The sequence below is a fragment of the Mesorhizobium sp. M1227 genome (assembly GCF_040318315.1).
Classification (GTDB): Bacteria; Pseudomonadota; Alphaproteobacteria; order Rhizobiales; family Rhizobiaceae; genus Mesorhizobium.
The window spans coordinates 1-57,671 of the sequence record NZ_JAMYLZ010000007.1; the positions used below are offsets into that span (position 1 = coordinate 1).

Annotated in this window: 47 protein-coding genes (1 of these 47 running past the window's edge); 17 read left to right on the top strand and 30 right to left on the bottom strand. The window is 63.1% G+C overall.

What is annotated here, in order from left to right:
• Both NKH28_RS11690 and NKH28_RS11695 read left to right on the top strand, forming a co-directional pair.
• Nucleotides 1-209, top strand: a 209-nt coding sequence (locus NKH28_RS11690; RefSeq protein WP_352495195.1) for a transposase, incomplete at its 5' end; no start/stop codon positions are given.
• A gap of 716 nt (nucleotides 210-925) precedes the next feature.
• Nucleotides 926-1,384 (top strand): hypothetical protein, encoded by a 459-nt coding sequence (locus NKH28_RS11695; RefSeq protein ID WP_352767575.1) that lies wholly within the window; start codon nucleotides 926-928, stop codon nucleotides 1,382-1,384.
• A 39-nt stretch (nucleotides 1,385-1,423) separates the two neighbouring features.
• On the opposite strand, the gene NKH28_RS11700 is transcribed toward NKH28_RS11695, so the two are convergent.
• The 3 genes from NKH28_RS11700 to NKH28_RS11710 all read right to left on the bottom strand — a co-directional run bounded on the left by NKH28_RS11700 (nucleotide 1,424) and on the right by NKH28_RS11710 (nucleotide 5,203).
• A complete protein-coding gene (locus tag NKH28_RS11700; protein ID WP_352448141.1) occupies nucleotides 1,424-2,098 on the bottom strand; it encodes a LuxR C-terminal-related transcriptional regulator in 675 nt (224 codons plus the stop codon).
• Nucleotides 2,095-3,324: a sensor histidine kinase gene (locus NKH28_RS11705; RefSeq protein ID WP_352539311.1), complete on the bottom strand. Its 1,230-nt coding sequence runs from the start codon at nucleotides 3,322-3,324 to the stop codon at nucleotides 2,095-2,097. The genes NKH28_RS11700 and NKH28_RS11705 overlap by 4 nt, the downstream gene beginning before the upstream one ends.
• A gap of 361 nt (nucleotides 3,325-3,685) precedes the next feature.
• A complete protein-coding gene (locus tag NKH28_RS11710) occupies nucleotides 3,686-5,203 on the bottom strand; it encodes a S10 family peptidase (protein WP_352469598.1) in 1,518 nt (505 codons plus the stop codon).
• 278 nt (nucleotides 5,204-5,481) lie between these two features.
• On the opposite strand from NKH28_RS11710, the gene NKH28_RS11715 reads away from it, so the two are divergent.
• Nucleotides 5,482-5,979, top strand: a complete 498-nt coding sequence (locus NKH28_RS11715; protein WP_352469597.1) for a hypothetical protein — start codon at nucleotides 5,482-5,484, stop codon at nucleotides 5,977-5,979.
• Between the two features lie 109 nt (nucleotides 5,980-6,088).
• Here NKH28_RS11715 and NKH28_RS11720 read toward each other — a convergent pair whose 3' ends face one another.
• Nucleotides 6,089-7,423, bottom strand: coding sequence for a four-carbon acid sugar kinase family protein (locus tag NKH28_RS11720; protein ID WP_352539312.1), 1,335 nt, complete (start codon nucleotides 7,421-7,423; stop codon nucleotides 6,089-6,091).
• 4 nt (nucleotides 7,424-7,427) lie between these two features.
• Nucleotides 7,428-8,690, bottom strand: a complete 1,263-nt coding sequence (gene oiaX / locus NKH28_RS11725; RefSeq protein WP_352539313.1) for a 3-oxo-isoapionate-4-phosphate decarboxylase OiaX — start codon at nucleotides 8,688-8,690, stop codon at nucleotides 7,428-7,430.
• 181 nt (nucleotides 8,691-8,871) lie between these two features.
• Between oiaX and NKH28_RS11730 the strand changes: the two genes are divergently transcribed.
• Nucleotides 8,872-9,585, top strand: coding sequence for a transcriptional regulator NanR (locus NKH28_RS11730; protein WP_292663135.1), 714 nt, complete (start codon nucleotides 8,872-8,874; stop codon nucleotides 9,583-9,585).
• Between the two features lie 304 nt (nucleotides 9,586-9,889).
• Nucleotides 9,890-10,858 (top strand): GlxA family transcriptional regulator, encoded by a 969-nt coding sequence (locus NKH28_RS11735; RefSeq protein WP_352978952.1) that lies wholly within the window; start codon nucleotides 9,890-9,892, stop codon nucleotides 10,856-10,858.
• A 76-nt stretch (nucleotides 10,859-10,934) separates the two neighbouring features.
• Here the strand turns inward: NKH28_RS11735 and apnL are convergent, their stop codons facing one another.
• The 7 genes from apnL to NKH28_RS11770 form a co-directional block, all read right to left on the bottom strand.
• The gene (gene apnL / locus NKH28_RS11740) at nucleotides 10,935-12,842 is read right to left on the bottom strand and encodes a D-apionate lactonase (protein WP_352539315.1); all 1,908 of its coding nucleotides are present in this window, start codon (nucleotides 12,840-12,842) and stop codon (nucleotides 10,935-10,937) included.
• A complete protein-coding gene (locus NKH28_RS11745; RefSeq protein WP_352926817.1) occupies nucleotides 12,839-13,873 on the bottom strand; it encodes a Gfo/Idh/MocA family protein in 1,035 nt (344 codons plus the stop codon). The genes apnL and NKH28_RS11745 overlap by 4 nt, the downstream gene beginning before the upstream one ends.
• A gap of 1 nt (nucleotide 13,874) precedes the next feature.
• Entirely contained in the window at nucleotides 13,875-14,939 is a 1,065-nt protein-coding gene (locus tag NKH28_RS11750) for an ABC transporter permease (RefSeq protein ID WP_352978954.1), read from the bottom strand.
• Nucleotides 14,936-16,480 carry a sugar ABC transporter ATP-binding protein gene (locus NKH28_RS11755; protein ID WP_352978956.1) on the bottom strand — a complete coding sequence of 515 codons (1,545 nt, stop codon included), beginning with the start codon at nucleotides 16,478-16,480 and terminating at the stop codon, nucleotides 14,936-14,938. Before NKH28_RS11755 ends, NKH28_RS11750 begins: the two co-directional genes overlap by 4 nt.
• A complete protein-coding gene (locus tag NKH28_RS11760; RefSeq protein ID WP_352469589.1) occupies nucleotides 16,477-17,130 on the bottom strand; it encodes a DUF2291 family protein in 654 nt (217 codons plus the stop codon). Before NKH28_RS11760 ends, NKH28_RS11755 begins: the two co-directional genes overlap by 4 nt.
• Before the next feature lie 113 nt (nucleotides 17,131-17,243).
• Complete coding sequence (locus tag NKH28_RS11765) at nucleotides 17,244-18,185, bottom strand: D-ribose ABC transporter substrate-binding protein (protein WP_352469588.1); 942 nt, start codon at nucleotides 18,183-18,185, stop codon at nucleotides 17,244-17,246.
• 263 nt (nucleotides 18,186-18,448) lie between these two features.
• Entirely contained in the window at nucleotides 18,449-19,276 is an 828-nt protein-coding gene (locus tag NKH28_RS11770) for a phosphogluconate dehydrogenase C-terminal domain-containing protein (RefSeq protein WP_352469587.1), read from the bottom strand.
• A 341-nt stretch (nucleotides 19,277-19,617) separates the two neighbouring features.
• Between NKH28_RS11770 and NKH28_RS11775 the strand changes: the two genes are divergently transcribed.
• The 3 genes from NKH28_RS11775 (at nucleotide 19,618) to NKH28_RS11785 (ending at nucleotide 22,121) form a co-directional block, all read left to right on the top strand.
• Nucleotides 19,618-20,292 carry a DUF2161 domain-containing phosphodiesterase gene (locus NKH28_RS11775; RefSeq protein ID WP_352488814.1) on the top strand — a complete coding sequence of 225 codons (675 nt, stop codon included), beginning with the start codon at nucleotides 19,618-19,620 and terminating at the stop codon, nucleotides 20,290-20,292.
• Between the two features lie 146 nt (nucleotides 20,293-20,438).
• On the top strand, nucleotides 20,439-20,864 hold the full coding sequence (locus NKH28_RS11780; RefSeq protein ID WP_352469585.1) for a hypothetical protein: 426 nt from the start codon (nucleotides 20,439-20,441) through the stop codon (nucleotides 20,862-20,864).
• A 66-nt stretch (nucleotides 20,865-20,930) separates the two neighbouring features.
• Nucleotides 20,931-22,121 (top strand): NADH-quinone oxidoreductase subunit D, encoded by a 1,191-nt coding sequence (locus tag NKH28_RS11785; RefSeq protein WP_352501918.1) that lies wholly within the window; start codon nucleotides 20,931-20,933, stop codon nucleotides 22,119-22,121.
• Nucleotides 22,122-22,407: 286 nt separating this feature from the next.
• Here the strand turns inward: NKH28_RS11785 and NKH28_RS11790 are convergent, their stop codons facing one another.
• On the bottom strand, nucleotides 22,408-22,839 hold the full coding sequence (locus NKH28_RS11790; RefSeq protein ID WP_023675469.1) for a hypothetical protein: 432 nt from the start codon (nucleotides 22,837-22,839) through the stop codon (nucleotides 22,408-22,410).
• Nucleotides 22,840-23,107: 268 nt separating this feature from the next.
• Between NKH28_RS11790 and NKH28_RS11795 the strand changes: the two genes are divergently transcribed.
• The 3 genes from NKH28_RS11795 to NKH28_RS11805 are packed head-to-tail and all read left to right on the top strand — an operon-like array spanning nucleotide 23,108 to nucleotide 26,121.
• Complete coding sequence (locus NKH28_RS11795) at nucleotides 23,108-24,283, top strand: HlyD family secretion protein (RefSeq protein WP_352978958.1); 1,176 nt, start codon at nucleotides 23,108-23,110, stop codon at nucleotides 24,281-24,283.
• Nucleotides 24,280-25,893, top strand: a complete 1,614-nt coding sequence (locus NKH28_RS11800; RefSeq protein WP_352978959.1) for a DHA2 family efflux MFS transporter permease subunit — start codon at nucleotides 24,280-24,282, stop codon at nucleotides 25,891-25,893. Before NKH28_RS11795 ends, NKH28_RS11800 begins: the two co-directional genes overlap by 4 nt.
• Before the next feature lie 60 nt (nucleotides 25,894-25,953).
• Nucleotides 25,954-26,121, top strand: coding sequence for a hypothetical protein (locus tag NKH28_RS11805; RefSeq protein WP_352448160.1), 168 nt, complete (start codon nucleotides 25,954-25,956; stop codon nucleotides 26,119-26,121).
• A 4-nt stretch (nucleotides 26,122-26,125) separates the two neighbouring features.
• Here the strand turns inward: NKH28_RS11805 and NKH28_RS11810 are convergent, their stop codons facing one another.
• Both NKH28_RS11810 and NKH28_RS11815 read right to left on the bottom strand, forming a co-directional pair.
• Nucleotides 26,126-26,878 (bottom strand): metallophosphoesterase family protein, encoded by a 753-nt coding sequence (locus tag NKH28_RS11810; RefSeq protein WP_352978961.1) that lies wholly within the window; start codon nucleotides 26,876-26,878, stop codon nucleotides 26,126-26,128.
• Nucleotides 26,871-27,683 carry a nucleotidyltransferase family protein gene (locus NKH28_RS11815; RefSeq protein ID WP_352681986.1) on the bottom strand — a complete coding sequence of 271 codons (813 nt, stop codon included), beginning with the start codon at nucleotides 27,681-27,683 and terminating at the stop codon, nucleotides 26,871-26,873. The genes NKH28_RS11810 and NKH28_RS11815 overlap by 8 nt, the downstream gene beginning before the upstream one ends.
• A 707-nt stretch (nucleotides 27,684-28,390) precedes the next feature.
• On the opposite strand from NKH28_RS11815, the gene NKH28_RS11820 reads away from it, so the two are divergent.
• Nucleotides 28,391-29,254, top strand: coding sequence for a hypothetical protein (locus tag NKH28_RS11820; RefSeq protein WP_352979059.1), 864 nt, complete (start codon nucleotides 28,391-28,393; stop codon nucleotides 29,252-29,254).
• A gap of 59 nt (nucleotides 29,255-29,313) precedes the next feature.
• On the opposite strand, the gene amaB is transcribed toward NKH28_RS11820, so the two are convergent.
• The 15 genes from amaB to NKH28_RS11895 form a co-directional block, all read right to left on the bottom strand.
• A complete protein-coding gene (amaB, locus tag NKH28_RS11825) occupies nucleotides 29,314-30,828 on the bottom strand; it encodes an L-piperidine-6-carboxylate dehydrogenase (RefSeq protein WP_352978963.1) in 1,515 nt (504 codons plus the stop codon).
• 187 nt (nucleotides 30,829-31,015) lie between these two features.
• Nucleotides 31,016-32,290, bottom strand: coding sequence for an RNA polymerase sigma factor (locus NKH28_RS11830; RefSeq protein WP_352681982.1), 1,275 nt, complete (start codon nucleotides 32,288-32,290; stop codon nucleotides 31,016-31,018).
• Nucleotides 32,287-32,661, bottom strand: coding sequence for a YciI family protein (locus NKH28_RS11835; RefSeq protein WP_292663532.1), 375 nt, complete (start codon nucleotides 32,659-32,661; stop codon nucleotides 32,287-32,289). Before NKH28_RS11835 ends, NKH28_RS11830 begins: the two co-directional genes overlap by 4 nt.
• Before the next feature lie 84 nt (nucleotides 32,662-32,745).
• Nucleotides 32,746-33,864 (bottom strand): DNA topoisomerase IB, encoded by a 1,119-nt coding sequence (locus NKH28_RS11840; RefSeq protein ID WP_352681980.1) that lies wholly within the window; start codon nucleotides 33,862-33,864, stop codon nucleotides 32,746-32,748.
• A gap of 118 nt (nucleotides 33,865-33,982) precedes the next feature.
• Complete coding sequence (locus tag NKH28_RS11845; RefSeq protein WP_352978966.1) at nucleotides 33,983-34,867, bottom strand: transglutaminase family protein; 885 nt, start codon at nucleotides 34,865-34,867, stop codon at nucleotides 33,983-33,985.
• A gap of 7 nt (nucleotides 34,868-34,874) precedes the next feature.
• Nucleotides 34,875-37,286 (bottom strand): circularly permuted type 2 ATP-grasp protein, encoded by a 2,412-nt coding sequence (locus NKH28_RS11850; protein ID WP_352681978.1) that lies wholly within the window; start codon nucleotides 37,284-37,286, stop codon nucleotides 34,875-34,877.
• Between the two features lie 6 nt (nucleotides 37,287-37,292).
• Nucleotides 37,293-40,664 (bottom strand): transglutaminase family protein, encoded by a 3,372-nt coding sequence (locus NKH28_RS11855; protein WP_352633611.1) that lies wholly within the window; start codon nucleotides 40,662-40,664, stop codon nucleotides 37,293-37,295.
• Nucleotides 40,665-41,110: 446 nt separating this feature from the next.
• Nucleotides 41,111-42,316, bottom strand: a complete 1,206-nt coding sequence (locus NKH28_RS11860) for an acyl-CoA dehydrogenase (RefSeq protein ID WP_352978968.1) — start codon at nucleotides 42,314-42,316, stop codon at nucleotides 41,111-41,113.
• 238 nt (nucleotides 42,317-42,554) lie between these two features.
• The gene (locus NKH28_RS11865) at nucleotides 42,555-44,867 is read right to left on the bottom strand and encodes a Tex family protein (protein ID WP_352978970.1); all 2,313 of its coding nucleotides are present in this window, start codon (nucleotides 44,865-44,867) and stop codon (nucleotides 42,555-42,557) included.
• Between the two features lie 119 nt (nucleotides 44,868-44,986).
• A complete protein-coding gene (locus NKH28_RS11870; RefSeq protein WP_352978972.1) occupies nucleotides 44,987-46,168 on the bottom strand; it encodes a serine hydrolase domain-containing protein in 1,182 nt (393 codons plus the stop codon).
• A gap of 150 nt (nucleotides 46,169-46,318) precedes the next feature.
• Complete coding sequence (locus NKH28_RS11875; RefSeq protein WP_352978974.1) at nucleotides 46,319-47,353, bottom strand: ABC transporter substrate-binding protein; 1,035 nt, start codon at nucleotides 47,351-47,353, stop codon at nucleotides 46,319-46,321.
• 23 nt (nucleotides 47,354-47,376) lie between these two features.
• On the bottom strand, nucleotides 47,377-48,177 hold the full coding sequence (locus NKH28_RS11880) for an ABC transporter permease (RefSeq protein ID WP_352469567.1): 801 nt from the start codon (nucleotides 48,175-48,177) through the stop codon (nucleotides 47,377-47,379).
• The gene (locus tag NKH28_RS11885) at nucleotides 48,170-49,090 is read right to left on the bottom strand and encodes an ABC transporter permease (RefSeq protein WP_352978976.1); all 921 of its coding nucleotides are present in this window, start codon (nucleotides 49,088-49,090) and stop codon (nucleotides 48,170-48,172) included. Before NKH28_RS11885 ends, NKH28_RS11880 begins: the two co-directional genes overlap by 8 nt.
• Nucleotides 49,090-50,184, bottom strand: coding sequence for an ABC transporter ATP-binding protein (locus tag NKH28_RS11890; protein ID WP_352767160.1), 1,095 nt, complete (start codon nucleotides 50,182-50,184; stop codon nucleotides 49,090-49,092). The genes NKH28_RS11885 and NKH28_RS11890 overlap by 1 nt, the downstream gene beginning before the upstream one ends.
• A 139-nt stretch (nucleotides 50,185-50,323) precedes the next feature.
• Nucleotides 50,324-51,991 (bottom strand): amidohydrolase, encoded by a 1,668-nt coding sequence (locus tag NKH28_RS11895; RefSeq protein ID WP_352469564.1) that lies wholly within the window; start codon nucleotides 51,989-51,991, stop codon nucleotides 50,324-50,326.
• 141 nt (nucleotides 51,992-52,132) lie between these two features.
• Between NKH28_RS11895 and NKH28_RS11900 the strand changes: the two genes are divergently transcribed.
• From NKH28_RS11900 to NKH28_RS11920, 5 genes are all read left to right on the top strand, one after another.
• Nucleotides 52,133-53,164, top strand: coding sequence for a histone deacetylase family protein (locus tag NKH28_RS11900; protein ID WP_352918220.1), 1,032 nt, complete (start codon nucleotides 52,133-52,135; stop codon nucleotides 53,162-53,164).
• Between the two features lie 237 nt (nucleotides 53,165-53,401).
• On the top strand, nucleotides 53,402-55,045 hold the full coding sequence (locus NKH28_RS11905) for an MFS transporter (RefSeq protein ID WP_352968932.1): 1,644 nt from the start codon (nucleotides 53,402-53,404) through the stop codon (nucleotides 55,043-55,045).
• Between the two features lie 137 nt (nucleotides 55,046-55,182).
• Nucleotides 55,183-56,043: an FAD binding domain-containing protein gene (locus NKH28_RS11910; RefSeq protein ID WP_352682552.1), complete on the top strand. Its 861-nt coding sequence runs from the start codon at nucleotides 55,183-55,185 to the stop codon at nucleotides 56,041-56,043.
• Nucleotides 56,043-56,519 (top strand): (2Fe-2S)-binding protein, encoded by a 477-nt coding sequence (locus tag NKH28_RS11915; RefSeq protein WP_352682550.1) that lies wholly within the window; start codon nucleotides 56,043-56,045, stop codon nucleotides 56,517-56,519. Before NKH28_RS11910 ends, NKH28_RS11915 begins: the two co-directional genes overlap by 1 nt.
• Before the next feature lie 2 nt (nucleotides 56,520-56,521).
• Nucleotides 56,522-57,671: the 5' portion of a xanthine dehydrogenase family protein molybdopterin-binding subunit gene (locus NKH28_RS11920; protein WP_352539485.1), read on the top strand. The gene runs 1,115 nt beyond the window's last position; only the first 1,150 of its 2,265 coding nucleotides appear in the window; the start codon lies at nucleotides 56,522-56,524; its stop codon lies beyond the right edge, outside the window.

Here is a 57,671-nt window from a genome sequence, read left to right on the forward strand (position 1 = left end):
AGTCGACGAACATGCTGGAGCGGCTGAACCAGGAGATCAAGCGGCGCACCCTGGTCGTTCGCATCTTCCCCAACCCGCGGAGCTGTCTGCGGCTGGTTCGGGCGCTGGCGGTGGAGATCCACGAGAACTGGCTCGAGGCGACCCGCTACCTCAACATGGATCATCTGCGCGAGCACAAGAAGGAGAGCCTGAGGGCCTTGGCCGCCTGAGCACCGTCATGTGTCCGCCGCTCCGCTAAACACGGGGGCTGCGCGGCGGACACGCCGATGTCACCGCAATGCCACGCCATTTTGCAGAACTTGACGCACACAACTGGGGCGGTGGATCGCAGCTGCCAGTTGGACACAAAGGTCGCCGAATGCAGGGTGGCTCCTGGCATAGGGACTTCAGTCTGTAGGCCTATCGACCAAGGACCCGCACAGCCAAACTTTGGTCCGAGGCTGCTATCGCAAAAGCCCGAAATGCGAGAGTTTCAGGAACTGAGTTCCGAGGAGCCCCGTTGCGATGCCGACTGTTATAGGAGGCCGCCATGGACCCGAGCATTCACCAGGCACGTTGGCTGCTTTTTCCGTTATTTGGCCTGTGTTTCGGGGTCGCGGCCATTGGATTTATTGTTGGCTGACAGTGGGAACTCGGCGCTATCGCGGAGAGACGCAACCACGGGAAGGCAAAAGGCTTGCGCAGTAAATAGTCCCTTCCTGCGCTAGCGAGACCCACCAGTTACCATCGTGGGACTGGTGGGCCTTGACGTTCCGGACGCAAACCATTGTTTTAAGCATCACACGAATTCGAACAGGAGGCAGTACGACAGAGCCGTATGATTAAGGGGAGTTCCGACATGCGACTGGCAAGTTCATTGATGACGACCCGGAAACGAAGGACCGGATCTTCACGAGGACGTCGTGTCGGCATTTCTGTAGTCGTCTTGACCTTCATTCTCGTCGTAAGCCCCTATCGCGTCGTGTTCGATGGATCATCGCAGCCGCTCGGCCCGCAGGCTGCCTGGGCCAAAGATGGCGGGAACGGCAATGGCGGGAACGGGAACGGGAATGGGAACGGCAATTCGGGCAATTCGGGTGGAAACTCCGGCAATTCGAACTCGAACGCTGGTGCCGGCAAGGGCAAAGCAAAGTCGCAGGACGACAATCTCCCTGATCCCGCCCCTGCGGTAAACCCCGATAGCAAGCCAAAACTCTTTGTCAACGCATCCACAGGAGACCGGGTCGAGGTGAGCGGCCCGAGCATTGGCGTGGTGCATTCGAACGGACTCAGCGAACGCATCGACAGCGACCAATATGAAATGCGGGATGCCGAGGGCCGCATCATCATTCGGCGCCTGGCGACGCGTTCCGATCGGGACAGGTTGCTTGGAATGATCAACTGAGGGCCAGTTCACATGGCAGCGCAGTGCGGCAATTTCGGCTCAAGCATGATCGCGAACAGGCGGATGGCGGCGCTCAGTCGCGTCGCGCAAGGTCATGGCAGCTTCGGTCCTGTTGCTGACGTTGAGCTTGGCCAGGATTCGCGTCATGTGGTGCTTTATCGTCTTTTCATGGAGGTTCAGCCGAAGCCCGATCCGCTTGTTGCTCAGTCCCGCGGCAACCAGCGTCAGGATCTCCCTTTCGCGGCTGGTGAGGTCGGCAAGTCCGTCAGCTTTCGCCGGCTCTTTTGATTGAGCCGAGAGATCGGCCAACAGGCGCGCCGACAATTGTGGACAGACATATCGTTCGCCCGACGCTACCGTGCGCAGGATCGCAGCCAACGTCCTCGACCCGACCCCCTTCAGAACATAGCCCCTTGCCCCGCTCTGCAACGCGGTCATCACGTGCTGGTTTTCTTCCGAAACGGTCAGCATCACAATTTTCAGTGCCGGATGCCGCTCAAGGGCCGGTCCGATCACGCCAAGGCCACCTCCAGGAACCGATATGTCCATCAGCAGAATGTCGGGCCGCTGGTCTTCGATTATCCGCAGGGCATCGTCTCTGCTGCTTCCTTCACCGACGATCTCGAACCCGCCGATCTGATCGAGCGTGCGCACAACGCCTTCCCTGAACAGCGGGTGGTCGTCGACGATGGCGAGCTTGATGGCTACTGTCATGTCTGCCCCATTTCAACGATGTTGAGGGCCATTCTTACGACTGTGCCACTCTGTGAGGAAGTCACGGTAAACTGGCCCCCGAGGCTTTCCACACGCTCGCGCAGCCCTACGAGTCCCAGCCTCTCGGGACGCACGATTTGCGGGTCAAAGCCGGCGCCGGCGTCGGCCACTTCGATACAAACGCGCTCGCCGTCGAAATGTTTCTCGACCGACTGACCTTCACCTCCGGCATGACGGAATCCATTGTTCAGCGCCTCCTGGACGAAGCGGAAGATGCAGATCTTGGCCGCCGGCGACAATGGCGCATGGCCGCCGGTCATCGATAGCATCACTTTGACGCCGGTTCGTTCTTCGTGCGCCCGTACGGCAAGCTGGAGAATTTCACCCAGTTCGGCATGCTCGATATGCGGCAGGACAAGGCCCTTGCTGATGCTCCTGATCTCGCGCATGGCATCGTCCAGATGTGCTTTGATGGCCAGCAATTCCTGTGCACGCTTCGATTGCGACGTAGCGGGATCGGCAATGACGGGGCTGTCGATCCCCAGCGCCGCGAGAGCAACCAATTGCGCCGGGCCATCGTGCAAGTCCGCACCGATGCGCCTGAGATAGCGTTCGTTAAGTGCGGTGGCACGCTGCGAGGCACGCTGCACCCGCAGCCTCAACAGTCTGTTTTGCGCAAGCAGATCGGAAAGCTCGGCAATGCGCTGCTTCAACGAGCGGCTCTGCGAACTGATCATGCGGCTGCCACGGAACACGATTGCCGACAGCCCGAGAAAGAAGGCCGCTGTGACGGCGGCAACGTCCAGCCAGGTTCGAATGAGTGCCTGATGCAGGTTTCTTTCAAAATCAGTGGCGACCTCGTAGAATTCTGAAACGGCCACCACTTCCCCCGACCATGGCTGCAGCACCGGATTGTAGATCTCGAGAAGATGCAAGCCGCTGGCCCTTTCGGCCTCGCTGTCCGAATCGTCCAGCTTGTCGAACTCCGAGACCATTTGGCCTGCGAATGCCGCCCGGAGATTGTCGCTGGGTTCAAAGCGCTTGCCGATCAATGTCTTGTCGGTCGAATACAGGATGGTTCCGTCGCGACGCCAGAGCTTGAAGGATTCGAGCCTTGTGCCGAGTGCCCCTTGTCCCAGCGTTTCATCGAGCGCGTGGGCGACGCTCTCGTCGAGCACTTCGCTCTTGCGCATATCCGGAAGCAGCGGCGCGATGACGCTGTCCACGTAAAGAGCCGTTGCGGAAGCCGAATTCTGCGTGACCACGGTTTCTATATGATTCGTGACGGAAATCCCGACCACCACCATGGCTGACAGGGAAAATAGACCGCCCGCGAGCAGGAACTGCGTTGCCAGCGACAGCGCATTCCAACGGTCAACAAGGCTTGTCAGCCTGTGTGGCTTGGTGTTCCGAATGGCCCGCTCGGCAGCACGCCGCACCAGTGGCGCGATTCTGGAGAGCCGGCTAATCCGTTGTCGAACGTCGCTGAAAGACGCCATCCTAGGTGTGTAACCGATCAATCGCGATGGAACTAGGGCCTGATGAGAGGGCGAACAGCGTATCCGGCGCTTTTTTGGGCAAACCGTCTCATTGCGTCGTTCGGTAAAGCTCGGACGCGGCCTGCTTCAGTGCCGCCCGTCCATCCGGCCTCAGATACATCATGTGCCCGCCCTCCAGCACCTCGGTGCGAATGGGCTTTGCGCCGGCAAGCGAAGGAATTTGACCAAGCAGGTAGCGCGAGCCCATGTACGGCGTCACCAGGTCGCTGTAGCCGTTGACGATCAGCACGCCGAGGCTGGGGTTTAGCACGCGCGCCTGTTGAAGGTCGTCCATGACACCCGCATAGCCCTGACGCGTCGCGCTCGTCCCATAGTCCCAATTGCCGCTGACTTCACGGTTGAGAAGCCGATAGCTGATATCCGTGCGGAAGTTCAATTCATCACGCACATAGCCGACGAAAGCGGAGGTGAGCGCCGGCACGCTTCGGTCGAGCACCGGATCGGGACCCTCGACTCCCAGGCTCTCTGGCGCCACGTCCGCTGTCGCGATGTTGCCGTCATAGGCGCTGAGAACATTGCCCTTTGCCCGTGCAAACTCCTTGGCGAACAGCCCTATGGGAATGCGTGCAAAGTGCCGCTGGACGAGATCGAGCGGCAGACCGGTGATTGCGGCGACACGCTGGCTCGCCAGGCGTCCACCCTGCTCCAGCCCACCGGCCAGCGCGGCCAGATAATCGCCGAGCGCATAGCGTTCGACTTCCGCCAGCCGCTCCTGCAGGGCCGGGCCGGAAACGCCTTCGCTGTGTAGGCGCACTGCCGCCAGCGACGGCAGTTCCAGCGCCCAGTGGAGCGGCTGGAACTCGTCCGGGCGCACCAGCGTGAATTCGAGCGCCGGCGAAATCAGCACGACACCACTCGGGCTGATGCCGATGTCTTCCTGAAGCTTCCTGGCGAGCAATGCTGCTCGAAAGCCGCCATAGCTTTCGCCAGCCAGGAAGACAGGCGATGCCGTACGGTTCGTCTGCGCCAGATAGAGTCGGATAAACGCGCCTATCGACGCGGCGTCCTGGCTGACGCCCCAGAAGCTGTGTGCTTCCGTGCCGGGCGCTTCACGGCTGTAACCGGTTCCGACAGGGTCCACAAAGACCAGGTCGGTCATGTCGAGCCAGGTGTCGGGGTTATCGAACAGCCTCTGCGGCGACGGCAGGAAACTTCCATCGGCCGCTGTCGCCAGAACCCGCGGACCGAGCGCGCCGAGATGGAGATAGGCGGAAGCTGCTCCCGGACCGCCATTGAACACGAAGGTGATCGGGCGACGCGGATCCGGTCCCGTTTCTTTCCCTGCGTGCAGAGCATAGGCGACATAGAAAATCTCGGCGGTGATATCGCCTTTGCCGGACGGCAATGACAGCGTGCCGGCCTTGGCCTCGTAATCGAGCGTGCGTCCGGCAATGACGATCGAATGATCGGAAGTCTGCGGCGGTGGCAGGAGCGAGAGAACCCCGCCTGTGGGCGGCGGCCGCTGGGCCGTCTCCGCATGACCGAACCCAGTTCCGGCAACCAACAGCAGAAGAGCGAGGGCGATTTCTTGCAGCTTGATAGGCATGACGTCTCCGGAGCAATTGGCTGGAAACTAGCACACCGTCGGCCGAACCAAAGTCACAGCACCGTGCGCCAGTACATCTGACAAGAAGGGGTCGGATTTGGAAATCCGATGCCCAGGCGGAAGATAGGGCGCGAGGGTCACGGCGGCAGCCTAACCTCTTCCAGCAGATGCGTGCGGCGGAATGGCGGACCAACGACTTCGTGAATTTTCTGCCGGTTGACTCGATTGGCCCACTTCCTAGGTTTGCATTCGGGCCTCCCGTGCAATCCGAAGTTGGTATGACATCTTTCCACACCCGAAAGCTTGCCCTTCTCCTTCTATCGGCAAGCGCCGCCATCCTGTCTTCCTGCGTCATGCCCGACGACACGTCGAGCACTGCGAAGGAAGACGCCACGGCGGCGGCAGCCCGCAGGGAGATGGTCGGCCTTAGCGAGGCGGACGTTCGAATGTGCGCCGGCTTTCCTACCGCCACTGCCGATGTCGGCAAATCCGGCCAGATCTGGACCTATCAGCGCGTCGTTCAACGCGGCAATCTCAACATTGTCGTTCCGACCGTCGCCATTGGCCCCGTCCCGGCGCTGGGGGGTTCCGTCAACGTCGCCCCCGGCGGCTATTGCAACACGCAAATTCGAATGGTTGACGGTCATGTTGCCGAGGTTGCCTACGCCGGCGACAACAACCTGCCGAACAACCGCGATGCGCTCTGTGTCAGCACGGTAGACGCCTGTGTCGCCTACGCCCGTCAGTATCATCCAGGCAGGACAATGGGCAGATAGCGTGATGAGTGGCATTGCCGCTGATCTGAACGCCTGAGATTTCTGGTTTGCCGGCTAGTATCCTCGATCCCGATCGAGCATCACCGATTTGACCTGACATTCCCCGCTCTCAACCGCCGACCCCATCGCGAATAGCGGAGAAATAGCGGTCGGTTCCGACCTGCCCACCCTTGAGGGCAATTTCCAGCCCATCGATCGCCTTAATGCTTGAATGCGCCACACAAAGTGGCGAGCCCGGCGATGCCGGCAGCGGCATTCGCACAGTCAGCGCGTCTACGCCCATCTGGCCAAGTGCATGGCTCGACGTGTCGCCGCCGGCGATGACCACGCGCAGTAGCTTCTCTTGAAGCGTCAGTTCGCGGAGAACCTCGCCAAGGCCGTAGCCGAGCTTATGGCGGGCGCCTTCCCGGAGATCGATTTCTGCACCGCGGTCGGCCGCAGGCCCGAGCGCGGTGTAGAGGACGACGCTGCGCCCGGCCCGTAGGCTGGAGCGGCCGGTTGCCACCGCGCGCGCAATCGCGTCGTTCGAAGCCTCAGAAACCAGTTGGACTGGGTCGAGCTCGATCCCGTCGAAGCCGTCGGCCAGAGCATGACGGATCTGTCGTTCCGTCGTCGGCGAGCAGCTCCCCGAGACCACGGCGATCCTGTCGGCAGCGCCCGGCGGCGAAAAGGCGGATTTGGTATCCACGATCCGGTTCGATGCCCATTCGACCAGCAAGGCATATTCGATGCCTGAAGAGCCGACGACGAAATAACCGCCCGGCTTGCGAGCGCGCCAAATCTCCTTGCCGGCAAGTGCCTGGGTTTCCAGGCTATCGACATCGACAAGCACGATACCTGAGCCATTCTCCACAAGCCGGTCGAATGCTTTCGACCGCGACGCGGACTGCAGCGTCGCCAGGTCGACCAGGCCCGAGGCGAGGCTGGTCTGGCGCGACAGATGGATCAGCAGGTCGGATTCGTCCATCGGCGTGGTCGGATGGCGGCTCATCACGGGATGGCGGTCGATGCGGAAATATTTTTCGCGATAGGCCGCGAACAGATGACCGAAGGCGGTGTAGCGCTTCAGCTGCGGCGCGCCGACCACCAGCGGCACGCCGTCTTGCCGGAAAACCGAGCGGCCGATTTCGATCGCCCGGCCGATGCTGCCGATTGCCGGGCTGGAATCGAAGGTCGAGCAGACCTTGTAGTGGCAGATCTCGGCGTTGACGGTCTTCAGCCAGGCGAAGGCATCTCGCAGATGCGTGTCCATCCACTGCGGCGTCTCGCTGCGGCTGGTGCCGGCCAGCCCAAGGGCGCGGCAATGCGCAAATTGCGAAAGCAGCGCTTCGTCCGGCTGGCGCATGAACAGGACGGTCGGCACGCCGCCGAGCTCGAGCGCCTCCATAACGTCGGTCGAGCCGGTCAGGTCGTCGCCATAGTAACTCAGAAGCAGGTTTTGCATGGCGTCAGGCCGCCTCGCCGCCGCCGAACTTCTCGATCGACCGCGCCAGCTCGACATGGCTCAAGGCATAATCCGCCAACGAAATGTCCTGGACCGCCGCCTGCCAGGCCTGCTGCACGGCGCGCACGCCGGCGCCCGGCCCGTCCGGGTGGCTGACGATGCCACCGCCGCAGAGATAGAGAAGATCGACCGTCCGGCCGGTTCGCTGGAAGGTTTCAGGCGCCTGCCCGCCCCACTGGCCGGAGCCGGCGACCGGCAATGCGCAATCGGCCGGCGAAAAGATCGGCGTGGTCACCGCCTTGAAGGATTCGACGAAGGACCAGTCGGGTTCCCAGTATTTTGAGGCGATGCCGTTGATCTGGAACTGGTCGACGCCGAGCAGACGCCAGAACTGCTGCCAGACCTTGAAATCCATGCCAAGGCCGGGATGACGGGTGAGAATGTCCCAGCCATTGCGGTGGGCATGGAGCACAAGGCTGGAGCGTTTTCGAAGGTAAGCCATGCCGCCGAAACCGATCGAATTGATATTGACCACCGCGCAATTGCCGCCGGCCTTTGCCACCAGATCGTGGTTTCGCATCATCTCGTCGGGATCGGCATGTGAAATGCCGAAGGCATACATGACCTTCTTACCGGTCTTCTGCTCGTGGTCGAGGATCAGCGGCATGATTGCCCTCACCCGCTCCGACAGCGGCGAATAGGCCGGGCTCATCAGCTTCTCGTCGTCCTTGATGAAGTCGACGCCGGCCGCAATCAGCTCTTGCACCATTGCGGCCGTCTCGGGCGGGCGGAGCCCCAGCGCCGGCTTGACGATGGTCCCGATGATCGGACGATCCGCGACACCGGTCAGCCTGCGGCTGCCCGTGACGCCGAATTGCGGGCCCGGATGCGCGCGCCGGTACTCCTCTGGTAGCCTCATGTCGACGACCCGGATACCGGACAGGCCCTTGATCGAAAAGGTGCCGCCGATGGTGATGGTCATCAACGCCGACAGGTCGGTACCGATGGCGTCCAGCGGAAACGCGATGTCGACGTCGGCGCGCTTGACCGGGCCGTTGCGCGCTTCGGGACCGGTTTCGGGAAGAGACGGCCGATCCGCATCCGGCAGATGCCGTATCGCCAGGACTCGCGCTGCGACCCTGGCCTTGAGCTCTTCGGTCTCGCCGGCCAGCGCGACGAAGGTTCCGGTCGACTGGTCGCTTGCGATCTTGGCCGCCAGCGCCTCGATATTGCCCGGCGTTTCGATGCGATAGGTGAGAACAATCATATTCGCGCGGCCTGCCGGGTGGTTCGAAAAAGGTTCCTTGGCCCTTGAAATCTGGTATAATGAGTACATAAGCTTTGCAAGCCCTATCCGGCTTGGCGGTAAGGGCGAGCCGGCAGCAGGCGTTCCGGAATTCACGGCGGAAATGCTAGATAGGGGCCGGTCAAAGGAGTGATTCGCGACGATGAACCGTTCGGAGCCGATCGTCCGGCGCAAGCTTTCCGACGAAGTATTCTTGAGACTGAAGCGCCTGATCACCAGCGGCGAATTGCTGCCGGGTGACGACATGCCGTCGGAGCGCGAATTGATGGAGCGCTTCGAGGTCGGCAGGCCGGCGATCCGCGAGGCAATGCAGGCGTTGAGCAATATGGGCCTCGTCGCGATCTCGCATGGCGAGCGGGCGAAAGTGCTGCAGCTGACCGCCAAGTCGATCATCAAACAGGTCGACGGCGCCGCCAAGATCATCCTGTCGTCGTCGAAGGACACGCTGGAGCACCTCAAGAACGCGCGTATCTTCTTCGAGCGCGGCATGGTCAGGGAAGCCGCAGAGAAGGCAACCGCCGAGGACGTGCAGCGGTTGCGCGCAACGGTTGCCGAGCAGCGCAGCCATCGTGGCGACTCGGAAGCCTTTATATCCGCCGACATGAAATTCCACACCCAGATCGCGGCAATATCCGGCAACCCGATCTATGTCGCCGTCAGCGAGGCAATGCTTGGCTGGCTAAAGGAATACCACACCGAAATGCTGATCTGGACCGGCAAGGAAAAGTTCACGCTGACCGAGCACGAAGAGATCATCGGACGCATCGAGGCCAAGGATGCGGATGGCGCCGAGAAGGCGATGATCAAGCACCTCGAACGCTCGCGTGCGCTTTACGTGATGAACTCCGGCAGCTGAAAATCAAGAGCAAGGTCCCGACCGCAGCGGCCGGCACCTTGCTCTCGGCCTACTGACTGACCACAGATCAGCCTGAGCCCGGACCGACGCAGTTTTCTATTGCGTCTGAATCCGATGTATGTGCCGCGTGTTTTCATTCAACGATTTCAGCATTTGCATCTTCCCAGCCATGGATTTCCGCGGCCCGCTTTCGTCAGCAAGCCCGCATAGGCCCTCCTGGAGGCGCCGCGCTTGTTCTGGGATTGGCAATTCTTGCAAAGACTATGCTAGGCTTGCCATCCGAGAACGATACTGGAGTACCGCAATGGCTGACAGGGGCCTCCACGTTGTGATCTGGCTGCCGTCGAATTTCTATTCGGCCGTCGTCTCGACGCTCGTGGAAATGTTTCAGCTTGTGAATGACGTCTGCCGTTCGCAGGTTCTCTCCTGTGAGTTCGTTTCAAGGAGCGCGCCGTCGGCATCGAGCACCGGAATTTCCTTCCCGACAAAGGCTCAACCATCCCGGAAAATGGATGTCCTGATTCTCATTGCCATGCCGGGTGTCGAGATTCCGGAGCTTCTGCGCTCGCTCGACGAGGAGAGTGAGCATTCAAAACCGCTGATCGCGCTCGGGCAGCAGCAGGACGCAATCATCGCAGCACATTGCGGCGCGTGTTATCTGCTCGCCACTTCGGGATTGTTGGACGGCAAGCGCGCAACGATATCCTGGTGGCTGAAGAACGAGGCAAGCCGCCGGTTTCCGCAAGTGCGATGGGACGCTTCCCGCCTGCTCATTCGCCAGGACCGCCTTTACACATGTGGAGGCGGGTTTTCCGGACTCGAACTCGCCAGGGCTTTGCTGATCGATCTGGGCTTCGAGAAGGAAGAGCGGATCATTCGAAAACTTCTGGTTCTTCCTCCGCCGCGCAAATTCCAGAGTCCCTACGAATTTCTTCTCGACAAAATTTCGAACGACGCCAGCCCATTCGAGAACAAGCTGCGCGAGCTCTCGAACGACAAGATGTCAGAAATCGATTTGAAATTTCTTGCAACCGAATTGGCAATGTCTTCGCGAACCCTGTCTCGCAGGTTTTTCGACGAGCTCCAGACAACGCCGGGAAAATGGATCCAGGAAAGGCGGCTGGAGTTGGCAAGGTCCATGCTTGAGGAAACGAAACTGAGCGTCTCAGAAATCTGCTATCGGGTGGGATATCAGGACGTCGCTTCGTTCAGCCGTCTTTTTTCCAAGACAACTGGAATGGCACCAGGCGAGTTTCGAAAGCAAGTCCGGTGACAAGTCGGCAGCGGAAGTGCTGCGGCTACGGGCAACCGCTGCGGAACTGCGGCGATTCATGAACCCCGGCGTGACTTCAGCCAATCCGGACGATTGCGTAGGGCGTCATGACAAGACGGTCTCGGCCCGACGCGTCGCGCTGAATCTGGCGTGACGTTCGTCCATCCCAGATATTCAGAAAACCCTGATCGGAACCGAGCCCGGAAACATCGACTGGAAGGTCGTCCGGAGTAAGGTTCGCCAGCCAGACGATGATCTTGCCTGTCTGGGAGTGGCCGGCCAGTGCCAGCACCCGCGTCTCATCGGTCGTTGTCGCCGCCACATGCGCATGGCCGGCCAGATCGCAAAGTCCTTTCACCGCGTGGAAAATCGGCCGGGGTGTACCTTCTTTGACAGGTTCGCCCGACGAGGCCAGCACGCCGAGTGGTCCGGTGAAGCTGCAGAGCGTCAGCATTTCGAGCCCGGCCGGCGCGACGCGCGCCGCATAGCCGATCGTCCATGCGGCCCCGAACAGCCCGGCATGGCGAGGGTCGCGGTCGGCCATGGCAATGCGCTGATTGTCGGGATTGGCCTTGGTCGCGCCGCCATAAGGGTTCTGGCGCATGGCAATGGTCGACGGCCCGACCCGATAAGGTATTGTTCCGAAGATCGTTCGTACTGACGCCGTGATGAAAGGCAATGCTTCCAGCGATTGCATGACGCTGAGATCGTCGGCGGCGTGCACGATCGGGCAGGTGCAATGCGTGACGAAATCGAGCGGGTCGGCCGGCACACGCTTGCGATTGAGTTCGGTGAAATAGCTGAACATGCCGCCGCCGAGGCGGCTGTCGGGAAAGGAGCGCCGCGCCGCGGCGTAGACGTCTTCGAGCGGCGGGCAGTGCGGCCACGCGCTGCCCGGTGGCGTCGACTGCCGGTCGACCGAAGGCGAGACGGCAATGGCCGAAAGCTTGAGCCCGGCCTGGCGCACCCTGTCGGCGACGCCTGAAAGCTCGGCGTCGAGATCGCCGTCGCCGGCAATGACACATTCGAGCGTTGTCCGGACCGGATAGGCGGCGGCGAGCCGGGCGTAGGATCGCAAGGCGTCGAGCCCATGGCCACGCGTCGGGTCGTAGTGGAACATCAATTGCTGCGGACCAAGCTCGCACAGCATCGGCAGCTTGCCCAGCGCCGCCTCGACCTCATCCGGGTAGATGATCACGCCAACATCCGGCAGCGCCGGTCCGGCTTGGCCGAGCGTGACGCGAACTGGGTCCGCGATTGCCGCAGCGGCCGGCACTTTCCCGCGACCCTCTATCCGCAAACTAGTGGTCTGGCGGAAGGTCTTGCCGGCAGGCAGCACGTAGGGCCATGGCAGCGCGAGCGGCCGGACATAGGTCTTGTAGGAGGCATCCGACCAGTTGCGCTGGTCCTCCATCTCGAACGTGTCGCCTTGCATCCGGCATTCGGCGGTGACGCCCGGCCGGATCTCATGGGTGATCGCCCGCAGATCCTTGAAAGGCTGCCAGGCATCGATCAGCTCTGGAAGCCGCGTCGCGACCACGCTGCCATCGGTATGCTCGACCGTGACCGGGCTGCCGGCCAGCCCGGCAATTGGATGCAGGATGCAGAAGCCGCAGCGATTGGTCTCGAAATCGTTGTCGGGAAGAGCGCTCACGTCGAAGATCAGCTGGCCATCGGCCGAGCCCTTGATGGTCGCACGGAAGTCGAGCCGGCTTCCCTCTGGTCCGAAACAACCTGCCGAATAGCTGACGAAGAAAGCGTCATCGCCCTGGTCGATGATTAAATCGGTGAGCGCCGGCTCGTAGGTGCCCCAGTCGCGATCCCTGACGATGAAGGCGACGGCGCGCAGAACCTCGGTGCCGCCATGCCGGATGGTGCGCAGATTGCCGTTGACGAAGTCCGCCGTCAGCGCGCCGGCGCGCAGCTTGACCGGTTCGGCTTCAACGGCACGTGTGCCGTAGAGGAGGAAGGCGTCGGCTGTCATTTCAGCAAGGCGTCGAGTTGCACCGGCTCCCGGCTTGCGGCGCCAGCGTACGCAGCCTCGACCAGCGCTAGTGTCTTGAGGTTGTCCGCGCCCGAGGTCGCGGGCTCGGTTCCCTTGGTCAGGCAGTCGACCCAATGCTTTTGAATGGCGACGACGCTTTCCTGGATGTTGTGCCACGGCCGTGATGCCCAGGCCAGCAGCGGCGGCGAGACGTCGCTCACAGCTGTCCCGCTCCTGCCGGTGACGGTGAGGCGGTAGCCCTGCGCCAGCCGGATCGTGCCGTCGCTGCCGTCGATCTCGATCAGCGTCTCGGGGAACGGCTCTGTCGCGAGCCTGCTGGCGTAGCTGCAGTCGACCACGGAAGTGGCTCCGCCCGTGTGGTCCATCAGCATCGTCGCAACGTCCTCCCCGGCAATGCCGGGATTGATGCGCGCCGTTCGCGCAGTGACGGTCGAGACGTCGCCCAGCAGGAAGCGGGCTATGTCGAGGATGTGGATACCCAGATCCTCGATGATGAAGCGCTTTCCCGTCGCCAGATAAGGCTGGCCGGAAAACACGTCATAGGCAGAGCGGAACGAGATCCGTCCGAAAAAGGGGGTGCCGATTTCGCCGCTGTCGAGCACGGTACGCACCGCCTGGATCGGCGACTGCCAGCGAAAATTCTCATGCACCATCAGCGGCACGCCGGCGTCAGCACAGGCCTTTACCATCGCCTTGGCGTCGGCAAGCGTCGGCGCAAACGGTTTTTGGCAGATTGCCGGAACGCCGTGCTGCGCCGCCATCTCCACGAGCATTCTGTGGCTTGGTGCCGTGGTGGCGATGTCGACGAAATCCAGCCTTTCGCCGGCAAACAGCGCTGCCGCGTCGGTATAGCGCCGTGCGACCCCGAACTGGTCGCCAATGATCCGTAGCCGGTCCGGATCGCGGTCGCAGATGGCGGTGATCGAGGCGCCCTCTATATCGCGCCAGGCATGCATCTGGTTGATGGCAAAGAAGCCGCAGCCGATCAGCGCTCCACGCAGTTCCGCCATGTCAGCCGGCCTTTGCCATCTGCATCAGCGTGGCACGGCTCTGCAGCCGGCGCTGTGCCTGGTCGACGACGACGGCGACGATGATGACGAGGCCCTTGATCACCATCTGCCAGAACGAACTCACTCCCATCATCACCAGCCCGTCCGAAAGAATGCCGATTACGAAGGCGCCGACAATGGTGCCGCCGATCGTGCCGCGACCGCCCGACATCGAGGTGCCGCCGAGCACCGCCGCGGCAATGGCGTTGAGCTCGAAGCTCTCTCCGGTCGCCGGATGCGACGCCATCAGCTCCGACGAGATGATCAGCCCGACGATCGCCGCGCAGAAGCCGGAGAACATGTAGACGAACATCTTCACCATATTGACGCGGACGCCCGAAATCCGCGCCGCCCGTTCATTGCCACCAACCGCGAAGATGTGGCGGCCGAGCGGGGTGTATTTGGCGAGATAGGCCGCCCCTAGCGCAACGACGAGCAAAATCCAGAGCGCGACCGGCAGGCCGAGCAACCGGCCGGCGCCGAGAAAGCCGAATCCGGTGGTGCCGAGCTCCGGCTTGCCGACGAGATTGGGGAAAGTACGGCCGTCGGACGACAGCAGCGCCAGGCCGCGCGCGACATAGAGCACGCCGAGCGTGGCGATGAACGGCGCAACGTTGAGCCTGGTGATCAGCAAGCCGTTGACGGCGCCGATCAATATGCCGACGGCAAGCGTGATCAGCGCGATCTCGAAGACGTTGAAATAGATGGTATAGCCGACCTGCAGGTCGATGCCGTTGAGCACGAGATAGCCGGCCACCATGCCGCACAGGCCGACGATCGAGCCGACCGACAGGTCGATGCCGCCGGTGATGATGACGAAGGTCATGCCCATTGCGAGGAATGCGTTCAGCGCCACATGCTTCGACATCAGGATAAGATTGGCGGCCGATAGGAAATTGGGGGCGGCTATCGAGAAGAATAACAGCACGGCGATCAGCGCGATGAACGTCCTCGCCTTCATCAGCGTCAGCAGGACCGAGCCGCCCGACATGGAGTTGACCGCCGCCTTGGCTGGGATGTCAGTCATGCGTCTTGCTCTCCGTGCGGGACCGGTCCGTGGCCGAAGGCGGAGGCAGCGACGAGTGCGGCCTCCGTCGCCTCGGCGCGGTCGAACATGCCGGTCAGTTTTCCATTGCTCATCACCGCGATGCGGTCGGACAACGCCATCACTTCGTCGAGATCGGAGGTGGCAAACAGAATCCCCAGGCCGTCGCGCGACAGCTTGCGCATGGTGCGGAACACGTCGGCCTTGGCGCCGACGTCGATGCCGCGGCTGGGCTCGTCCATCAACAGCACCTTCGGCCCGGTGAGCAGCGCCTTGCCGATCACCACCTTCTGCTGGTTGCCGCCTGACAGCGACGAGACTTCCTGCGCCGGATCGGCGACCTTGATCGCCAGTTCGCGCACCGTCTGGGTCACCGCCTGTCGTTCGGCGGCACCACGAATGTGGAACAGGCGCACGAACCGCGACAGGCTGGCCAGCGTCAGATTGCTGGCGACGGAGAGGATCGACACCAGCCCTTCGCGCTGGCGGTCTTCGGGGATCAGCGCCAGGCCGCGCCGGATGCGCCGCGTCGTGTCGCGCTCGTGCACTTTTTTGCCGGCAATGAATATCGTGCCCGTCGAATGGCCGTGGCGGCCCATGATGCAGTCGAACAGCTCGCTGCGTCCGGCGCCCATCAGGCCATAGATGCCGAGAATTTCGCCGGCGCGCAGCGACAGCGAGACGTGATCGACCGCAAGCCCGCCGGTGACGCGCGGCAGGCAGATGTCCTCGGCGCGGAATATTTCCTCGCCCGGCACATGGCCGTCGGCCTTGGCGAAGTCCTTGGCATCCGAGCCGATCATCTGCCGCACGATCCACTGGGTGTCGACGTCTTTCATCTCCGCCTGGCCGGTGATGCGGCCGTCGCGCAGCACCGTGATGGTGTCGCCGATGCGGATCAGTTCCTCGAGCCGGTGCGAGATGTAGACGATTGCCACGCCGCGTGCCTTGAGGTCGGCAATCACCTTGAACAGTATCTCGACTTCCGCCGCGCTGAGCGCCGAGGTCGGTTCATCCATGATCAGGATGCGCGCATCGAGCGAAACCGCCTTGGCGATCTCGACCAACTGCTGCTGGCCGATGCGCAGATCCTCGACCAGCATGTCGGGCCGGATGCCGGCTTCCAGGCATTCAAGGAACTCCGCCGCACGGCGCTCCTGCTCCTTGCGGTCGATCTTGCGGAAGCGGTTGGTGATCTCGCGGGTGGCGAAAATATTTTCGGCGACAGTCAGATTGCCGAACAGATTCAGCTCCTGGAAAACCATGCCGATGCCGCGGCTCACGGCATCACCGGAAGACGAGAATGAAACCTCCTCGCCGTCCAGCAGGATGCGCCCGAGCGTCGGTTGCTCGACGCCGGCGATGATCTTCATCAGCGTCGATTTGCCGGCTCCGTTTTCGCCGACCAGCACGTTGACCGCGCCTTTGCGCACCTCGAAATTCGCCCGCTTGACCGCGACGGTGCCGGAATAGACTTTCGAGACGTCCTCCAGCTTCAGGATGACATCTTGATCGCCGCTCATGACTTCGGCCCGATCTTTGCCTCCGCCGGCGTCACCAGCGGCAGGTCCTGGCCACTGCCCGGCGTATAGGCGCCAAGTACCTCGACGCTGCGGCCCTCGAGTGCCTCGCGCGGCAGCTTGGAAAGCACGGTCTTGTCGGCATAGGCGTTGAAAGCCTTGCCGAACTGGGCGAAGTCGATCTGGTTGGTGAAATCGTTGAACTGGATGAAGTCGAGGCTGTCGCGCAGCGCGGTTCCGCGCATTGCGGGTCCGATCTGCACCCGCGCGTCCGCCTTGCCGTCGCCGTCGGCATCGACGTCCATCGTCGCCGCGCGTGACTGTGTGTTGGCTGCCACGACCTTGCCCTCGATCCGAACGGCGAAGGTCCATGGCGAATTCGCCTGCTTCTTCGGGTTGCCGTATTTGGCGCCGGCAGCGGCGGGATCGGTCTTGGCCAAGGTGTGAACCTCGGCAAACGGCCCGGCCTTCTGCTGCAGATAGGGTATGACTTTCGCCGCCCAGATGTCCTCGACCATCTTGTCGGGATCGAATGCGGAGCCAGTGCCGCCGTTTTCCGCCGATGGCGTCGGCAGGATCTTGCAGGCGGTCAGGCTGCCTATTGCTGCGAGGAACAACGCGACAAGGATCGGCCGGGTCAGCGTGTTGAACATGTCGGCTCGTTCGGCATGGCGGTCAGGAGCACCCAGAGAAATGGAGGCAAGGGCGAAATGGAAGCAAGGGACGAACCGGAGGCTCGTCCCTTGCTGCTTCATGTTACGCCGGCTCAGTTGGTGAGCGCGAACGTCTCCAGCTTGGCGGCATTGTCGCCATTGACCAGGACGCAATCCATCAATTGCTTTTCCTCGGCCGGAGACTTCTTGTTCTTGATGAAGTCGTTGGCCTGCTCGACCGCCATCTGCGCCTGCGCGAAGGCCGGCTGCAGGACTGTCGCCTTGATGCCGCCGGAGGTGATCGAGTCGCGCACGTCGTTCGACCCGTCGAAGCCGACGACGATGACGTCCTTGCGGCCGGCAGCGGCAAGTGCCGCATGAGCGCCCATCGCCATCGTGTCGTTGCCGGAGATCACGCCCTTGATATCGGGATTGGCCTGGAGGATCGATTCCATCTTTGAATAGGCCTCGGTCTGGCTCCAATTGGCCGACTGCTGCGCCACCATCTTCAGGTCCGGATAGTCGTCGATGACGTCGTGGTAACCCTTGGAGCGGATGCCGGCATTGGTGTCGGATTCCTTGCCGACGAGCTCGACGAAATTACCCTTCTCGCCCATCAGCTTGACGAATTCCTGCGCGCCGAGCTGGGCGCCCTGATAATTGTTGGAGACGATCTGCGCGACGGCAACGCCGGTGGCATTGATCTCGCGATCGATCAGGAAGGAAGGAACGCCTGCGTCCTTGGCCTTCTGCACCGCGGCGACGGTGGCGTCGGCGCCGGCATTGTCGAGGATGATCGCCTTGGCGCCGCGGCCAATCGCCGTGTCGATCAATTCGGACTGCTTGTTGGCGTCGTCGTCATGGACGAGCACCAACGCCTCGTAGCCGAGTTCCTTGGCCTTCGCCTCCGCGCCGACAGCTTCCGCCTTGAAGAACGGATTGTCATGCGAGGGCGTGATGATGGCGATCAAATCCGCCGCATAGGCGGGTGCGGCGGTGCCAAGCGCCAGCATGCCGGCAAAAGCCGCAAGCGTCATTCTGCGTGTCAGTTTCATGTATTCCTCCCGTTGAAAATCTGTGCCTTGTCCCCAAGGCTATATGCATTCGATTTGGTTAGTCGTAGGCGGCGGGTCGCGTCATATTCACAAGCCCTTGGCCGGCTTCACTTCGACGGATCGCTCCCCCTATCCTCCACTCATCCAGCGCCTGACTCCTGCTGCGAAGCTTGACGGTCCGATCCATCGAACAGCTAAGCCAACTGGTATAATGAGTCAATGACAATTTCAGGTGACATGTTCCGGAGAACGCGTCGCTGCCCTCAAGTGATGCGCTGAATGCTCGCGGCAATCTCCTCCGGCTCGAACACCCGCTTCCAGTCGTCGCGCATCAGCACCGGCTTGCCGAACTCTATCGCCTTGTTGCAGGCGTCGGAGAACACGCCTTTGGTCTCGCCGAAGATGACGGCGCCAAGCACGTTCATATGACCAAGCAGGAAGTCGAGCGCCGCCTGCTTGTCGACCCCGCGCGCCACCACCTCGTCAACGGCCTCCTTCATGACGACGAGCAGCGAAGCGCATACCGTTTCCGAAAGGCCGGGCTCGAGCAGCGCCATCTGATCGACGGTGACGCGATGCGAGCGCATGACCGGGGCCCAGATGATCTTGGCGATCGCCTCACCCTTGGCGAAATCCTCCTCGGGTCCCTGCATCAAGGCGCTGACCATGTGTTGCTTGGCCTTGACGCCGCCGAAATAGTCCTTCTTCGCCGCCATGTCGGTCTCGTCGTTGAAGATCGGCGGATGGCACGGGTGGGTGACGAAATACGTCAGGTCCGGCCGCTTCGGCAAATGCCCGGCGAAAGGTGCCGCGGCGTCGAGCACGACGACCATCGTGCCTGATGCAAGCTTGCTCTCGATGTTCGCCGCGACCTTGCCGATATGCGTGTCCGGCACCGCCAGGATCACCACATCGGCGCCATCAAGCGCCTCATCGGCGCTGACGGCATCGATGCCGAGGCCCGACTTAAGCCGCTCGCGGCCGGCGTCGCTGACCTCGACATGGCGTATCGTATAGGGAGATCCGCGAAAATTGGTCGACAGACGGTAACCCATTTTGCCGCCCGCACCAAACAGCGCAATCGTTGTCATGTGTCCGTTACTCCTGAATTCCAACGATGGCCCTGCCGATCGTCATCCCATTGACTTGTATGCACATTGCCGCCGGTTGGCGGATTAGAGAACGCAGGGGAGCCGCCGCTCAAATGACGATGCCATGGACGATGTCTCGGGCGCCCGGATGTCCAGCACAGCGCAGCTACGCGGAGCATGCTACCTTAGGTACACATTATACCAGCATACCAAATTGGCAAGCGGCCATGGCACGGCTCTGACCACTTGCTCGACCGTCGTTTACCTCCTGTTCAACGGCAAGGAGCGATCATCGCGCTGAACCGCCGATCGGCGGGATGATTCGCAGCCGACAAAGGCCCATGCTCGAAACTTCACTCTACAGCCCGGTCAAGACCTTCCTGGAAGGCCTGGGATTTATGGTCAAGGGCGAGATCGGCGGCTGCGATCTGCTGGCGCTGAGTGCCGACTCTCCGCCGATCGTCGTCATCTGCGAGCTGAAGCTGAAGTTCAACCTCGAACTGGTGCTCCAGGGCGTCGACCGTATGGCGGCGAGCGACGAGGTCTGGCTAGCGGCATGCATGTCGGCCCGTGGCAAGGGCCGTGAGAGCGATGTGAGATACCGCAATCTCTGCCGTCGGCTCGGCTTTGGCCTGCTTGGCGTGCGACCGAACGGCGAGGTTCAGGTGCTGCTCAGCCCGACGGCATTGGCTCCGCGTCGGGACCCCCGGCGCCGCTCGAAGCTGATCGACGAACATCGGCGTCGGCAGGGAGATCCTGTCGCCGGCGGCGGCTCGCGTGCGCCGATCATGACCGCCTATCGCCAGCAGGCACTGGCATGCGCCGCAGCACTCGCCGACGGCCCAAAGCGGCCGCGTGACTTGAAGCCCAAGCTGCCGAACGCGCCCAAGATTCTGCTGCACAATGTGTATCGCTGGTTCGCGCGCACCGATCGCGGGATCTACGAACTGACCGCTCAGGGCCGTGAGGCGTTGCAGCGCTGGCCGCAGCCCGATCGCAGCCACACCGCTGCCTGAGACAGGCAACGCCGGATTTCGCGCCCTGCTTTCCGCGACAATCACGGCTTTCGGCAAGACATCACCTCGTCACGGAACCATATTTCGACACGATGGTTTTGTCGTCACCGAATTGATCGTCCGCTGAGCAAACGGAAGGAACGGCCATGCGCCTATCGACGACAATTGCCACACTTTCGGCGCTGGCCCTTGCCTCGCCGGTCTATGCGCAATCCGTGGCACCAGAGCTTGCCCCTGTCCCGCCGACGGCCCCGCAAACCCTGCCAGAGCAAGCCACGCCCGAAGGGACCACTCCCGACCAGGCTACACCTGACCAAGCCTTCTCCGCCCAGAATTTCACCGCTGTGACAATCGTGGCGATGGAGGATCTGCCTCCTGAAATCAAGGCACAGGCGGAGGCCGTCGTCACCCAGACCAGCGCCGAGGATTTGCGCATCCTGCAAAGTTCGATCGACGCATCGCCGCAGGCGGCATCGGCGTTGGCGGCGAACGGGCTTAATTCCACGCAGGTCGTCGCAGCTAATATCGACGGCGACGGCACCCTGACGCTGATCATCCAGACGACGACGTGAGCGGCTGAAAGCGGACAAGCCGGCTCCGGCACGGAACCAAAGCCCGCTTGATCGCGGAGGACTGTCATGGCCGAGGCTGCAGTTCGCAACTTCACCATCAATTTCGGGCCACAACATCCCTCCGCTCACGGCGTCCTGCGGCTGGTGCTCGAACTCGACGGCGAGATCGTGGAACGCGCCGATCCCCATATCGGCCTGCTGCATCGCGGCACCGAAAAGCTCATCGAGTACAAGAACTACCTGCAGGCCTTGCCCTATTTCGACCGGCTCGACTACGTCGCGCCGATGAACCAGGAGCATGCATTCTGTCTCGCCGCCGAGAAGCTCCTCGAAATATCGGTTCCGAAACGCGGACAGCTCATCCGCGTGCTTTTCTGCGAAATAGGCCGGCTGTTATCGCACCTCCTCAACGTCACCACGCAAGCCATGGACATCGGCGCGCTGACGCCGCCGCTCTGGGGTTTCGCCGAGCGCGAGAAGCTGATGGTCTTTTATGAGCGCGCGTCCGGCGCCCGCATGCACGCGAATTATTTCAGGGTCGGCGGCGTGCATCAGGATCTGCCGCCGGAACTCCTAGACGACATCTGGAAGTTCTGTGATCCGTTCCTCAAGGTCTGCGACAATCTCGAAGAGCTGTTGACCGAGAACCGCATCTTCAAGCAGCGCAATGTCGATGTCGGGGTGATCGGCCTCGATGATGCCTGGGCCTGGGGCTTTTCCGGCGTGATGGTGCGCGGATCGGGCGCGTCCTGGGACCTGCGCAAGGCGCAGCCATACGAATGCTATTCGGAGATGGATTTCGATATCCCAGTCGGCAAGCATGGCGACTGCTACGACCGCTATCTCGTCCGCATGGAGGAAATGCGCCAGTCGGTCCGGATCATGCGGCAATGTCTGGAAAAGTTGCGCTCACCAGAAGGCCAGGGACCGGTCGCGATTCCGAGCCACAAGATCACGCCGCCGCCGCGTGCCACGATGAAGCGCTCGATGGAAGCGACGATCCACCACTTCAAACTTTATACCGAAGGCATTCGCGTGCCGAGCGGTGAAGTCTATGCCGCCGTCGAGGCGCCGAAGGGTGAATTCGGCGTCTACCTCGTGTCGGACGGGGGCAACGTTCCCTACCGATGCAAGATCCGCGCACCTTCCTTCGCCCACCTGCAAGCGATGGATTTCCTGTCCCGAGGCCATATGATCGCCGATGTTGCCGCGATCATCGGCTCGCTCGACATCGTGTTCGGAGAAATCGATCGCTAGTTTAGCCAGGTCGCAGGATCTTCCCCGATCGCAGGATCATTCGTCGTTAGTAGCCGCGCAGGCAGGCCTGGACGGCGCTCGACCACCGGTCAGACGAAGGCTCTCACCTGTGGCGGGCCAGCTCAAATTCTCACATCAAAGACGGACGCATGGCCGCGACAAGGCGCAGCCAAGCGTCAAGGAGTTTCACAATCTGCGCGGCCCGACGGCGCACGAGCCCTTCCAAGTTCGGAAGCGCTCTCCACGGCGCGGAAAGAACGCGTGTTCCGCCGTTCCTCGTACCGCCTCAATGCACGATCAAGCCCTTCATCCAGGCAACAAATCTGTTGCCGCGAACTATCCCGCGCACCCTGGCAGCGGCCCATCTCGCTTGCATCGTAGCGCCGACATGGCAATGGCAGACGATTTGGTGCAACTGCCGGTCGCTCAGTTCGAAGAAGCGCTTTGCCTCACCATAGGTATCATCGCTGAGGCCCATGGCACGCAGAACCGGATCCTCGAAGGCGACAGTGAGCGGCGTCCCAGCGCCACGCGATCTGTCGCGCGCTTCCCTGTTCATATATTCGGTGCCTGGAAGCGCCCCAAGGCATCGCGTCGGGTTTTGTTCGAGAAGTTCCGCCCAACGTTCAATCCGCTGGGTTCGAGTCATCGCCGGATACGCCGCGAAGGACTCAACTTCCGCGACGGCCTGCAGTTGGTCGAGTGTTTGATGTTTCATGGTCGGCTCCTGTCGACAGGTGAATTCGCCCACGCCTATATGAGCAATTATCGCGCCATGGAGCGCTGACAAGGCCGGACCGCCGCAACATGAGGCGTACGGATCACCTGCCCGGTGAAGCGGCGCTCGAATTCCGACGCGCCCCCGCCTGTGTTCGATGTCGACCCGTTAACCGAACCCGTTTCCGGACAGGAACTTTTGCGGAAGCTTGCCGTTTGGCTTTGCGTCCGCTTCGGCGGCTGCAATATCAATCTTGAAAGCAATTCCGTTGGACACGAAGCCTCAACGCGTCGAGCAAGACGTCGAGCCTGTAAATGAAACCCGGCAGCAACCGGCCCCTGTTCGAGAATCTCGTGAGCGATCGGCAGAGCCCCGGCAGGAAAAACCCGACGGGAATGCCTCGCAACGAAAGGCCGGTCTGCTCGGCTTTCTCAGGCGCCATCCCTATGCGGCCGCAGCCATCGCGCTTGCGCTGTTGCTCGTCGTGGCAGGCATCGCGATCTGGTGGCTGAACGCTCGCCAGTACGAATCGACCGACGACGCCTTCATAGATGCGCGCATAGTGACGATCGGTGCGCAAATAGCCGGCCGCATTACCGAGCTGGCGGTTACCGACAATCAGCACGTACAGGCGGGCGATGTCCTCCTGCGTATCGACGACAGCGACTATCAGGCAAACCTGAAGCAGGCCGACGCCGGCGTCGCCCCGGCCGAGGCCGAAATCGTCAATGTCGCCGCGCAGATCGAGGCTCAAAAAGCAAAGGTAAACGCTGCCCAGAGGCAGGTTGCACAGGCCAAGGCAGCGCTGGATTTCGCCAAGGCCGAGGATCAACGCAATCGCGAACTCCTGGCCAGGGGCACGGCAACGCAGCAGCAGGCGCAGCAGGCGGCATCGACGTTGCGTCAGGACCAGGCTGCGCTGGACAGCGCCGAGGCCAATGTCGCCTCGGCAAAAAGCCAGGTTTCGGTCTTGCAGGCACAGGCCAGGAGTGCCGAGGCGCAGCTCGAGCAGGCCAAGGCCAGCCAGGAGCAAGCCCGCACGACGCTGTCACGCACGACTATCACAGCACCCGCAGCCGGGCGGGCAACGAGCATTTCTGCGGCTAACGGCACCTACGCCCAACCTGGCCAGGTATTGATGATGTTCGTTCCCGACGAGGTCTGGGTGAAGGCCAATTTCAAGGAGACGCAGCTCGATCTGATGCGGCAGGGACAGCCGGTCGACATCGACATCGACGCCTACCCGGACAAGTCCTTCCATGGCCGCGTCGACAGTATCCAGGCCGGCAGCGGCACCGCCTTCAGCCTCCTGCCGGCCGAAAATGCCACCGGCAATTTCGTCAAGGTGGTGCAGCGCGTGCCGGTCAAGATCGTCTTCGACAAGCCGCCGGATGTGCTTCTCGGGCCGGGCCTGTCGGTGGTGCCGACGGTCAAGGTGCGATGAGCGGCGAAACCGCCAGAAATCAGGGTGAAAGCCGATCCGCCGCCGGGACGCACAATCCGTGGCTCATCGCCGTCGTCGTCTCCATCGCCACTTTCATGCTGGTGCTCGACACCTCGATCGCCAATGTCGCCCTGCGCAACATCGCCGGCAGCCTGGCGGCCGGAATGGACGAAAGCACCTGGGTCATTACCACCTATCTCGTTGCCAACTCGGTGATCATTCCGGTCAGCGGCTGGCTGGCAAGCGTCATCGGCCGCAAGCGCTACTACATGCTCTGCGTTGCGACCTTCACCGTCGCGTCGCTGCTGTGCGGACTGGCGCCCAACCTGGAACTGCTCATCCTGTTCAGGGTCCTTCAGGGCCTCGGCGGCGGCGGCATGGCGCCAAGCGAGCAATCGATCCTTGCCGACACCTTTCCGCCTGAAAAGCGCTCGCAGGCCTTCGCGCTTTACGGCATTGCCGTCATCGTCGCACCGACGGTCGGGCCGACGATCGGCGGCTGGCTGACCGACCATTTCTCCTGGCACTGGATCTTCTTCATCAACGTGCCGTTCGGCATCCTGTCGCTGGCCCTGGTGCAATGGCTGTTGGTCGAACCGGACGTACTCGAACGCGAACGCAAGGAACGGCTGAAGGGCGGCCTGAAGATCGACGGGATCGGGTTCGTCCTTGTGGCGACGGCCTTGGGGTGCCTGGAGATTTTTCTCGACCGGGGCCAGCGCTACGATTGGTTCGCCTCGGATTTCATCACCACTTTCGCAGTGATTTCCGCGATCGCGTTCCTGCTGCTTATCCCATGGGAGCTCAGTCGCAGCGATCCGGTCGTCGACATGCGTCTGTTGTTCACGCGCCAGTTCGGCACGGCCTTCCTGGTCATGATGGCGGTCGGTGCTATCCTGTTCAGCACCACCCAGATCGTGCCGCAGCTGCAGCAGACGACATTTGCCTACACCGCGACGCTCTCGGGCCTTTCGATGATGCCGGGCGGCATCGCCATGCTGATCTTGATGCCGGTGTCCGGATTTGTAGGCAGCATCGTGCAGCCCAAATACCTGATCATGATGGGCATGTCGGTGGTCGCAGTGGCCCTCTGGCATATGACCTCGCTCACCCCGGACGCCAGCTTCCGCTTCTTTGCCTTTGCCCGTGTTTTCCTGATGGTCGGGCTGCCGTTCCTGTTCATTCCCATCTCGACCGCGGCCTATGTCGGCCTGCCCCCGCAGAAGACCAACCAGGCATCGGCGCTGATCAACGTTGCACGCAATATCGGCGGCAGCATCGGCGTCTCGCTGTCCAACACCGTCATTGCGCAAAGCTCCCAGATCCATCAATCGAATCTGGTCGGCCACACCGTGCAGTCGTCGCCCGCCTATCAGCAGGCGCTTCGGCAGGCGACCGAGCATTTCGTCGCCCAGGGTTCGCCGATGGTCGAGGCGAAGCAGCAGGCGATCGGCTGGCTTGGCCAGTTGATCGCCCGCCAGGCCACGCTGCTCGCCTATGTCGATGTCTTCCGCTACTGCGCGGTGGCAACCGCCCTGCTCGTTCCGCTTGCTCTGCTGCTGCGATCAAGCAAGTCGGGCAGCAGACAGGCGAATCCGGAGATGGGCTGACCAGAAGGCGGGAACCAGCTGACCCATTGCGTTGTTCTGCGCCAAGAGGAGATGATCACGATGGCCACTATTCCCACACCCGAGCCAATGCCGACCCCGGTGCCGCCGCCTCCCATCCCCGATCCCAAGCCCGTGCGTGAGCCGGACCCCGACAGGCTCCCCGACGAGGACCCCATTCCCAATCCGGATGAAAACGATATTCCGCCGAAGCGGGCGTTCAACATCTAGCCTATTAGATTTCGAGCACAGCGTAGGGGCGGCCGGTCGGCTTGGCGACATGCATGGCAACGTTATAGACCGACGCCCCGCCCGGGGTGCGGCCCTCGTAGGCGCCGCGATGCGCATGGCCATGCACCACCGCGCTGACCTGGAACCGGTCTATTGTCTCGGCCAGGCGTGACGAACCGAGAAACGGGAAGATCTCCAGCGGCTCGCCTTCGACCGTCTCGACGACAGGCGCGTAGTGCAGAACGACAAGCGTGCGTTTGGCGCGGACCTGCCGCATTGCGTTTTCAAGCCGCATCGCTTCGTTCACGCTTTCCGCCACCATCGACTTGATGGCCGGTTCGCCGAAGGAGCCGAGCATGCGCGATCCAAAACCGCCAACGAAACCCTTGACCCCGACGAACCCGACCTCGTGAATCTCCGTCGCCTCGCCGTCGAGCAGGTGAACGCCCGCCTGGCGCAGAATGTCGGTGACCTGCTCGACGGCGCCTGACTCATAGTCGTGGTTGCCAAGTACGGCGACGACCGGGATCGTGCAGGCACGCAGTTCCTCGGCAAGGATTTCGGCCTCCCGAGGCTTGCCGAGGTTGGTAAGGTCGCCCGTCAGCACGAGAACCTGGGCTGCACGCGACATCTCGCCGAAAAGATCGCGGTACGAGGCCTGGTCCTCCTTGCCGACATGCAGATCGCCAACGGCGGCGACTTTGAGTGCGCTGCCGTTTTCCGCCTTCGGCGAAGCAGTTTCGAGCTCGTTAGCCATTGCTATGTTCTCCTTCACCGCCGACGTCGGCAAAACCCCAGTCGTTGACGTCGATCTCATAGTCAGTTCGTGAAAGCATGCGCCCACGGCAGATTTTCATCCGGGAAGGTGGCAATTCGCGCTGCTTGGCCAGCCGGTCAAGCAGCTCGTCGAGCAGCCAGGCGGGCACGCGGCCCCGCTCCGTCGGATAGATCCATCGGAAGTTCAAGAGATGCATCAGCAGAACTTCCCAATGAACTTCCATGTAGGAAAGCAGCCTTTGCCAGTCGATCTGGTCGTGGGCCTTGAGGATGGTGTGCGCGATGTCGGCCCCATCGTGGCGACCGCGGTCCTGGATGAAACTTTTGGACCAGATAAGCTCGGTGGGCCCGATGATCCGCACCTGGCTGCCCAGCAATTCGCCCTGACGGGCGTGCTCCAGCCACTGGTCGTCGACAGGCATTGTGCCGTTCATCGAGGCGAAAATGACGTCGAAAAAATGCGTGCCCTTGAACACTTTACCGAGCCACCGGTCGTCCTCGACCACGACGGCGTAGCCGATCTGCTTGAAATGGGCGAGGATGCGCGGGCAGTCGCCGGCCTTGCAGAAAATGTCGAGATCCTTGGTCTGGCGGATGATCCCGGTATAGGCGCTTACGGCATAGGTGCCGGCGACGAGAAAGGGGATGCCGGTCGCGACAAGTTCGCGGATCGCTTCGATATAAAAGACCTCCGCTTCGGCATTGCGAAGCGTCGGGGCGGCTTTTGGATCGACCGACGGAACGGATGCCGGGATCGCGCTTTCCGGTGGGGGATTAATGATCATAGCAATGGCTCCTGGCCCGGCAGACCAGCAGCCGCCTGTATCTAATAGCCAAGCATGCCCGATGGTTCCCGCCGTTACGCGGCACTGCCGCTCTCGCCTGCTGCATCAGGCGGATACGCCGCCGTGGCAGGCCTTAGAAGCGGTCATGGTTGTCGGCTGCGGCGCGGCCCTAAAAGGATATGTGAGCGGTCATTTTGGCGTCAAGATCGCAGCGCGGTCAGCCTCAAGCGCGTCGAGGCGGAGTAGGCCCGCTATCATCCTCGGGTCCGGAGAGGATTGGCTTCAACATGGTTCCCGAGCTATCGGAGGCGCTGCGCACCCGGCGCAACAGCCACTTGAGCGCCCGCGGCCAGACCGACTCTGTTTGCCGGAAAGCTGCAGGCGGCGTGGCGAAAAGGCCATTCTCCATTTTGTAGTCCCTCACTGTCTCAGTCCAATCAGCGTTCTTCAACGAGCAAAGCTTGTGTTGGTTCCGCGTCGCCATCGGCGGGAGCACGGGCTGGACAGGCGAAGTCATCGTTGGTGGGTTCGAGCGGGCTAGCCCTCTGCAGCGAAATCAGGGGCCTCGGCGATCAAGTCGCGGAATTCAGCCCACTAGCCGGCGGGATTCAGCTCGTATCCTAATGCGCCGGCTCTGGACACGACCCGCGAAGGCTGAAATTGTGATCGGCATTTTCCAGTTGCAAATTTGGTTGGGCTCGGCGGGGATGGCGCTGGTTTCTGAAGACATTGCCAGCCATCCGGCACTGCGTCGTCATGTCCAGGCTCAGTCGCGGACGCTTCTCCAGACCTATGAAGCGAACCCGCGGCTGGCTTCCGTATTCGCCACGCAACAGCGTTGGCTGATGGCCCATATCGGCCTTGGCTTGTATTTCAATCGAGAGGCGGACGATCATCGCAAGGGACTTACGTCCGCACGGTTCATGGACGACATCTGCCGGCATTCGGTGGCCAGCCGCAACACCGCCGATGCCTTCCTGAAGGAGATGCTGCATTACGGTTTCATCCGGCATCTGCCGATTAAATATGGGCGCATCCGCCCGTTTCAGCCGACCGCGGGCACTCTGGAGACGGTTGCCGGCTGGGTCATGGCTCATCTGAAAACGCTGGACAGCCTGGATGGTGGATCTCGACTGGCTGCATTCGTCGCACAACCGGACATACTCGCCAAACTGCAGCCACTGGTGGCCGACGGACTGCTTTCGTCGCATGCGGTGCGCGAGCCAAGACAGACTTTTTCCTTGTTCACCTGGCTCGACAATGGCGGCATCGTCATGGATTGGCTGATGTCCGGCGTCGACCCCGAGCATGCCGACCTGGACCGAATCCCGACCGGTGTCGTCTCAATCGGGGATTTCGCGAACTGGCTCAAGCTTTCCCGCACTCACCTGTCACGCAAATTGCGCGATGCCGAGGAACTCGGCAGCATCGGCTGGCTGGGCCAGCGCGGTCACTCGGTCATGTGGGTGTCGAGCGAGTTCTATCAGGAATACATGACCGCCCAGGCGGTCAAGCTCGCCATCATCGATGCAGCCTTCGACAATTGTGTTGTAACTTCCGAAACCAGCTGAACCGCGAGCCGACCGCCGTCGTGGCAGCCTTGGCGCCGCCGCGACGGAGGTCTGGCTTTTCAATCGATGTCGAACGACACGCCCTGCGCAAGCGGCAGCGCCTTGGAATAATTCACCGTATTGGTGGCGCGCCGCATATAGGCCTTCCAGGCATCGGACCCCGACTCGCGGCCGCCGCCGGTCTCCTTCTCGCCACCGAAGGCACCGCCGATCTCGGCCCCTGACGTGCCTATATTGACGTTGGCGATGCCGCAGTCCGATCCGTCGACGCCAATGAAGCGCTCGGATTCCTGCAGGTCGCGGGTGAAGATCGACGACGACAGCCCCGCTCCCACCGCATTGTGCTCGTCGAGCACGGCATCGAAATCGGAATATTTCAACACATAGAGAATCGGCGCGAAGGTCTCCTCCGTCACCGGCGAAACCTGCCGCGGCATTTCGACCAGCGCCGGACGCACATAGTAGGCCTCGGGGTGACCGTTCTCGACCCGCATTCCGCCGGTTATCTTACCGCCATGCGAAGCCGCCTCCTCCAGCGCCTTCTGCATATTCTCGTAGGCAGCCTTGTCGATCAGCGGGCCAACCAGAGCGCTTGTCTCCAGCGGATTGCCGACCGAGACGCTCTCATAAGCCTTCTTCAGGCGCGGAACGAGCTGGTCATAGACGCTCTCATGCACGAACAGGCGCCTGAGCGTCGTGCAGCGCTGGCCGGCCGTGCCCATGGCGCCGAAGGCGATAGCGCGGAGCGCCATGTCGAGATCGGCCGTCGGGCAGACGATGCCGGCATTGTTGCCGCCGAGCTCCAGCACCGCACGGGCAAAGCGCTTCGCCAGCCGTGGGCCGACATCCCTGCCCATGCGTGTCGAGCCGGTGGCCGAGACCAGCGGCACCCTGGGATGATCGACCAGGATCTCGCCGACGGCGCGATCGCCGATCAGCACCGGCGCCAGGCCCTGCGGCGCGTCCGTGCCAAAACGCTTTACCGCGCGTGCAAAAATCGCTTCGCAGGCGAGCGCCGTCAGCGGCGTCTTCTCGGACGGTTTCCACACCACCGCGTCGCCGCAGACCAGCGCAAGTGCCGCGTTCCACGACCATACCGCCACCGGAAAGTTGAAGGCCGAAATGACGCCGACGACGCCGAGCGGATGCCAGGTTTCCATCATGCGATGGCCGGGACGCTCGGTGGCGATGGTCAGGCCGTACAATTGCCGGGAAAGACCGACGGCGAAATCGCAGATGTCGATCATCTCCTGCACTTCGCCAAGACCCTCTGACGGGATCTTGCCGACCTCGATCGATACCAACCGGCCAAGCTCGGTCTTGTGAATGCGCAATTCATCGCCGAGCAGCCGCACCAGCTCGCCACGCTTGGGAGCTGGCACCTGCCGCCACGCCAGGAAAGCCTTGTGGGCCTTGTCGATGGTGGTTGCCGCATCGGCCGGCGAGATGGTCTTCAGCGCGGCGATCTGCTCGCCGGTCACCGGGCTGCGCACGATGAGGTCGCCGCCCGTAAGCGCGCCCTCGGCAACGCCCAGTTTCGCCAGAAGCCCGGCCGTTTCCTTCGCAATCGTCATTTCGTTTCGTCCCTTTCAGATCCCGTCGCTCATATGGCGTCGGTCCAAGCTTTTCGCCATACCGGTTCCCTGCCGGTCGGCATACCAGGCGCTGTCATGGCGTGGCATTACGCGTTTCAGGGAGAAATCGCCACCCCGGCATGGTCCAAGCCGGCGTCCGACTGTTGAACCAGCCAGATAGAGCGAATCAGTGTGCCGTCTTGGCGGTTTCCCGCACGGCGCTTTCTTTCATCAGCCGGTCGATGTGCATGCGGATATGCGCTGCTTCGGCGGCCGTGTTGGCAAGCGCGATGGCGCGGTCGAAAGCGACGCGCGCCTCCTCGCCGCGGCCAAGCTGCATCAGCAGTCCGCCCTTGAGGCCGAAGAAATGGAAATAGCCGGAAAGCCTTCCCTCCAGCGGCTCGATCATGGCGAGTGCGGCTTCCGGTCCACGCACCTTGGAGACCGCGACGGCGCGGTTGAGCGTCACCACCGGCGACGGCTGCATCTGCTCGAGCAGGCCGTACAGCAGGTCGATCTCGTTCCAGTCCGTATCCTCGGGCTTTTCCGCCCTTGCATGCAGTGCGGCGATCGCCGCTTGCACCTGGTAGGGACCGGGCTTGCGATGGCGCAACGCCTTATCGACCAGCGCCAGGCCTTCATCGATCATCTTGCGGCTCCACAGGCTACGGTCCTGGTCTTCGAGCAGCACGATCTCGCCGTTCTCATCGAAGCGAGCAGGCGCACGTGCATGCTGCAGCAGCACCAGCGCCGTCAGCCCCATGATCTCCGGCTCGGTCTGGAACAGCCTGAGCAGCAGCCGGGCCAGCCGGATCGCCTCTTCGCAAAGCGGCGCACGCGCCGAAGCCTCGCCGCTGTTGCTGGAATAGCCTTCGTTGAAGATCAAGTAGACCATGGCGGCGACGGCGGCGAGCCGTTCGGAGCGCTCGACCGCTCCCGGCGTCTCGAACGGCACCCCGGCATCGGCGATACGCGCCTTGGCGCGCGTGATACGCTGCTCCATTGCGCTTTCACCGACGAGGAAGGCGCGGGCGATCTGCTTGACCGTCAGGCCGGAGACGATGCGCAACGCCACCGCGATCTGCTGTGTGGCCGGCAGGTCGGGATGGCAGCAGATAAACAGCAGCCGCAAAATATCGTCGCGGTAATGCGCCCCGTCCAGCCGCTCGGCGACGTCGCTCTCGGCATCCTCCAGATCGGAGATCTGGTCCTCCTCCGGCAGCGGCGCCTGCTTGGCGCGCTTGCGCACCGCATCGATGCCGCTGTTGCGGCCGACGAAGATCAGCCAGGCTGCCGGATCGCGCGGAGGACCGTTTTTCGGCCAGTTGTTCAGTGCCCTCAGGCAGGCGTCCTGGAATGCTTCCTCGGCCGCGTCGAGGTCGCGGAAGTAGCGCAGCAATGCCCCCATCACCTGCGGGCGAGCGGTGCTGATTGCTGTGCTGATCCAGGCGAGTTCGGTCATGCGGAAACCTTGGCGGGATTGAAGAGCGAGACCGGCCGGATTTCATAGGAGCCGCCGCTCGGGTTGACCTCGGAAAGCTCGCGCGCGAAGTCGACGGCCTCATCGAGGTCGGCGCATTCGAGCGTGTAGAAGCCGAGGAACTGTTCCTTGGTTTCGGCAAACGGGCCGTCGATGACGATCGATTCGCCCTTGACCTTCCTCAGCGTCGTCGCCGCGGTCGTCGGCAAGAGCCGCGCCACCGGGCCAAGCCGGCCCGCCTGGGCATATTTTTCCTGCACACCGATAAGCTTTTCCATGACCGCGTCGTCCTGCTCCTTGCTCCAGGAGCAGACGACGTCTTCAGAGGCATAGCAGAGGATCGCGTAGAGCATGGGTCGTCCTTTTCTCTGTCAAAGGACGAAACACTAGGACCGATGCCGACATGGCGTCGACAAAAAAATACGCTCCGTCCGGCGTCATTCCCTCGCCTTCAGCCATCTCAAGACCAAGGCCTCCTCGTCGTCGAGCCCAGCGATCGAGCGCTTGCCTTTGTTGGCATCCGCCATTTCGTCCAGCAGCCGTCCTTCGGACCAGGCGCGGAACACTTCCGGATGGATGTAGCATTGGCGACAAACCGCGCGCGTATTGCCGAGCCGCTCGGCAACCTTGTCGATGACATTGTTCATCACCCGCTTTTGCTGCGCCTGGCTTTCCGGACGCTCGGTTTGCGCAAACAGCGACGCCGCATGGATGGTGCCACCCCAGGTTCTGAAGTGCTTGGAGCTGAACTCCGCTCCGGCGTTCTCCCTGATATAGCGGTTGACGTCGTCTGAGCGCACCGGATGCCTGTTTCCGTCCTCGTCGAGATACTGGAACAGTTTTTGGCCCGGCAGGTCCTGCGCTCCGCGCACGACCTTGGCAATCCGGCGATCGACAAGCTTCAATCTCCATTCCTTGCCGGATTTACCGATGAAGGCAAAACGCAGGCTCGAGCCCTTGATGTCGACATGGCGGTCACGCAGCGTGGTCAGCCCAAAACTCCTGTTGTAGCGGGCATAGGCGGCATTGCCGACACGGATCATCGTGTTGTCGAGCAGCCAGACGATAGCCGCAACGACGCGTTCCAGCGGCAGGCCGTGACGGCGCAAATCGACGTCGATCTGCCGCCGCAGTTCGGGCAGGCTTTCGGCGAAGGCGATCAGGCTCGAATATTTGACGCCGTCACGCTCCTCCGCCCAGTGCGGGTGATAGCGGTATTGTTTGCGGCCGCGCTGGTCCCGACCGGTCGCCTGGATGTGACCGTCGGCATCCGGCGAGATCCACACATCCGTCCAGGCCGGTGGAATGGCGAGCGCCTTGATGCGTGCCAGCGCCTCCCCGTCGACAATCCGCCCGTCGGGTCCTTTGTACGAGAACCCCTTGCCCGAACGCAGCCGGCGAATACCGGGTTCAGTGTCGGTGACATAGTTGAGCGAGGCCCGAACGGCCGAGGCTTGCGCGCCGTTCTCCAGCCCTCCGTTCTGCGGCACCCCGTTTTTTGGTGCAGCTTTCCTCACAGCCGATCGGCCAGACGACGATCCGGATTTGTCCAGCATGTCCTCTCCACGGAATTTCCGTAGATAAGCCGCTTGCCGGCTGCGGGTTCCAACGCCTCTTGATCTCTTGGTTCCAGAACAGCCTATCGACGTCGCCGTGCAACGAAGACGTGCGTCGTCACGCCTTTTCGAGCACGACCGGAATGACGTCGACCGCCTGCTCGCCGGCCTGTCCACCAGTGGTTTTCAGCACGCCGACGATCGGCGCCACATCGGAGTAGTCGCGGCCGTAGCCGACCGTGATATGGTCGTTGCTTGCCCGCATGCCATTGGTCGGATCGAATTCCTGCCAGCCGGCATCGCGCCCGCACCACACCTTGACCCAGGCGTGCATGGCGTCGGCGCCTTCGAGCCGCGGCTTCCCGCGCGGCGGGATGGTGCGCAGGAACCCGCTGACATAGCCCGCGGGAATACCGAGGCCGCGCAGGCCGGCGATCATGATGTGGGAAAAATCCTGGCAGACGCCGCGCTTCAGGCCAAAGGCGTCGCTGGCCCGCGTCTGCACGGTGGTCGCCTCGCCGTCATAGGTGAAATCGCGGTGAATGCGGTTGCACAGAGCCATGGCCGTGCCGACTGTCGAACTGCCGGCACTGCCTTTCGCATAGGCAGTGATTGCCGCGTCGATGCCGGCATGATCGCTGGCGGCCAGAAAGTGATGCGGCGAAGCCGGCGCCAGCGAGTGCACTGCGCCGAGTTCTTCCCTCAGCCGGCGTATGTCCGGCGATACGTCGAGCCCGGGTTCGGGCCGCGACACTGAAATACGCGCGCTCATCCTGATGTCGAGCGCATCATGCGCGTCACGAAAGGCGATCGAGGTGACACTGTTGCCGAAAAAGTCGGAAAAGTCGGAACGTTCGCTGGGCGCCGGCACAAAAGACAGTGAAGCGGCGATGACGCGCTGCACGCCAGGGATGGTCGGCGGCAGCACGCGCACCTGATGGCGGCCGCCGCCGACCGCCGCATCATAGTCGTAACGCAGGTGAAGCCTGATGTCGTAGAGCATGCTGTCTCTACCCGAAATAGGCTTTGGCGAGGCTGTTGTAGAGCCCGCCGATTTCATTGGCGAGATCGCCGAGGGCCTTGGCCGTCATGTCCGAGGGCTCCTTGATGGCGATCGACGTGTTGAGCTGCAGGATTTCCTTGGCCGCCGGCGACATATGGCCTTCAGCGCCGACAGCGGGCAGCAGCGCGATTTCGGCCTTCAGCCGTTCGAGCTGGAAAAGGATTGAGCGCGGGTTGAGCGGATCGAGCGCCAAAAGGTCGACCACCGTGCGCCGTCCCGCCTGCACCGGATATTGCCGACGGTGGGTCATGACGCTGTCGCCGATCTCCAGCATCATGTCGAGCGCACCTTCCGGCGCCTGGGCTCTGGTCAGCCGGGCGAGCGTGCGGGCTATCTGGATGCCGCGTTCGAGCCTGCGGCCGATTTCCAGGAAACGCCAGCCGGCAAAGCGGTACATGTTCTCGTGCAGCAGGCCGGAAAACCCGGCCAGCTTGCGCAGGATGACCGTCATTGCCCTTGTCGCGTCGTCGCCCGGCGCCACTGTCGCGGCAAATTGATGGATGGTCTTCGACAGATCCTTCAATGCCAGCCAGCCATCGGGCGAGAAGCGGTCACGGATCTGCCCGGCGCTGTAAACGGCGCTGTCCAGCGTGCCGATGAGCCCCAATGGGATTGCCGTCTCGACGTCGATGCCGAACGGCGCGAGATAGTCGCTGATATCGGCGAGCAGCGGCATCTCGGGATCGGATGTCTCGGCCAGCCGCACATGGTAGGCGCGCAGGATGCGCACCGTGTCTTCCGACCGCTCGATATAGCGGCCGAGCCATGTCAGGTTCTCAGCCGCGCGGCTGGGCAGGCTGCCGGGCAAGGTTCGGGTGAAGCTGTCGTGCTCCTGCGGCAGCAGCGTCTCGCGCTCGACCGGCCTGTCGCTGACCACCCAGACATCCGCCGCCTGGCCGCCGCGCTGCATGGCGATGGCGGTCGGGTCGAGCGAGAAGCCGACACGGGCAAAGCCGCCCGGCATCACCGTCCAGCCTTCCGGCGTCCGCGCCAGATAGACGCGCAGGCTTGCCGGCCGCGGCTCCAGCCAGCCGCCGACATAGACAGGCGTGGTCGACAGCGTCACCGCTTCCTGGCCGACGAAGTCGCCGCCGTCCCGTTCGATCCTGGCGACGAGTTCGGCCCGTTCCTCGACCGACAGCGCTGACCCGAGCTTGGTCGAGCCGTCGTCCTCGAAGGCAAGCCGCGTCGACAGCGCCGGGCCGATCACCATGCTATCGATATTGGCGAGCACATGCTCACGCTCCGTCTCCTGCCCGCACCACCATGTCGCGACCGTCGGCAGCAGCAGTTCCTCATTGCGCAGGGCGCGCGAAATCTTCGGCAGGAAGGCGAGCAGCGCGCGCGTCTCCATCAGGCCGGAGCCCAATGCATTGACGGCCGAAACCGCCCCCTGCCGGACCGCTTCGACCAGCCCCGGCGTGCCGATCTGCGAGTCCGGCCGCAATTCAAGCGGATCGGCGAAGGCGGCGTCGAGCCGCCGCCACAAGACGCTCACCGGCATCAGCCCCGAAACCGTGCGCACCATCAGCCTGCCGCCCGAGACGGTCAGGTCCTCGCCCTCGAGCAGCATGATGCCGAGATAGCGGGCGATATAGGCATGTTCGTAATAGGTTTCGTTCAGCGGTCCCGGCGTCAGGATGGCGACACGGCCGCCGGCTTGCTTGGCCATGCCGATCAGCGCGTCGCGGAAGCGACGGAAGAAGCCGGCCAGGCGGTGCACATGCATCTCGCCGTAGATGTCGGACAGCGCCCTCGTGGTGGCGACGCGGTTTTCCAGCGCAAAGCCGGCGCCCGACGGCGCCTGTGTGCGGTCGCCAAGCACCCACCAGCGGCCGTCCGGGCCACGACCGAGCTCGAAGGCGCAGAAATGCAGGAAATGGCCGCTGGCCGGCCTGGTGCCGACGACCGGCCGCAAATATTCCGGGCTGGCCGCGATCAATCCGGCCGGCAGAATGCCTTTCTCGACCAGCCGGTTCGGACCGTAAATGTCGGCGATGGTCTCCTCGAACAGATCGGCGCGCTGGACCAGGCCGGCGCTGATGTCAGCCCATTCCTGCTCCTCGATCAGCAACGGCACATGCGCCAGCGGCCATTCCCGCTCGTTGGCGCCGGCCTTGTCATAGACGCGGTAATAGACGCCGGCATCGCGCAGGTACTGGTCGGCGCGGGCGAAGCGCTGGGCAAGCTTTTCCGGCCCCAGGTCCTCCAGCGCCTCGATGAAGTGCCGCCACGCCGGCCGCGGATTGCCTGACGCATCGACCATCTCGTCGACGACGCCGTCGATCGGCTGATAGTGCTCCAGCAGACTGTGGGCCTGCGGCTTCCTGCGCAGCCTTTTGTGATTCCCCTTCGCCATGGCTGATCAGAGTCTTTGCGGCCGCCGAAGGTCAAGGGTCATCGGGAAATCTTCAGAGGCTTCTTCGTTGCGCAGCACATAGCTGGACGGCGTATGGCCACGCGGCTCGAAGCGGGCGAGCCGCCGCGCCTCCGCTTCGTTGCCATTGACCGGGAACGTGTCGTAGCTGCGCCCACCGGGATGTGCCACATGATAGACGCAGCCGCCGACCGCGCGGCCCGACCAGCGGTCATAGATGTCGAAGACCAGCGGGGTGTTGACCGGCAGCGCCGGATGCAGGCCCGACGCCGGCTGCCAGGCCTTGAAGCGCACGCCGGCCACCGCGATCTCGCGGTTGTCGGTCACCTTCATCGGCACGACGCGGCCGTTGCAGACGACGGCGTGACGCTCCGGGTTGAGCCCCTCGGTCTTCACCTGCAGCCTTTCGACGGAGGAATCGACAAAGCGCACGGTGCCGCCGATCGCGCCTTGCTCGCCCATCACGTGCCACGGCTCGAGCGCCTGCCTGAGCTCCAGCTTGACGCCGGCATGCTGGACCTCGCCGCAGAACGGGAAGCGGAATTCGAGCTGGGCGTCGAACCATTCCGGACGGAACGCAAAGCCGTTCAGCTTGAGGTCGTCCAGCACGTCGAGAAAATCCGCCCAGACATAATGCGGCAGCATGAAACGGTCGTGCAGCGAGGTGCCCCAGCGCACGAAGCGGCCGTCGAGCGGGTTCTTCCAGGCCCGGGCGATGATGGCGCGCACCAGCAATTGCTGCGCCAGGCTCATGCGCGCGTTGGGCGGCATCTCGAAGCCGCGGAATTCGACCAGCCCGAGCCGGCCGGTCGGCCCGTCCGGCGAAAACAATTTGTCGATGCAGATTTCCGAGCGATGCGTATTGCCCGTCACGTCGGTCAGAAGGTTGCGGAACAGCCGGTCGACCAGCCACGGCAGGGGTGCCGCGCCCTTGTCCGGATGTGGCACCTGCGCCATCGCGATTTCGAGTTCGTAGAGCGAATCGTGGCGCGCCTCGTCGAAGCGCGGCGCCTGGCTGGTCGGGCCGATGAACAGGCCGGAGAAAAGGTAGGACAGCGACGGATGTCGCTGCCATTGCAGCACCAGGCTCTTCAACAGGTCGGGGCGGCGCAGGAACGGACTGTCATTGGGCGTGGCGCCGCCGACGACGACGTGGTTGCCGCCGCCGGTGCCGGTGTGGCGGCCGTCGATCATGAACTTGTCGGCGCCAAGCCGCGTCTGCCGCGCCTCTTCGTAGATCGCCGTGGTCGTCGCCACGCAATCCTGCCAATTCGCGGCGGGGTGGATATTGACCTCGATGACGCCGGGATCGGGTGCGACACGGATGACGTTGAGGCGCGGATCGTGCGGCGGGCCGTAGCCCTCGATGTGCACCGGCAGGCCGATCGCCCTTGCCGCGTTCTCAGCCGCCGCCACCAGTTCGAGATAGTCCTCCAGCGCCTCGACCGGCGGCATGAACACACAAAGCCGTCCGTCGCGCGGCTCGACCGAAAGCGCCGTGCGCACGGCGCCGCCGATCTCGGTGATCTCCTGTTCGACGCGGTCCTGCTGGCCGGTAACGGCCGTAAAGGATACCGCCTGCTGGCGTCGCGCCATCTCGTCGGCGCCCTCCAGTTCGGCCGCAGCGGGCGACGAAGCAGAACCGGGCAAGATCGCCTCGCGCGCCGGCAGTGGTCCGCGCGGCAGCGACGGATCGACCGGGACTATGTAGGGGAACTGCGCCGGCGGCACATAGGGCAGCGTGCCGAGCGGCAGGCGGTAGCCGACCGGCGAATCGCCGGGCACCAGGAACAGCCTGCCGCGCCGCGTCTTCCATTTCTCCGAGCGCCAGCGCGGTCCGGAAGCCTGGCTGTTCCAGCGCTGGACGGGCAGCACATAGCCCGACGGCTTGGTCAGCCCGCGTTCGAACACCCGCGCCATGCGGCTGCGCTCCTCCGGATCCTCCAGCTTCGAATTGGAAGGATCGACATTGTCAGGCAGCTTGCCTTCCTTGAGCAGCCACTCGGCCGGATCCTCATAGGCTTCGCTGACCATCGTCTTGTCGATGCCGAGTTCGTCGGCGATCGCCGTCAGCAGGCCTTCGGCCTGCTTCGGTCCGACATCCGCCTCGCTCTTTTCATGCGCGATCAGCGACGGGTCGCTCCACACCGGCTCGCCGTCGGTGCGCCAGTAGAGCGAGAAGGTCCAGCGCGGCAGGCTTTCGCCGGGGTACCATTTGCCTTGCCCGTAATGCAGGAAGCCGCCCGGCGCGAAGCGTTCGCGCAGCCGGCGGATCAGCGCATCAGCCTTTTCGCGTTTGGTCGGCCCGACGGCGGCGGTGTTCCACTCTGCAGCCTCGAAATCGTCGATCGAGACGAAGGTCGGCTCGCCGCCCATGGTCAGCCGCACGTCGCCGGCCTGGAGCGCAGCATCGACCTGGACCCCCAGCGCGTCCAGCGCCTGCCAGCTCTCGTCGGAGAACGGCTTGGTAATGCGCGGATGCTCGGCGATGCGGTCGACCCGCATGTCGAAGCCGAATTCGACATTGGCGAAGCTCGCCATGCCGGAGATCGGCGCGGCATTGCGGAAATGCGGCGTTGCCGCGAGCGGCACATGGCTTTCGCCGGTGAGCAGGCCGGAGGTCGGGTCGAAGCCGATCCAGCCGGCCCCCGGCAGATACACCTCGCACCAGGCATGGAGGTCGGTGAAATCGGTCGCCGTGCCGGGCGGCCCGTCGAGCGCAACGAGGTCGGGTTTGAGCTGGATCAGGTAGCCGGAGACGAAACGCGCGGCGATGCCGAGGTTCCTCAGTATCTGCACCAGGAGCCAGCTGGAATCGCGGCACGATCCCTTGCCGGCGGCCAGCGTTTCCTCGGGCGAGAAGACGCCGGTTTCCATGCGCACGATATAGGCGATCTCGCGCTGCAGCCGCGCATTGAGGTCGACGACAAAATTGACGGTGTTGGTCGGGTGGCGCGCGAGGGTTTTCAGGAATGCCTCCAACAGCGGCCCCGCCGGTTCCGGCGTTCGGTAGATGGTCAGATCGTCCCGGATCTCTTCGGGGTATTCGAACGGAAACGTCTCGGCCGACGGTTCGACGAAGAAATCGAACGGATTGTAGACCGTCATGTCGGCAACGAGATCGACCTCGATCTTCAACTCCGTCACCGGCTCGGGAAAGACGAAACGGGCAAGGAAATTGCCGTAGGGGTCCTGCTGCAAATTGACGAAGTGGTTTGCCGGCCCGACCTTCAGCGAATGGCTGAGCACTTTGGTGCGGGAATGCGGCGCAGGCTGCAACCTTATGACTTGCGGGCCCAAGACGACCGGCCGGTCGTATTTGTAGTGGGTCAGGTGATAGACGGCTGCCAGAATTGCCATGGTGCCCCTGAAGTCGGCGTTTCAAAAGGAGTTCGCTGAACCCTGACACGAATGCTGACCATTCTCCAAGCAGAGATGTTGCGCTGCACCTAAATTAAGCAGCTTTCACAGCTTCACGAAACGGAGCGCCGACCTGGGATTCCGTGGCGTGGCGGCAAGACGTTGCAACGGTGCAGAGCCGAAGGCCGGCGGGTCAGCACCGGGCGCTTCCCGCCGACATTGATGTCAGCAGCACGCGCGATGCTTGGTCGAAAAGAGCTGAAAAGAAAAACCCGCCTCGGTGAGCGGGTCATCGGTGCGAATTAGCACCATAGCGAAATTAGTAGCATAGCTGCCGGCACAAAGCAAGAACAAAATGTGGCGCCGTTGGCGAAAATTGCCGATCTCCCGCCTTGCGAGGGGAGATGCCAAGCAGTGGCGCTGGAAGCGGAGGACACCCGCCAATGCTAAAAGAACGCCTGCAACCTGGTCTGCGCCCGCCCGAGGATCAGCGCATGCACGTCATGCGTGCCCTCATAGGTGTTGACGGTTTCCAGGTTCTGGGCGTGGCGCATGACGTGGTAGCCGATCTGGATGCCATTGCCGCCATGCATGTCGCGGGCCTGGCGGGCGATGTCGAGCGCCTTGCCGCAATTGTTGCGCTTGACGAGCGAGATCATCTCCGGCGCCATCTTGCCTTCGTCCATCAGCCGCCCGACGCGCAGGCTGCCCTGCAGGCCGAGCGCGATCTCGGTCTGCATGTCGGCGAGCTTCTTCTGGAAAAGCTGCGTACCGGCCAGCGGCTTGCCGAACTGCTTGCGGTCGAGGCCATACTGGCGGGCGCGGTGCCAACAATCCTCAGCCGCGCCCATGGCGCCCCAGGAAATTCCGTAGCGTGCCCGGTTGAGGCAGCCAAACGGCCCTTTGAGACCCGAGACATTGGGCAGCAGCGCGTCGTCGCCTACCTCGACGCCTTCCATCACCACTTCGCCGGTGATCGAGGCTCGCAGCGACAGCTTGCCACCGATCTTCGGCGCCGACAGCCCGTTCATGCCCTTTTCCAGGACGAAGCCGCGAATCTGGTTGTCATGCGCGCCCCCACTTTCGTCGGACAACTTTGCCCAGACGACGAACACGTCGGCGATCGGCGCGTTGGAAATCCACATCTTCGAGCCGGAGATCCTGTAGCCGCTCGCAGTCTTCTCGGCCCGCGTCTTCATGCCGCCCGGGTCGGAACCGGCATCAGGTTCGGTCAAGCCAAAGCAGCCGATCCATTCGCCCGACGCCAGCTTCGGCAGGTATTTCTTGCGCTGTTCTTCCGAGCCATAGGCATGGATCGGATACATTACCAGCGACGACTGCACGCTCATCATCGAGCGATAACCCGAGTCGATCCGCTCCACTTCCCGCGCGACCAGCCCGTAGGTGACGTAGTTGGCGCCGAGCCCGCCATATTCCTCGGGGATGGTGATGCCGAGCAGACCGGCCTCGCCCATTTCGCGGAAGATCCCGGCGTCGGTCTTCTCCTCGAGATAGGCTTCCTCGATCTTCGGAGCGAGCTTGTCGGCGGCAAACGCCGCGGCGCCATCGCGCACCATGCGCTCGTCCTCCGAAAGCTGGTCCTCGATCAGGAAAGGATCATCCCAGACGAATGCGTTCTTGTCGGCGGCCATGGCCCTCGGTCTCCCAAACTCATGCATGTCGCCCAAAGCTTGCCCGCGGGCCGGACCCGAGGGTGTTCCGCAGCTTGGGGATAACGACATGCATCGAAACAGAAATCTTGAAACGCGCGGCTTATCGGCTCCCGTCCTGAAAAAATCAAACGAAATAGCTTCGCCGATCCATGAGCATTGGTGATGGATCATCAATGTCGAGCGCCGCCGTCTGACCTGCCACAGCCGGCTCGCGAAATTATTTCCGCTTCAACGCATCGGCCAAAGCGGCGCCGAACGCGCCCTGCTGCGCCGGCGGCTCCGGCTGGCGTTGGGGCGCGGGCGCGCGCGGCACCGGCCTGCTGCCATTGTCGCGCGGCTTCGGTGCGCCACCGTCACCATCCTTGCGCATCGACAGGCCGATGCGCTTGCGCTTGATATCGACGTCGACGACACGCACCTTGACCACGTCGCCGGCCTTGACCACCTCATGCGCGTCCTTGATGAACCGATCGGCCAGTTGCGAGACGTGCACCAGCCCATCCTGGTGCACGCCGATATCGACGAAGGCGCCGAAAGCCGCGACATTGGTGACAGTGCCTTCAAGCCGCATGCCGGGCTTCAGATCCTTGATGTCGTCGATGCCATCGGCAAAGGTCGCGGTCTTGAAGCCGGGGCGCGGATCGCGGCCGGGCTTTTCCAGCTCCGCCAGGATGTCGCGCACCGTCGGCACGCCGAAGCGCTCATCGACGAAGACGCGCGGATCGAGCGCCTTGAGTGCGGCGCTGTCGCCCATCAGCGAGCGGACGTCGCGCCCGCAGGCCGCGACGATCTTCTTGGCAACGCCATAGGCTTCCGGATGCACGGCCGAGGCATCGAGGGGTTCGCTGCCGTTTGGAATGCGCAGGAAGCCGGCGCATTGCTCGAACGCGCGGGGTCCAAGGCGGGAGACCTTCAACAGTTCGCGGCGGCTGGCGAACGGGCCGGAGGCATCGCGATGCGCAACGATCGCCTCGGCCAGCGATGCGCCGAGACCCGAAACCCGCGCCAGAAGCGGCACTGAGGCCGTGTTGAGATCGACGCCGACGGCATTGACCGCATCCTCGACCACCGCTTCCAGCGAGCGGCCGAGGCGGTACTGATCGACGTCGTGCTGGTACTGGCCGACGCCGATCGACTTGGGCTCGATCTTGACCAGTTCGGCGAGCGGATCCTGCAGGCGCCGCGCGATTGACACCGCCCCGCGCAGCGACACGTCGAGGCCTGGAAATTCAGCTGCCGCCGCTGCCGAGGCGGAATAGACCGAGGCACCGGCTTCGCTGACGATCACCTTGAGCGGCTTCGGCCCGGACCCGGCAGGCATGTCAGCCAGCATGTCGGCCACCAGCCTTTCGGTCTCGCGGCTGCCGGTGCCGTTGCCGATCGAAATCAGCTCGACCTTGTGCAGCCGGATGAGCTTGGCCAGTTCGGCCTGCGCGCCGCGCACATCGTTCTTCGGCGGGAACGGATAGACCGTTGTCGTCGCCAGCAGCTTGCCGGTGCCGTCCACCACCGCCACCTTGACGCCGGTGCGAATGCCCGGATCGAGCCCCATCGTCGGCCGCGAGCCGGCAGGCGCGGCAAGCAGCAAATCCTTGAGATTGCGGGCGAAGACATGGATGGCTTCTTCTTCGGCCCGCTCGCGCAGATCGCGCATCAGATCGAGCGTCAGGTGCAGCGACAGCTTTATGCGCCAGGTCCAGCCGGCGACCTCCATCAGCCAGCGGTCTCCCGGCAACTGGCGGCCGATGGCGTGGGCGTCGGCGATCATCCGCTCAACCGGTTTCACCGGAGAGGCGTCATCGGCATCGACTTCGATGTCGAGCGACAGAACCTCCTCGTTGCGGCCGCGCAACATGGCCAGCGCGCGATGGCTCGGCACGTTGGTCCAGCGCTCGACATGGTCGAAATAGTCGGAAAATTTCGCGCCGGCCTCCTGTTTGCCGTCGACGACGCGCGAGCGCAGGAAGGCGCGTTCCTTCATGTAGGTCCGCAATCTGCCGACCAGATCGGCATTCTCGGCGAACTGTTCGGACAGGATGTCGCGCGCACCCTCGAGCGCTGCCTTGGCGTCGGCCACGTTTTCGCTGATGTAGGCCAGCGCCAGCTCGGCGGGTACAGCCGTACGGTCGGCGAGAATAGCTTCCGCCAGAGGCCCGAGCCCGCGCTCGCGTGCGATCTCGGCCTTGGTCCGGCGCTTCGGCTTGTAAGGCAGGTAGATGTCTTCGAGTTCGGCCTTGGTGCCGGCCGCAGCGATCTTTGCTTCGAGCTCCTCGGTCAGCTTGCCCTGCTCGCGGATCGAACCAAGGATGGTGTCGCGGCGCGCGTCGAGTTCGCGCAGATAGGCCAGCCGCTCGGCGAGGTCGCGTAGCTGCGTGTCGTCGAGGCCGCCGGTGACCTCCTTGCGGTAGCGCGCCACGAACGGCACGGTCGCACCGTCATCGAGCAAGCCGATCGCTGCCGCGGCCTGCTCGGGCCGGGCGGCGATCTCGGCGGCTATGATAGTTGCGATGCGCTTGATGTCGGATGCCATGTCGTACCTGTCGCTAGTCGAAACGAGCAGCGACCATAGGCGCAGAGCACTGCCGCGCCAACTGCGCCATTTTCAACCCGGCGAGAGGTCCACAGGAAAGGTCGGGCTGTCTGGATGGATCAGACCATCCGGCTCAGCGCCTCGAAGAAAGAAATCATATCCAGATCGAGCGGATCGTCGACCGGTACCGGCTGCGACGACATCTTTGCGATTACCATTTCGGCCTTCGGATTGACGTAAAGCCACTGGCCGTGGATGCCGATGCCGCAGAAGGCGCCGCTTGCCGCGCCCGTCTGGTACCATTTGTTGCGATAGCGGCCACGCGGAAACAGGAACGCCATCGTGCCGCGCCGCCAGGCCTCGGCGTCACCGCCAGTTTCGGTCGTGTCGTGCATCCAGGCTTCCGGCACGACGCGGCGGCCATTGGCCACGCCGCCTTGCCGCATCATCTCGCCGACGCGTGCAAGGTCGCGCGGCGTCACCGAAATGCCGCCGGCAGTGCGCGCCGTGCCTTCCATGTCGACTGTCACCGAGGCGTCGCTGACGGCGCCGAGAGGCTCCCATAATTTTTCGCGCATCAGATCGGCGAAGCGCCGGCCCGACGCACGTTCGAGCAGGATGCCGAGCAGGTCGGAATTGGGCGAGCGGTAGCGGAAAGTCCGGCCATGCGGCTCGGCCAGGCCCTGCAGCGTCATGAGGAAAGTGGCCAGGCTCTCGATGCCCCCGCCTGGATTCCACAGCATGGCGCGGCGGTAGCGGGCGAAGGCGCTTTCCGGATCGAGATAGGCCTCTTCGAAATCGAGGCTGACACTCATGTCGAGCACGTGCCGCACACGCGCATCGCCATAGGCCGAGCCGGCGGCTTCGGGCAGATAGCGGCTTACCGGAGCCTGCGGATCGAAAATCCCCTCGCCTTCCAATATGCCGGCAACAATGGCGGTCAGCGACTTGCTGATCGAAAAGACGATGTGGCGCGCCCCAAACTCCATATGCGGCGCGAACCAGTCGCCGACGAATTTGCCGCGTTTCATGATCGTCAGCGCGTCGGTATCGGAGCGCGCGAGAAACGCCGCGACAGTCTCCGCGCCGCCTGCAAGAGCGACTTTTTCGCCAAGTAGCCCGCCGAAATCCTGGGCCGACGCTTCGCTGCTGCCCGGCTGTGCCGCCACGGCAGCGCTCGGCACCAGCTCGCCGACATTCTGGAACGACCACCGGCTGAACGGGCTTTCCCGCCAATTGCCGAGCAGCACCTCCTTGCGGGCAAAGCCATATCTGGTTTCGAACGCGGTCTTGCCGGCCATAGCCGCTTCCTTCCGGGTCTTTGGCGTTCTAGGCGAGCGCCGCGGCGATGGCGTGCACGGCTTTCAGTGTCGCCACCGATAGGCGACGTTAAAAAAATGCGGACAAAACGGACCCGGCCGGCGCCTGCCGCCGGGTCCATCACGATGCGGTCACTTCTGCAGTTCGGTCCAGATCTTGCTGTAGATTGCCTGCACGTCCTCGGAACACAATTTTTGCAGCTCGCCATGCGCCTTGACGTCTTCCGGGATGATGACTTCCGGCGCATCCTTCATATCGGCCGGCATGTACTTGTCGGAACCGGCAATGCCGTTGGCGTAGCGGTGGAAGGCGGATAGGCCGGCGGCATTTTCCGGATCCATGATGAAGTTCTGGAACAGCTTGGCGTTCTCGACATTCTTGGCTTCCTTCAGGACCATGACATTGTCGCTCCAGAGGCCAAAACCTTCCTTGGGATAGAAATAGTGGATCTTGGGGTTCGCCAGCCGCTGGCGCAGGGCTGAGCCGTTCCAGTCGCTGGTCGCCTTGAAATCGCCGGCGCCCATTTTCTCGATGGTATTGTATTCCATTGCGATCCAGTTCGGCTTGGCAGCAACCAGCGTGTCACGCACCTTCTTCAGCGTTTCCTTGTCGCTGGCGCATTGCGCGGCGCCGACATATTTGGTCGCCGCGAACATGACGTCGTTCATTTCCGGCACGACGTTGACCTTGCCCTTCAGTTCGTCGGGCGTGTTGAAGATGATGCCCCAACTGTCCGACGGCCCCTTGTAGACATCGGTGTTCACCACGATGCCCACCGTGCCCCAGGCCCATGGCACGGAATATTTGCGGCCGGGATCGAAATCGGGATTGGCCCATTCCGGCGCCACGTTCTTGAAGTTCTCCATCTTGCCGGGATCGGTCTCCTGAACGAGGCCTTCCTTGATCCAGATCGGCACGAAGGTTTGCGAAGGCACCGCGATGTCGAAGCCGGTGCCGCCCTGGCGAACCTTGGCCAGCGCCGTATCGTTCGAATCGTAATCGGTGATGGTCACCTTGATGTTGTATTTCTGCTCGAACTTCTTGATCACGTCGGGGCTGGTGTAATTACCCCAATTGTAGATGTTCAAAACGCCGTCCGCGAAAGCGCCGCTCGTCGAGGCGAGCAGCGCCAGCCCGATGGCGGTCGCCGATGTCTTCCAGTTCATGGTTTTAGCTCCCATTTTCATGTCTAGTCCCGTTTCCTGCTGATGAAGAAAAACAACGTCACGATGGCGACCGACAAGAGCAGGAACACGGTCGATATCGCGTTGATCTCCGGCGTTATCCCTCGACGTATCTGGCCAAGCATGTAGGTCGGCAGCGTGTCCTGGCCGCCCGATTTCACGAACTCGGTGATGACGACATCGTCGAGCGAGATAACGAAGGCCAGCATCAATCCGGCCAGAATGCCGGGCCAAAGCAGCGGCAAGGTGATGCGGCGGAACGTCTTCCACGGCGTCGCATAGAGATCGGCGGCGGCCCGTTCCAGCGTCAGGTCCATGTTCTCCAGCCGCGCCCGGATCGGCAGGTAGGCGAACGGAATGCAAAAGGCCGTATGCGCCGCGATCAGGTAGCCGAGCCCGGAATAGCCGGTGAATATCTTGATGCGCGAGAAAAAGATCAGCAGCGCCACGCCGGTGACGATCTCCGGCACCATCAGAGGTTGGTTGATGGCGGCATATTTGAAGGTCAGGCCGGGATAGGGCGGCGTGCGCGTGGTGGCGAGCGCCGCCATGGTGGCGAAGATCGTGGCCAGGATCGCCGCGATGGCGCCGATCTGGAAGGAGCGCACGGTGGCGTCGATGACTTGCGTGTTCTGCCACGCCGACTGGAACCATTTGAGCGAGAAGCCGCCCCATTCCGACGTCGAGGTCGCGGCGTTGAAGGCATAGACGACCAGCACGACGATGGGCAGATAGAGCACGACGAAGCAGGTCGCGGCGATCGCGGTGAATCCCGGCTGATGCTTGATTGCGAAGCTGCTAGCCATGACGCATCTCCGACCGGCCTGTGTTACGCACATAGGCGAGCAGCGCCACCATGACGATGACCATGACGGCGATCGACAGCGCCGAGCCGAGCGGCCAGTTGCGGCCTTGCCCGAACTGCAGCTCGATCAGGTTGGAAAGCATCATGGTCTTACCGCCGCCCAATAGGACCGGTGTGACATAGGCGCCGAGCGCCGGAATGAACACCAGGATGGAGCCGGCGATGACGCCCGGCTTGACCAGCGGGAAAATGATACGCCTGAGCACCTGGAAGCGTGTCGCATAAAGATCGTAGCCGGCTTCGACCAGCCGGAAATCGAGTTTTTCCATGCTGGCGTAGATCGGCAGCACCATCAGCGGCAGATAGACATAGGCCATGCCGATCAGGATCGCCGTATCGGTGAACAATATCTGGATCGGCGCCGAAATGATGCCGAGCTTGAGCAGCACCGTGTTGATCAACCCCTCGTTGCGGATGATCTGCAGCACGGCGAAGGTGCGGATCAGCAAGTTGGTCCAGAACGGTATGGTGATCAGGAACAGCCAGAGATCGCGCGTCTTCTCGCTGCGCGTCGCCATGAAATAGGCAGTAGGAAAACCAAGCGCCAAAGTAGCGATCGTGGTCACGATGGCAAGCTTGATCGAGCGCCAGAAGATAGTGACATGGGCGGCAGCAATGGAAAGCGTGTCGTCGAAGATGTCGCGTTCCATGAACACCGATGTCCAGGCCTCGGGCGAGAATTGCCACTTCACGTCGCCATAAGGGCCGGGCGTCAAAAACGAATAAACCAGCACGATCAGCAAGGGACCGGTTGCTGCAAGGAAGATGATCAGCAGGGCCGGCGCCGACAGCAGCCAGCGGTCGCGGATGTCGCGCCGTTCGGCCGTCTTGGCGACTTCTTCCGCGCTCGCCATCAATCCCTCAGCACTTGCGCGGCGTCGTTGCCGATCGAGACGCCGACCTTGTCGCCCCGCTCGAAACCGCAGCCTGCGCTGCGCGTGTTCTGCTGGCGCACGGTGAAGGCTTCGCCGCTGTCCAGTTGGACATGAATATGCGTGTCGGTGCCGAAATAGACGATGTTTTCGACGGTCCCGGAAAGATCGCCCTTGCCGCCGGTCAGCTTGGCGTGTTCCGGCCTGACCACCAGCGTCGCATTCTCCTTCGGCTGGAAGCCCTCAGCCACCGTCGCGTCGATCGTCGCGCCGGATTTTAGTGTCGCGCGCGCCTTGCCGTTGCCGATGCCGGTGATGGCCGCGGTCAGGAAATTGGTTTCGCCGATGAAGTCGGCGACGAAGCGCTCGGCCGGCTTGTCATAGATGTCCCAGGGCGTGCCGACCTGCAGGATCTTGCCGGCCGACATCACGGCGATGCGGTCGGACATGGTCAGCGCTTCTTCCTGGTCATGGGTGACGAAGATGAAGGTGATGCCGGTCTGGTGCTGCAGCCGTTTCAGTTCGATCTGCATTTCCTTGCGCAGCTTGTAGTCGAGTGCCGACAGCGGCTCGTCGAGCAACAGCACTTTCGGCTGCGGCGCCAGCGCGCGGGCCAGTGCGACGCGCTGCTGCTGGCCGCCGGAGATCTGGCTGGTGCGGCGGGCACTCAGCGCCTCCATCTTGACCAACTTCAGCATCTCGGCGACGCGCGCCTTGATTTCGGTCTTCGGCTTGCCCAGCATCTCCAGCCCAAAGCCGATATTCTCGGCCACTGTCATGTGCGGGAACAGCGCATAGGACTGGAAGACGGTGTTGACCGGCCGCTTGAACGGCGGCAGCGGCGCGATGTCGTGGCCGTGCAGCAGGATTTCGCCTTCGCTGGGAAAATCGAAGCCGGCGATCAGCCTGAGCAGCGTCGTCTTTCCGCAGCCCGACGGCCCCAGCAGCGTGAAGAACTCGTTCTCGCGGATCGACACCGAAACCGTGTCGAGAGCGGCGACTTGTGCGTCCCCGGTACCGAACACCTTGCGGACGCTGCGGACCTCGATTGCACTCTTACCCGGTTGATCCGGCACGCATTACCCCATTTTCATGTCCGCTCTTGATGGCGGATCCAGTTCCCATTCGATTGTCAGCATATGCCGGTCGGCTTGGCAACCATGCATCTGGATCTCGGTTCAGAACGCAAGCCCCATGCCATAGTCAGCGCCATCATCAACCCCGGTAAGTGATCTTGCCGCCGCAGATGGTGCTGACCGGACGCACCTTGTGCAAGGAAGCCGGTTCAGTTGCCTCGATATCGGCCGACAGCACCACCAGATCGGCCAGATAGCCTGGTTTCAGCCGGCCCTTACGGTGTTCCATGAATTCGGCATAGGCGCCTTCGACCGTATAGCCCGCAAGCGCTTCCAGCAGCGAGAAGCTCTGGTCGGGATCGCCCTCTGCCCAAGGTTTGCGCAGCACCGCCGCCTGAATGCCCAGGATCGGGTCGACCCGCGACACCGGCCAGTCGGAAGCGAAAACGACATGCGCGCCCGCCTGCTTCAGCGTCCGCCAGGCATAGCTGAGCGGCCATCTTTCGCGGCCGATGCGCGAGAGCGTCGGCTCCAGCGGGAAGTCCATGGCGCCGGGCGGGTGCGGCGGCTGCATCGAGGCGATGACGCCGAGTTCGGCAAAGCGCGGCACGTCGGCGGCAGTGGTGACCTCGATGTGCTCGACCCGGTGCCGGCTGTCGCGCCTGCCGTTCTTCCGCCGCGCCGCCTCGTAACCGTCGAGGACCGCGCGCACAGCGCCGTCGCCTATCGAATGCACGGCGATCTGCAGGCCGCGCCGGTCGGCCTCCACTGCCACCTCGGCGAAATGCTCTGGCGTGAACAGCGGCTCACCGCGCCAGCCCGGCCGGTCGGCATAGTCGTCGACCATGACCGCAGTCCAGCCTTCAAGCACGCCGTCGTAAAACATCTTGACCATGCCGGACGACAGCCATTCCGATCGATAGGAGTTGGCCATGCTCGATGCCTTTTCCAGCTTGTCGAGCGTCATGAAGTTCTTGAAATGAAAAGGTATCTTGGTGCGGCAGAGCAGCCGCCCTTCCTGCTCCAAACCGGCAAGCAGTTCGAGCTGGTAGAGATTGCCGTCCATGTTCTGGATCGAGGTGATGCCGTGGCGGGCGCACCATTCCAGCCCGCGATGCATCAGGTCGCGATCGGCCGCGACTTCGGCTGCGGAAGGGTACGGCTCGGGCTCGCCGCCTGTCGCAAGGCCGAGCCGCACGCGGTTCTGCCCGGAAAGCTCGAGGATCGGCCCGAACGCCTCTCCCTCGCGCAATTCGCCCGCCGCGAGGCCGTCGGCGCCCATGACGATCTCGTTGCCGGGGCCGAGTTGCTTGCCGTGCAGGATGCCAGCCAGCTTCAGCGCCTTGGTGTTGGCCCACATCGTGTGGTGATCGGAAGCCGACATCGCGAACGGCCGGTCGGCGATGATGCGGTCGAGATGATGGCGGGTGACCGGCTCTTCCTTGGAAAGGATAGTGTAGTCGACGCCGGCCCCAAGCAGCAATTTGGCGTTCGGCCGTGCCGCAGCGTAGGCGCGGATCGCGTCGCTCAGCGCATCGAAGCCATGCACGCCCTGAAGGTGCAGATTGTCCAGTTCGGCGGCGCCGCCGAAAAGGTGCATATGCGCTTCGATGAAGCCCGGCACCACCGAACCGCCTTGCGCATCGATAATCTTCGTGGCCGGCCCTTTCAGCGTCTCGATCGTCCGGCGATCGCCAACCGCCAGGATGTTGCCGTCCTTTATCGCCACCGCTTCGGCTGTCGGATTGCCTTCGTCCATGGTCAGCACACGGGCATTGGTGACGATCAGGTCGGCATTTGAACTCATGATTACCCGCAGGTCGGTTGCGCTGCCGGCAGGCTAGACGACCGGCTGCCGGGCCAGCAAGCCATGGCTGGTTGGCCCAGCGCCTTGTGAAAGGCAGTGCAGGACGGTTAGGGTCGCCGCGTCTCACCACGGAACAATTTCATGAAGACTGTTTTGTCGCCTTTCCATGCCGGCCATTCCGGCAATGTCGAATTGATCGCCGGCGCCATCGTGCCGGCCTTTGAAAAGCCGTCGCGCGCCGAGTTCATCAGGGCGCGGGTGGAGAGCGAGAAGCTCGGTCCGATCCTGCCGCCGGAAAGCCACGACCTCGCCGCCGCCAGGAAGGTGCATGCCAGCGACTATATCGATTTCCTGCCGACCGTGTGGCCGCTCTGGGAAGCATCGGGCCGCAGCGGTTCGGCCATTCCCTTCACCTGGCCGACGCGCGGCCTGCGCGGCGACGTGCGCCCGAAAGGCATCGATGCGCTGCTCGGCTTCTACTCCTTCGACGGTGGGGCAACGTTCGTCAAAGGCACATGGGATGCGATCAAGTCGTCCTATGACGTCGCGTTGACCGCCGCCGCGCTGGTCAAGGCCGGTGAGCCTTCCGCCTTCGCGCTGTGCCGCCCGCCAGGGCACCATGCGGGGGCGGCCTTCATGGGCGGCTATTGCTTCATCAACAACGCCGCCGTCGCCGCGCAATGGTTCCGCGACCATGGCGCCGGGCGCGTTTCGATCCTCGACATCGATTATCACCACGGCAACGGCACCCAGGAGATCTTCTATCGCCGCGGTGACGTTCAGGTGCTGAACCTGCATGGCGATCCGATGACGGAATATCCCTTCTTCCTCGGCCATGCCGACGAACGCGGCGAGGGCGACGGCGAAGGCTTCAACGACAATTACCCGATGCCCTTCGGCACCGGCTGGGACGTGTGGAACGCCTCACTCGAGGACGCTTGCACGAGGCTTTCGGCTTATGCTCCTGACGTCGTCGTGGTTTCACTCGGCGTCGACACCTTCGAGAAGGACCCGATCAGCCAGTTCAAGCTGAAGACCTCCGACTACCCCAGGATCGGCCGCCGCATCGCCAGGCTCGGCCTGCCGACGCTGTTCGTCATGGAAGGCGGCTACGCCGTCGAGGAGATCGGCATCAACGCCGTCGGCGTGCTGACCGGCTTCGAGGACCGCTAGAAGTGCCGCCGGTGCCTGCCAATCAGATGGCAGCGCTCGGCAAGCGGTACCGCCTGCCTGACCGATCGTTCAGCCTGCGGCGGCACGCGCTGACCCGCCCGCTATCTTGTTGTTGGACCATGATGTTTTTCCAAAATGCGTTCGCCCTTTGCGAAATGATGTTCTATTTTTTGAACCCACGGCTTGCAGGGCCTATTGATCGGAAGAACAAACGCATTTGAGCCCGGGAAAGCATTTATGAACGACGACACACCGGAAAGCGAAAGCGCCTCGGCGCTGGCGCCGTTCCGGCACGGCATCTTCCGGGCGGTGTGGTCCGCCAGCCTCGTCTCCAATTTCGGCGGCCTGATCCAGGGCGTTGGCGCCGCCTGGATGATGACGACGATCGCCACCTCGTCCTACCAGGTTGCATTGGTCCAGGCCTCGACCACCTTGCCGATCATGCTCTTCGCGCTGCTGGCCGGCGCTATCGCCGACAGCTTCAACCGGCGCAAGATCATGCTGATCGCGCAGATCTTCATGCTCGTCGTCTCGGCTCTCCTGACCGTCTTCACCTATCTCGACCTGATGACGCCGTGGACGCTGCTCGCCTTCACCTTCCTGATCGACAGCGGCACCGCGCTCAACAGTCCGTCCTGGCAGGCTTCGGTCGGCGACATGGTGCCTCGCACCAAGGTGCCGGCGGCGATCGCGCTCAACTCGATGGGCTTCAACCTGACGCGCAGCGTCGGCCCGGCGATCGGCGGCATCATCGTTGCCGCGGCAGGCGCTGCCGCGGCCTTCGCCGTCAACACGCTGAGCTATGTCGGCCTCATCGTCGTGCTGGCCCGCTGGAAGCCGGAACTGCCGGCCTCCGCCTTGCCGCGCGAGACGCTGGGCGCCGCAATGGGCGCCGGCCTGCGCTACGTCGCCATGTCGCCCAATATCGGCAAGGTGCTGGTCAGGAGCTCGGCTTTCGGCTTCAGCGCCGGCGCGGTCCTGGCGCTGCTGCCGCTGGTCGCGCGCGACGTCGTCAAGGGCGATGCCTTGAGCTACGGCATCATGCTCGGCGCCTTCGGCATCGGCGCCGTCGGCGGCGCGCTGACCAGCGTCAGGCTGCGGCAGCTGCTGTCCAGCGAAACCATGGTGCGCATGGCATTCGCCGGCTTCGCCGTCTGCGCCTTCAACGCCGCCGTCAGCAATCATGCCTGGCAGACGTCGCTCGGTCTGCTGCTCGGCGGCGCCTGCTGGGTGACCGCGCTGTCGCACTTCAACGTCACCGTGCAGATGTCGACGCCGCGCTGGGTGGTCGGCCGCGTGCTTTCGGTCTACCAGACCGCGACCTTCGGCGGCATCGCGCTCGGCAGCTGGGTCTGGGGTGTCGTTGCCGACGCGCATGGCGCCGAAGTCGCCCTGATGGCGGCCAGCGTCGCCATGCTGGCGGGAGGCGCCATCGGCCTGCTGCTGCCGCTGCCGCAGCAGGCCGTGCTCAACCTCGATCCGCTCAACCGTTTTCAGGAGCCGCATCTGGCGCTTGATCTCAAGCCGCGCAGCGGTCCCATCGCCATCATGATCGAATATGTCATCCGCAACGAGGACGTACCGGAATTCCTCGCCACCATGGCCGAGCGCGGCCGCATCCGCCGCCGTGATGGCGCCCGCAACTGGACCTTGGCGCGCGATCTCGAAAATCCCTCGATATGGATCGAGCACTACCACACGCCGACCTGGGTCGAATATATCCGCCACAATCGGCGCGCCACCTACGCCGACGCCGTCATCGGCGAGCGCATAAGGGCGCTGCACAGCGGCAACGAGCCACCGCGCGTCCGCCGCATGATCGAGCGCCCGACGACAGCCGGCACCGCGCTGGTCATGCCGAAGGGTCCGATCGAGCATTAGCGGCTGGCGGTGCGTCCAGTTGGACGAGCAAAATGAAATTGCGGCGCCTGGCCCAATCCGCGAATGCACGAACAGGATGGCCATTGTGGAGAGACGGTTATATCAGTTGGTGTGACTATGACCACTAAGGGGAGACGATGCGTTACATACGTCCGCTTTCAATTGAAGACGCCGCCGGCCTGTTGGCCGGTTCAGCCGGCACGGCCGCCATCCTCGCCGGAGGCAGCGACCTCTTGGTGCGAATGAAAGGCGGCTTTATCGAACCCGACCTGATCGTCGACATCAAGGCGATCGACGGGCTTGGCGAGATCAGGGAAACAGCCGAGGGCTTCAGCATCGGCGCGGCGGTCCCCTGCGCCGTGCTGGGCGAGAACACGGCCCTGCAGAAGGCATGGCCCGGCGTCGTCGAAGCGGCCAAGCTGATCGGCTCGAAGCAGGTGCAGGGACGCTGCACCATCGTCGGCAATCTGTGCAACGCCTCGCCGGCCGCCGACAGCGTGCCGGCGCTGGTGGCCGCTGGCGCCAAGGCTGTGATCGTCGGCCCGGGAACCAGGCGCACGATTGCCGTGCAAGCGGTGCCGACTGGGCCGGGCAAGACGTCGCTGGCCAAGGGCGAGATCATCGAGGCAATCCTGCTCGACAGCCGTCTGCCGCGTTCGGGCGATGCCTATCTGCGTTTCATTCCGCGCACGGAGATGGACATAGCGGTGGTAAGCGCCGGCGTGAACTTGACGCTCGATGAGCAGGGTCGCGTCAAATCCGCCCGTCTGGCGTTGGGCGCCGTGGCGCCGACGGTAATTCTGGTCGAGGAGGCCGCCGAGGTTCTCATCGGCTCCAAGCTGGACGAAGCCACGCTGGAGAGGCTCGCCAAGGTCTGCTCGGGTGCCTGCCGCCCGATCGACGACAAGCGCGGCACCATCGAATTCAGACGGAAAGTCGCGGGTGTGCTGGCCAAGCGGGCCGCCACGACCGCCTATGCACGCGCAGGAGGCAAATGATGGCTGGTGTGGCAGTATCAACGACAATCAACGGCGACAATGTCGAGTTCCTTTGCCAGCCGGACGAGACGCTGCTTGATGTCCTGCGCGATCGCCTGGGGCTGACGGGCGCCAAGGAAGGCTGCGGCACCGGCGACTGCGGGGCCTGCAGCATCATCCTCGACGATCGGCTGGTGTGCTCGTGCCTGGTGCTCGGCGCGGAAGCCGAGGGCCGGCACGTCGAAACCATCGAGGGCATGGCGCATGGCGACAGGCTGCATCCGCTGCAGCAGAAATTCCTGGAGCACGCCGCACTTCAATGCGGCGTCTGCACGCCGGGCTTTTTGATAGCGGCGAAGGACCTTTTGGCCAAGAACCCCGATCCGACCGAGGAGGAGATCCGCTTCGGCCTCGCCGGGAACCTCTGCCGCTGCACCGGCTATGACAAGATCGTGCGTGCCGTTCAGGACGCGGCCTGCGTGATGAAGGGAGCATGACGATGAATTTCGATCCGCGTTACTCCGGACGCAATTTCACCTCTGTCGGCACGCGTCCCATCCGTCCCGACGGCGTCGACAAGGTGACGGGCCGCGCACGTTATGGCGCCGACTTCAACATGGCCGGGCAACTGGTCGGGCGCGTTCTCAGAAGCCCCCATGCGCATGCCACGATCAGGAAGATCGACACGTCGAAGGCGGAGAAGCTCGCCGGCGTCAAGGCCGTGATCACCGCGGCCGACCTGCCCGACCTCACCGACGGCGATGCCGCCATGTACGACATCCTCGACAACTGCATGGCGCGCAAGAAAGCGCTCTATGACGGCCATGCCGTGGCCGCGGTGGCTGCGGTCGATGCCCGCACGGCGAGGCAGGCACTGAAGCTGATCGAGGTCGACTACGAGGTGCTGCCGCATGTCACCGACGTCGACGAGGCGATGAAGCACTCCGCACCTCTGGTCAACGACGCCATCTTCACCGAGGGCCTCGAGCAAAAGCCCCTCAAGCCTTCCAATGTCACCAAGCGCACCCAGTACGGCCATGGCGACATCCATGTAGGTTTCGGCCAGGCCGACTTCGTTGTCGAACGCTCCTTCAAGACCGAGCAGACGCACCAGGGTTATATCGAGCCGCATGCCTGCGTGGCCAATGTCAGCTCCGACGGCACCGCCGACCTGTGGGTCTGTACGCAAGGCCATTTTGTCTACCGCCAACACTGCGCCCAACTGCTTGGCATGGAAGCCTCGAAGCTGCGCGTCACCTCCTCGGAGATCGGCGGCGGTTTCGGCGGCAAGACCCATGTCTGGGCCGAGCCGGTGGCACTGGCGCTGTCACGCAAGGCCGGGCGGCCGGTCAAGCTGGTCATGACGCGCGACGAGGTGTTCCGCGCCTCCGGCCCGACCAGCGCCACCTCGATCGACGTTCGGATCGGCGCCCGCAAGGACGGCACCATCACGGCGGCCGAGGCGACGCTGCGCTATAGCTGCGGCCCCTATGCCGGCACGTGGGCCGAGATCGGCGCCATGACGGCCTTTGCCTGCTACAAGCTCGAGAACGTCAGGACGGTCGGCTACGAAGTGCTGGTCAACCGGCCCAAGACCGCGGCCTATCGCGCGCCGTCGGCTCCGATGGCGGCGTTTGCGGTGGAAAGTG

Coding starts and splice junctions, on each gene's coding strand:
- NKH28_RS11700 (WP_352448141.1), bottom strand. CDS start 2,098: ATGACAGTAGCCATCAAGCTCGCCATCGTCGACGACCACCCGCTGTTC.
- NKH28_RS11710 (WP_352469598.1), bottom strand. CDS start 5,203: ATGCCTATCAAGCTGCAAGAAATCGCCCTCGCTCTTCTGCTGTTGGTT.
- NKH28_RS11715 (WP_352469597.1), top strand. CDS start 5,482: ATGACATCTTTCCACACCCGAAAGCTTGCCCTTCTCCTTCTATCGGCA.
- NKH28_RS11720 (WP_352539312.1), bottom strand. CDS start 7,423: ATGCAAAACCTGCTTCTGAGTTACTATGGCGACGACCTGACCGGCTCG.
- oiaX (WP_352539313.1), bottom strand. CDS start 8,690: ATGATTGTTCTCACCTATCGCATCGAAACGCCGGGCAATATCGAGGCG.
- NKH28_RS11730 (WP_292663135.1), top strand. CDS start 8,872: ATGAACCGTTCGGAGCCGATCGTCCGGCGCAAGCTTTCCGACGAAGTA.
- NKH28_RS11735 (WP_352978952.1), top strand. CDS start 9,890: ATGGCTGACAGGGGCCTCCACGTTGTGATCTGGCTGCCGTCGAATTTC.
- apnL (WP_352539315.1), bottom strand. CDS start 12,842: ATGACAGCCGACGCCTTCCTCCTCTACGGCACACGTGCCGTTGAAGCC.
- NKH28_RS11745 (WP_352926817.1), bottom strand. CDS start 13,873: ATGGCGGAACTGCGTGGAGCGCTGATCGGCTGCGGCTTCTTTGCCATC.
- NKH28_RS11750 (WP_352978954.1), bottom strand. CDS start 14,939: ATGACTGACATCCCAGCCAAGGCGGCGGTCAACTCCATGTCGGGCGGC.
- NKH28_RS11755 (WP_352978956.1), bottom strand. CDS start 16,480: ATGAGCGGCGATCAAGATGTCATCCTGAAGCTGGAGGACGTCTCGAAA.
- NKH28_RS11760 (WP_352469589.1), bottom strand. CDS start 17,130: ATGTTCAACACGCTGACCCGGCCGATCCTTGTCGCGTTGTTCCTCGCA.
- NKH28_RS11765 (WP_352469588.1), bottom strand. CDS start 18,185: ATGAAACTGACACGCAGAATGACGCTTGCGGCTTTTGCCGGCATGCTG.
- NKH28_RS11770 (WP_352469587.1), bottom strand. CDS start 19,276: ATGACAACGATTGCGCTGTTTGGTGCGGGCGGCAAAATGGGTTACCGT.
- NKH28_RS11775 (WP_352488814.1), top strand. CDS start 19,618: ATGCTCGAAACTTCACTCTACAGCCCGGTCAAGACCTTCCTGGAAGGC.
- NKH28_RS11780 (WP_352469585.1), top strand. CDS start 20,439: ATGCGCCTATCGACGACAATTGCCACACTTTCGGCGCTGGCCCTTGCC.
- NKH28_RS11785 (WP_352501918.1), top strand. CDS start 20,931: ATGGCCGAGGCTGCAGTTCGCAACTTCACCATCAATTTCGGGCCACAA.
- NKH28_RS11790 (WP_023675469.1), bottom strand. CDS start 22,839: ATGAAACATCAAACACTCGACCAACTGCAGGCCGTCGCGGAAGTTGAG.
- NKH28_RS11800 (WP_352978959.1), top strand. CDS start 24,280: ATGAGCGGCGAAACCGCCAGAAATCAGGGTGAAAGCCGATCCGCCGCC.
- NKH28_RS11805 (WP_352448160.1), top strand. CDS start 25,954: ATGGCCACTATTCCCACACCCGAGCCAATGCCGACCCCGGTGCCGCCG.
- NKH28_RS11810 (WP_352978961.1), bottom strand. CDS start 26,878: ATGGCTAACGAGCTCGAAACTGCTTCGCCGAAGGCGGAAAACGGCAGC.
- NKH28_RS11815 (WP_352681986.1), bottom strand. CDS start 27,683: ATGATCATTAATCCCCCACCGGAAAGCGCGATCCCGGCATCCGTTCCG.
- NKH28_RS11820 (WP_352979059.1), top strand. CDS start 28,391: ATGGCGCTGGTTTCTGAAGACATTGCCAGCCATCCGGCACTGCGTCGT.
- amaB (WP_352978963.1), bottom strand. CDS start 30,828: ATGACGATTGCGAAGGAAACGGCCGGGCTTCTGGCGAAACTGGGCGTT.
- NKH28_RS11830 (WP_352681982.1), bottom strand. CDS start 32,290: ATGACCGAACTCGCCTGGATCAGCACAGCAATCAGCACCGCTCGCCCG.
- NKH28_RS11835 (WP_292663532.1), bottom strand. CDS start 32,661: ATGCTCTACGCGATCCTCTGCTATGCCTCTGAAGACGTCGTCTGCTCC.
- NKH28_RS11840 (WP_352681980.1), bottom strand. CDS start 33,864: ATGCTGGACAAATCCGGATCGTCGTCTGGCCGATCGGCTGTGAGGAAA.
- NKH28_RS11845 (WP_352978966.1), bottom strand. CDS start 34,867: ATGCTCTACGACATCAGGCTTCACCTGCGTTACGACTATGATGCGGCG.
- NKH28_RS11850 (WP_352681978.1), bottom strand. CDS start 37,286: ATGGCGAAGGGGAATCACAAAAGGCTGCGCAGGAAGCCGCAGGCCCAC.
- NKH28_RS11855 (WP_352633611.1), bottom strand. CDS start 40,664: ATGGCAATTCTGGCAGCCGTCTATCACCTGACCCACTACAAATACGAC.
- NKH28_RS11860 (WP_352978968.1), bottom strand. CDS start 42,316: ATGGCCGCCGACAAGAACGCATTCGTCTGGGATGATCCTTTCCTGATC.
- NKH28_RS11865 (WP_352978970.1), bottom strand. CDS start 44,867: ATGGCATCCGACATCAAGCGCATCGCAACTATCATAGCCGCCGAGATC.
- NKH28_RS11870 (WP_352978972.1), bottom strand. CDS start 46,168: ATGGCCGGCAAGACCGCGTTCGAAACCAGATATGGCTTTGCCCGCAAG.
- NKH28_RS11875 (WP_352978974.1), bottom strand. CDS start 47,353: ATGAACTGGAAGACATCGGCGACCGCCATCGGGCTGGCGCTGCTCGCC.
- NKH28_RS11880 (WP_352469567.1), bottom strand. CDS start 48,177: ATGGCTAGCAGCTTCGCAATCAAGCATCAGCCGGGATTCACCGCGATC.
- NKH28_RS11885 (WP_352978976.1), bottom strand. CDS start 49,090: ATGGCGAGCGCGGAAGAAGTCGCCAAGACGGCCGAACGGCGCGACATC.
- NKH28_RS11895 (WP_352469564.1), bottom strand. CDS start 51,991: ATGAGTTCAAATGCCGACCTGATCGTCACCAATGCCCGTGTGCTGACC.
- NKH28_RS11900 (WP_352918220.1), top strand. CDS start 52,133: ATGAAGACTGTTTTGTCGCCTTTCCATGCCGGCCATTCCGGCAATGTC.
- NKH28_RS11905 (WP_352968932.1), top strand. CDS start 53,402: ATGAACGACGACACACCGGAAAGCGAAAGCGCCTCGGCGCTGGCGCCG.
- NKH28_RS11910 (WP_352682552.1), top strand. CDS start 55,183: ATGCGTTACATACGTCCGCTTTCAATTGAAGACGCCGCCGGCCTGTTG.
- NKH28_RS11915 (WP_352682550.1), top strand. CDS start 56,043: ATGGCTGGTGTGGCAGTATCAACGACAATCAACGGCGACAATGTCGAG.